Source organism: Streptomyces sp. NPDC111628, assembly GCF_055635195.1.
On sequence record NZ_JBVKBZ010000003.1, the window covers coordinates 707594 to 762810 of the forward strand.

Consider the following 55217-nt stretch of genomic DNA (forward strand, 5'->3'; position numbering starts at 1 on the left):
GCCAACCCATCGTTATCCATCTAGTCGGGTATCACTACCGCAACACCCCCCCCCACTACCCCCTCCCACCGGTCGATTGTGGTCCCCTCGCCCCCCCCCGGCCCGGGGCGGGACAACGTGGCGTCAGCCCGTCAGCCCCGAACCGTCCCCACCGCCGACGGCCGCACCGTCACCCGCGTCACCCGCACCGGCACCGGCACCGGCACCGGCACCGGCACCGGCATCACCGTCACCCGCGCCCGCACCGCCGTCGCCCGCATCCTCCGCGCCCGCACCGCCGTCGCCCGCGTCTCCGGCGCCCGCACCGCCGTCCTCGCCTCCGAGGGTCGCGCCGACCGCCTCCAGGGCCGTGGTGACCGGCTGGAAGAAGGTCTCGCCGCCGACCGTGCAGTCACCGCTGCCGCCGGAGGTCAGGCCGATCGCGAGGCCGTCCTGCGTGAAGAGGGAGCCGCCGCTGTCGCCGGGCTCGGCGCAGACGTCGGTCTGTATGAGGCCGGTGACCGTGCCCTCGGGGTAGTTGACGGTGGCGTCCAGGCCGAGCACCTGCCCGTCGGCCAGTCCGGTCGTACTGCCCATGCGGAAGACCTCCTGACCGACCGCCGCCTCGGCGGCCCCGCTGATCGGCAGGGTCTGGTCGCCGAGGTTCACCTCGCTCGGGGCCTGGGTCGCCGGGTCGTCGTACCTGACGAGCGCGAAGTCGCCCTCGCCGGGGAAGACCGCCTGGTCGACGGTGGCGATCGGCTGTCCGCCCTGTGCGTCGGACCACTGGTCGGCCGCGACCCCGCAGTGACCGGCCGTCAGGAAGGCGGGCGAGCCGTCGCCCGCCGTGACGTTGAAGCCGAGGGAGCAGCGCGCGCCGCCGCCGAAGATCGCGTCGCCGCCCGACGCGAAGGTCTTGAAGGTGCCGGCGGACTTCCTGACCGTCGCCATGCCGGAGCCGAGGCCGTCGACGGTGGACTCCAACCGGTCCCACCGGTCGCCGGTGACGGTGCTGTCGGCGGTCACCAGGATCTTGTTGGTGCGCGGGTCGATCGCCCACGAGGTCCCGGGGATGCTCGCCTCGGCCTTCAGGGTCTGCGCGCCGCTCCGCAGCTCGCCCATGCTGTTGTCGACCTCGCGGACCTCCGCGCCCGCCTTCTCGGCCTGCCCGACCACCTGGTTGTTGTCGCCGGGGACGACGTTGACGACGAGTTGCTGCGCGCCGGAGTCGTAGTAGGAGCCGGCGAAGGTGTCGCCGAGCAGGCCGGCGAGCCGTGCGGCGAGATCCGACGCGTCCGCCGCCTTGAGGGTCCTGGGTGCCGCGGCGGCATCGTCCGAGGAGCCGCCGTCCTGCGAGGCGTTGGCGTTCGGCAGCAGGATCGCGGCCGCACCGAGCGCCACCACACCGCCCGCCGCCATCGCGGCCCTGCGCTTCGGGATTCGCTTGTGACTCAACCTACTCGACCTCCTGGGACCGGGGTTGGTACCCGCCGGTCCGGCAGCTGTTGGGGGCGCCTGGATGGCTGTTGGTACGCACGGGCCGGGCGGGGTGTTCAGACGGACCGTCGGCTCGCACCGGACGCACGCCGGTCCGCATCCCGATCCGCATCCCGATCCGGCACCCTCCGCGTTCGTCCGGCGACGCACCGTCGCGATCACGGAGCGGAATGACTGCTTCAGCGAATCTGCACATCGAATGCCCAACCCGGTCACTCCCGTTGGCGCATCTGCACAAGCCCGCGGCGGTCCGTACGCCTTTGGGGCCGGAGTGTCCCAATCGCCTCGGCAAGGGCAAGGGATCGCACGAGCCGATCTCGCGCACCGTGTGAAGAAGTGGCCGCGAAGGCGTGCGCGCCCCTGCACGCTTGGGCGCGCAGGCCTCGCAAGTGTGCTGGTGAGAGGGGTGTTTGATTGGAAGCCCGGACCGGCCGCGTGCTTTGATCCATCGCACCGCGGGGGCCGCGGAGGGCTCCGGAAACGGGCGCCCGGCGCCCGCGGTCGCGGCCGTCATCTGTCCCCAGAGGGGGCCGCTCCCCCCTTGTGAAATAGCTATACGAAGGGAAGTTCCATCATGAACTCCACCCCCCAGGTTGAGACCGTCGAGATCTCCGACGCCGACCTCGACAACGTCTCCGGCGGCCTGAACGTCAACGCCGTCGGCACCGTCACCGGCCTGGTGGACGGCATCGCCCCGGTCTCCGGCCTGCTCGACACGGTCGTCGGCACGGTCGAGGGTGCCACCGGCCTGAACACGGCCCCGGTCCAGGGCCTGGTCGCCGGTCTCTGATCGCGCCCTTGCGTCGCTGAGTCCCGGAGCCGTCCAGGCTCCGGGACTTTTCGGCTGTTCTCCCCCTTCGGCCGTGCTCGTCCTCCGGCCGTTCTCACCGAGCCCTGGATACGTCAGCCGTGCAGTTCCGCCAACAGGCCCTCGCAAAACTCCAGTCACCGGAGGAGCTCGATCTCCCGGTGCGTTTCGCCCGTCCCCAGGGCTGGCTGGTGCTGTCCGTGACGGTGATCGCCATGGCCGCCGCGTCCGTGTGGGCGGTGGGCGGCTCGGTGACCTCCACCGTGTCCGCGCCCGCCATCCTCACCCACGGCCAGGGCAGTTACCTCCTGCAGAGCCCCGTCTCCGGGCAGGTCACCGCGGTCCTCGCCCGTCCGGGTCAGCGGCTGGCCGCCGACGCCCCGGTGCTGAAGGTCCGCACCGCGAAGGGCGAGACGGTGGTCCGCACGGTCGACGCCGGCCGGGTCAGCGCACTCGCGGCCACCGTCGGGCAGATCATCGGTACCGGCGCGAACGTCGCGTCCGTCGAGAAGGTCGCCCACGCCGACGACCCCCTCTACGCCACCGTGTACGTCCCCGCCGAGAAGGCCGCCGCCATCCCCGCGCACGCCTCCGTCGACCTGACCGTCCAGTCGGTGCCGACCCAGCAGTACGGCGTCCTGCACGGGGAGGTGAAGTCCGTGGACCGCTCGGCCCAGTCGGCGCAGACGATCGGCGCGTTCCTCGGGGACAGCGCGCTCGGCGAGCAGTTCACCGAGGACGGCAGGCCGGTCGCCGTGACGGTGCGGCTGGACACCTCCAGGTCCACGAAGAGCGGCTACGAGTGGTCCTCGGCCGACGGACCGCCCTTCGGACTGACCTCCATGACCCTGGCCTCGGGCTCGATCCGGCTGGCCGACCAGCGTCCCGTCGATTGGCTGCTGCCGTGAGCACCGCACAGGAGACCCGGGGCAGACGCCGCGCCGCCCCGCCGAGGCGCAGCGTGCCGAAGAGCCGCGCGAAGACCGTCCGCACGCCCACCGTGCTCCAGATGGAGGCCGTGGAGTGCGGTGCCGCTTCCCTCGCCATGGTGCTGGGGCACTACGGCCGCCATGTCCCGCTGGAGGAGCTGCGGATCGCCTGCGGCGTCTCCCGCGACGGGTCCCGGGCGAGCAATCTGCTGAAGGCGGCGCGCAGTTACGGGTTCACCGCCAAGGGCATGCAGATGGACCTGGCCGCCCTGGCGGAGGTGACGGCACCGGCCATCCTCTTCTGGGAGTTCAACCACTACGTCGTCTACGACGGCATGGGCCGCCGGTTCGGGCGGCGCGGGGTGTTCATCAACGACCCGGGCAAGGGCCGGCGTTTCGTGTCCCTGGAGGACTTCGACGGGTCCTTCACGGGTGTCGTGCTGACCATGGAGCCCGGTGACGGCTTCACCCGCGGCGGCCGCAAGCCCGGTGTGCTCGGCGCGATGCCCGCCCGGCTGCGCGGAACCGCGGGCACGCTGCCCGCCGCCGTGCTGGCCAGCCTGCTCCTGGTGGCGGTCGGCGCGACCGTACCCGCGCTCAGCCGCACCTACATCGACATGTTCCTCATCGGGGGGCAGACCTCGCTGCTCGGCGTGCTGTTCGCGTCGATGGGGGCCTGCGTCCTGCTCACGGTGGTGCTGACCTGGCTCCAGCAGGCCAACCTGCTGCACGGCCGCATCATCTCCTCCACCCTCTCCAGCGCCCGCTTCCTGCGGCACCTGCTGCGGCTGCCGGTGACCTTCTTCTCCCAGCGCAGCCCCGCCGACCTGGTACAGCGCCTCCAGTCCAACGACGCCGTCGCCGAGACGCTGGCCCGCGACCTCGCCGCGGCGGGCGTGGACGCGATCGTGGTCGTCCTGTACGCCGTGCTGCTGTACACGTACGACCCGCAGCTCACCTTCGTCGGCATCGGTGTGGCGCTGCTCAACATCCTCGCGATGCGGGTCGTGATCCGGCTGCGCGCGACCCGTACGGCCAAGCTGCGGGCGGACACGGCGCGGCTGACCAACACCGCGTACACCGGCCTCCAGCTGATCGAGACGATGAAGGCGACCGGCGGCGAGGACGGCTACTTCCGCAAGTGGGCCGGCCAGCACGCCACCACGCTGGAGGAGCAGCAGCGGCTCGGGGTGCCGAGTGCCTGGCTGGGCGTGGTCGCGCCGACGCTGGCGACGCTGAACAGCGGGCTGATCCTGTGGATCGGCGGCATGCGCGCGGTCGAGGGGCACATCTCGGTCGGGCTGCTGGTCGCCTTCCAGGCGCTGGTGGTCCGCTTCACGGCGCCGCTGACCCGGCTGAACGGTGTCGCGGGCCGCATCCAGGACTTCGCGGCCGACGTGGCCCGGCTGAAGGACGTGGAGAACTTCCGGGCGGATCCGCTCTACGACCGCCCCGGTGGTGGCGAGTCCACCCGCCGGCTGCGCGGGCACGTGGAGCTGCAGAACGTCTCCTTCGGCTACAACCCGCTCGACAAGCCGCTGCTGACCGGTTTCGACCTGACCGTGGGGCCGGGGCAGCAGGTGGCCCTGGTCGGCGGTTCGGGCAGCGGCAAGTCGACCGTGTCGCGGCTGATCTCGGGCCTGTACGCGCCCTGGGACGGCGTGATCCGCATCGACGGGCAGCGGCTCGACGACATCCCGCGCGGGGCGCTGGCGTCCTCCGTCTCCTTCGTCGACCAGGACGTGTTCCTGTTCGAGGGCTCGGTGCGCGACAACGTGGCGCTGTGGGACCCGTCGATCCCCGACGACGCCGTGGTGGAGGCGCTGAAGGACGCCGCGCTGTACGACGTGGTGACGCGCAGGCCGGGCGGCCTGCACAGCCCGGTGGAGCAGGACGGCCGCAACTTCTCCGGCGGGCAGCGCCAGCGCCTGGAGATCGCGCGGGCCCTGGTGCGCCGGCCCAGCATCCTCGTGCTGGACGAGGTGACCAGCGCGCTGGACGCGGAGACCGAGCTGGTGGTGATGGACAACCTGCGTCGGCGCGGCTGCGCCTGCGTGGTGATCGCGCACCGGCTCAGCACGGTGCGGGACAGCGACGAGATCGTCGTCCTCGACCACGGCACGGTCGTGGAGCGCGGGCGGCACGAGGAGCTGCTGGCGCGCGGTGGCGCGTACGCGGCGCTGGTCAGGGAGCGGTGAGATGACAACCGTGCACGACGGGCAGGGCGACCTGGTCCTGGGGGCGCTCGGCTCGCTGGGCACGCGCGTCGACTGCGCCGGGTTCAACCGCCTCGACCTGGAAGGGCCGCAGGTGCTGTGGCTCGTGGTGTCCGGCGCGGTGGACCTGTTCGCGGTCGACGCCGGGGAGCAGGGCCACTGGCACCACCTGGGGCGCCTGGAGGCGGGCTCGGTGCTGCTGGGACCGGTCTCCGGGCCGCAGCACACGCTGGTGGCGCGTCCACTGCGGGACTGCGTGGTGCACCGCATCGGACTGCGCGAGCTGTACCAGCCGGCGCAGACGCAGACGTGGTCGTACGACGCGTACGGCAACCCCCAGTACGTGCCGCCGACGACGAGTCCGCTGGAGTACGCCCTCGCCCTCGGTGTCGGCCGCGGCCTGACCGTCCTGTTCCAGGCGCCGATGGCCACGGAGCGGGCCGCCGCACCCACCGACGACGACGTGTTCTGGATGCAGGTCCCGCCGGGCAGCGTCCAGTACGGGGCGGTGTACGGCGAGGAGGCGGCCGCCGACCTGCTGATGGACCCGGCGCTGTGGCAGAGCATGGTCGACCAGCAGTACCGGCTGCTGACCACCCTGGACCGGTGGATCGAGCAGCTGGAGCGCACTCACGAGAGCCGGACGGCGGCCGGTATCAAGGCCGGTGAGGCGGTGCGCGCGCAGGCCGACCGGACGCTGCTGGCCTCCATCGGCAAGCGCTCGGCGCAGCGCACCACGGCCGCCGACGCCGACGCCACGTACGCGGCCTGCCGGCTGGTCGCCCGCGCCGCCGGGATCCCGCTCGCCGAGCCTGCCCCGGGCGGCACCGAGAGCGACCGGCTCGACCCGGTGGAGCGGATCGCACTCGCCTCGCGGGTGCGGACCAGGTCGGTGCGGCTGGAGGACCGCTGGTGGCGGGACGACGTGGGGCCGCTGGTCGGGCACCGCACCCTGTCGGGGGCGCCGGTGGCACTGCTGTGGCGGCGCGGGGGCTATGTCGCCGTGCATCCGGCGACCGGTCGTGAGACGCCGGTGGAGCGGGCGAACGCCGGGGGGTTCGAGCCGCGTGCGGTGATGTTCTACCGGCCGCTGCCGGAGCGGCGGCTCAGTCTGCTGCGCCTGCTGCGGTTCTGTCTGGCGGGGACGCGCCGGGACCTGACCGGGTTGCTGCTCGCCGGTCTGGTGACGGTGGCGCTCGGCGCGCTGGTGCCGATCGCGACGGGCCGGGTGCTCGGCGAGTTCGTGCCGAAGGCGCAGACCGGGCTGATCGTGCAGGTGTGTCTGGCGGTGATGCTGAGCAGCGTCGTCGCGGCGGCCTTCATGCTGCTGCAGAACCTCACCATCCTGCGTCTGGAGGGCCGGATCGAGGCCACGCTCCAGCCCGCCGTGTGGGACCGCCTGCTGCGGCTGCCGACGAAGTTCTTCACCGAGCGTTCCACCGGCGAACTGGCGAGCGCGGCCATGGGCATCAGCGCGATCCGCAGACTGCTCGCGGGCGTCGGTCCGACGGTGGCCCAGTCGGTGACCGTCGGCGCGATGAACCTGGGTCTGCTGCTCTGGTACAGCGTGCCGATGGCGTGCGCGGCGATCGGCATGCTGGTGGTCGTCGCCGGGGTGTTCCTCGGGCTCGGGCTGTGGCAGGTGCGCTGGCAGCGGCGGCTGGTCAAACTCACCAACAAGCTGAACAACCAGGCGTTCCAGACGCTGCGCGGGCTGCCGAAGCTGCGGGTGGCGGCGGCCGAGAACTACGCCTACGCGGCGTGGGCGGAGCGGTTCGCGCACAGCCGGGAGCTCCAGCAGCGGGCGGGCCGGATCAAGAACCTGAACGCGGTGCTCGGCGCGGTGTACCTGCCGCTCTGCACCCTGTTGATGTTCATGCTGCTGGCCGGCCCGGCGCGGGGCTCGATGTCGGCGGCGGAGTTCCTCACCTTCAACGCCTCGGTGACGATGCTGCTGACCTCGGTCACCCAGCTGACCGGCGCGTTCGTGTCGGCAGTGGCGGCGCTGCCGCTGTTCGAGGAGATCCGGCCGGTCCTGGACGCCACGCCCGAGGTACGGACGGCGAGCACCCGGCCGGGCCCGCTGTCGGGCGCGATCGAGGCGCGCCGGCTGTCGTTCCGGTACACCGACGACGGGCCGCTGGTCCTGGACGACGTGTCCTTCGAGGTGCGGCCGGGTGAGTTCGTGGCGGTCGTCGGCCCCAGCGGCTGCGGCAAGTCGACCCTGCTGCGGCTGCTGATCGGCTTCGACCGGCCGCTGTCGGGCAGCGTCCTGTACGACGGCCAGGATCTGGCCGCCCTGGACCAGTCGGCGGTGCGCAGACAGTGCGGGGTGGTGCTCCAGCACGCCCAGCCCTTCACCGGCTCGATCCTGGACGTCATCTGCGGCACCGAGCCGTACACGCCCGAGGAGGCGATGGCGGCGGCCGGGATGGCGGGGCTCGCGGAGGACATCGAACGCATGCCGATGGGGCTGCACACCATCGTGTCGGACGGCGGGGCGGTCTCCGGGGGCCAGCGGCAGCGGCTGATGATCGCGCAGGCGCTGATCCGCCGGCCGCGCATCCTCTTCTTCGACGAGGCCACCAGCGCCCTGGACAACGAGACACAGCGCACCGTGATCGAGTCCACCAAGGCGCTCAACGCCACCCGGATCGTGATCGCGCACCGCCTGTCCACGGTCCTGGACGCCGACCGCGTGATCGTGATGGAGGACGGCAAGGTCGCCCAGCAGGGCCCGCCCGCCCGGCTGCTGGCGGACACCGGCGGCCGGCTGCACGAGCTGGTGCGGCGGCAGCTGGCCTGATCGGCGCTCAAATGGGTACCTGTTGCCCTCATGCGTACGAGCGTGGTGGATGTGGGGTCGAACACGGTCCGGCTCATGGTGGCGGACGCCGAGGGCGGCGTCCCGCTGCCGGTGCACACCGCGAAGTGGCGGCTGCGCCTGTCGGAGCAGGTCAGGCCGGGCGGCCCGGTCCCGGAGGAGGCCGTGGAGCGGCTCGTCGGGGCGGTCGCAGACGCGAGCAGGACCGCGGACCGGTGGGGGGCGTCGGGACCGCTGGCCTTCGCGACCGCGGTGGTGCGCGCCGCGCCGAACCGGCGTGAGGTGCTGCGCACCGTCCACGCCCGCACCGGCGTGCCGCTGTGCACCCTGCCGGGCGAGGTGGAGGCGGAGCTGACGTTCCTCGCGGCCCGGCGCTGGATGGGCTGGCGGTCCGGTCCGCTCGCCCTGCTCGACATAGGCGGCGGCTCGCTGGAGGTGGCGTTCGGGCGTGGCCGGCTGCCCGGCTTCGTGGCCTCGCTGCCGCTGGGGGCCGCCCGGCTGACCCACGAGTTCCTGGCGGGCGGCCGGGACCCGGCCTCGCCGGAGCAGGTCAGGGCGCTGCGGCGCAAGGTCCGCCACCAGCTGCGGGACGCGGCGGCGCGGATCCGCTGGGAGGGGCCGCGGACCGCCGTGGCCACCTCGCGGACCTTCCAGCAGCTGGGGCGGCTGTGCGGCGCCCCGCCGGGCCGGCACGGGCCCTTCACGGAGCGGCGGATGCGTTGCTCGGACCTGGGGGACGCGGTGGGCCGGCTGGCCGCCCTGTCCGCCGCCGAGCGGGCCCGGCTGCCCGGCATCTCGGCGCCGCGCGCGGCCCAGAGCCTGGCGGGCGCCGTCGTCGGTCATACCGCGATGAAGCTGACCGGTCTCGAGTCGGTGGCGCTCTGCCCCTGGGCGATCCGCGAGGGCGTCCTGCTGCGCCACATCGAGGACGGTCCTGCCTGGTGGGCCGAGGTCGTGCGCCGCAGCGACGAGGCCGCTCCCCCGGCGCCGGTGCCCCTGCGCCTGGCGTCCACGTCGAACTGAACGACCGGAAGCAGGAGCGGTACGACGACAAGCGAGAAGGAGGACCCCGTGTCCCAGGACGGCGAGCACGACCACAAGCAGCCCGAGACCGCGGCCGAGGAGGTCCTGCGCGAGATCGAGGAGGCCAGGCCCCGCGAGGCGGAGTCCGACGAGGGCGAGCACCGCGGCGAGGCGGGGGACGCCACCTCCCCGAACACCGGCGCCCAGGAGGACGTCGAGGGCGAGTGAGGCGCCGCTGAGTGCGGCCGGGGGTGCCGGGGCGGTGTCCGGGTACTCGCGGCGCATGGAGTACGACCGCGAAGGACCACAGCCGCCGACGGCCCGGGGACCGGTCTCCGAGGCCGTCGGCGCACATCTGCTCGGCACGGGCCCGCTGCCCTCCCCCGAGGCCGTCGCCGCCGCGCCGGTGTACGGCGACGACCTCCAGCTCGCCCTGTACCAGTGCTACGAGCTGCACTACCGGGGCTTCGCGGGTGTCTCCCCCGACGTGGAGTGGGACCCCGGGCTGCTCGGCGTCCGGGCCGCGCTGGAGCGGCGCTTCGGATCCGCCCTGCGGGCCGACACCCCGGTCCACGACAGCGTCGCGGACGCGGTCGGGGCGCTGCTCGTCGAACCCGTCCACGGCGAGGGGGTCAGCCACTTCCTGCGGGACGAGGGCGAGTTGTGGCAGGTGCGGGAGTACGCGGCCCAGCGCTCGCTGTACCACCTCAAGGAGGCCGATCCGCACGCCTGGGTGCTGCCGCGCCTGTGGGGCCGTTCGAAGGCGGCGATGGCCGCGGTGGAGTTCGACGAGTACGGCGGCGGCCGCGCCGACCGGGTGCACGCCCGCCTGTTCGCCGACCTGATGACGGATCTGGACCTGGACACCACGTACGGGGCCCATCTGGACGCGGCCTCGGCCGAGTGCCTGGCCACGGTGAACATGATGTCCCTGTTCGGCCTGCACCGGTCGCTGCGCGGGGCGCTGGTGGGGCACTTCGCGGCGGTGGAGATCACCTCGTCACCCGGTTCCCGGCGGCTCGCCGAGGCGATGCGCCGCACGGGCGCCGGTCCGGCGGCCGAGCACTTCTACGACGAGCACGTCGAGGCCGACGCGGTGCACGAGCAGATCGTGCGGCACGAGGTGATCGACGGCCTGCTGGAGCAGGAGCCGCACCTCGCGGCGGACGTCGCCTTCGGCCTCGACGCCACCGGGTACCTCGAAGAGCGCCTCGGCGCCCGGCTGCTCGCCGACTGGCGCGCGGGGCGGTCGTCCCTGCGTACGCCGCTGCCCGCCCCTCGCCGCGTTCACCGGGAAATTTCTCATATTTCGTGACGTCCGGGGTACGTGGGATCCGTGAATTTCATGGTGCTACCGGGCGTCTACGCCCCTCAGGAGGACACCGCGCTGCTGGCCGGGGCGCTGTCCGACGAGTCGCTCCCGCCGGGCGCGGCCGTGCTGGACGTGGGGACCGGCACGGGTGCCCTCGCCCTGGCGGCGGCGCTGCGGGGCGGCCGGGTGACCGCGGTGGACGTGTCGTGGCGCGCGGTGTGCGCCGCGCGGCTCAACGCGGCCCGGGCCGGGCTGCGGATCCGCGTCCGGCACGGCAACCTCTTCACACCCGTGCGCGGTGAGTCGTTCGACCTGGTGCTGGCCAATCCGCCGTATGTGCCGGCGCCCGCCTCCGGCCGCCGGCCGCGTGGTGCCGCGCGGGCCTGGGACGCGGGTCACGACGGTCGCACCGTCCTGGACCGGATCTGCCGGGAGGTGCCCGGGCTGCTGCGTCCCGGCGGGGTGCTGCTGCTCGTGCAGTCGGCGCTCAGTGATCCGGGGCGGACCGTCGGGCTGCTGCGCGAGGCGGGCCTGAAGGCGGCGGTGATCCGGCGGCGGCGGATCGCGTTCGGCCCCGTGGTGCGCGGCCGGGAGCGCTGGCTGCGGCAGCGCGGGCTGCTGTCCCTGGCGGACTACGAGGAGGAGTTGGTGGTCGTCCGTGCCGAACTCCCCGTCTGACCCCCCGCGCCCGCCGGACGCCCCGCGCCGGATCAAGGTCCAGCGCCGGGGGCCGCTGCTGGTGGAAGGGCCGGTGGAGGTGGAGCTGGAGGACGGGACGACGGTGTCCTCCGACCGCTTCCGGGTGGCGCTGTGCACGTGCCGGCGCAGTCGGCGCTATCCGTGGTGCGACACCAGCCACCGCGCCCGGTCCTCCAGGGCCGCGGACGGCCCGGCCGCGAACGAGTGACGGCGCCCGTGAACCGGGAGAACGGCGGACGGCCCCACTCCGTCCGCCGTCCCCGGTGCGGGCCCGCGGGACCCGTACGGCGGCGCTCGCACTCCCCAGTAGCGAGCAGCCGATCACGCCGCACGGTCCCGGCGGTCCCGGTCCCTCAGAACGTGAAGACGCTCGCGCTGCCCGCGTTCTTCACGCACTCGTTGGCGAAGGTGCGTTCGTAGGAGAGGCGCCGGCCCTGCCAGACGCCGTCGACGGTGACGACCACGGGGGCGTACTCCCGGGTGCACAGCACCGAGTCCTCGGCGGCCAGGGCGCCCGGGTCGCCGTGCGCGGCGCGCAGTTCGGCGCAGGCCGCGCCGGCCGCCGGGTGGGTGCCGGAGGCGGTCGGGGCGCAGGTCAGGGTGACCGCGCGCAGAGGTGCGGCGGTGGCAGCGCTCTCTCCGTGCCCCACGGTCAGCACCAGGGCCGAGGGGGCGTAGAGCGACGCGGGGGCGGTGGCCGGGGAGGCGAGGGAGGCCCCGGCGAGGGGCCCGCAGACGGCGGTGGCCGTCAGGCCCAGAGTCGCTGCCCAGCGCGCGGTGTTCCGCATTGTGTGCATCCTTCCGCTCGTTTCGAGGGTGGTGCCGGCCCGGCCCGGTCGGTGCCGGAGCGGCGAGCGCGAGTCTGCCGAGTCCGGCACCGAAACTCATCTCGACCCCATGGGTTTCGGTAACCTTGCGTATTGAATCAGTGGCGTGAAGTCACAGAATTAGAACGTTCCAAGTCCGCAACTGGGCGTTTCTTGATCGATTATTGAGAACAGAACTGGCCGAATGGCGTGATCCGCACCTTCGCCAATAGGCCTGAAACACCCCCGGAACAGGGCCCGTCGACCCTGACCGCCACCCCCGGCATACCCGCGGGTATGGTGCCGGCAGCGCGAGCTCGACGACGAGAGGCGGACCTGGGATGCCGAAGCACTGGGCGGATTTCCAGTACGAGATCTATCTGAACGGCATGACGGGCGCGGTCCCGCGGCTGCCCACCGACCTGACCCGGCTCGAGGAGCTCACCGAGCGGCGGCTCGGGCCCGGCCCCTTCGGATACGTCGCGGGCAGCGCGGGCGACGGCAGCACCGCCCGCGCCAACCGGGCGGCGCTGGCGAGGCGCCGGATCGTTCCGCGCATGCTGCGGGACGTGCACGAACGCGACCTGCGTGTCGAGGTGCTGGGCCGTGCCCTGCCCGCCCCGCTGGCGCTCGCGCCGGTCGGCGTCCTGTCGATCATGCATCCGGACGCGGAGCCGGCCGCCGCCCGGGCCGCCGCCGCCCAGGGCGTGCCGTACATCCTCTCCTCCGCCTCCAGCACGCCCATGGAGGAGGTCGCCGAGGCGATGGGCGACGCCGAGCGCTGGTTCCAGCTGTACTGGCCGCGGGACCGCGAGGTGGCGCGCAGCTTCCTGGACCGGGCCCGGGCGGCCGGGTACACGGCGCTGTTCGTCACGCTCGACACGCCGCTGCTGTCCTGGCGCCCGCGCGACCTCGACCAGGCGTACCTGCCGTTCCTGCACGGAGTCGGCACCGCCAACTACTTCTCGGACCCGGCCTTCCGGGCCGGGCTGGCCAAGCCGGTGCACGAGGACCCGAACGCGGCGGTGATGCATTTCGTCGGCATGTTCTCCGACCCCGCCAAGTCCTGGCCCGACCTGGCGTTCCTGCGGGAGAACTGGGACGGTCCGATCGTCCTCAAGGGCATCCTGCACCCGGACGACGCCCGGCTCGCCGCCGACGCCGGGATGGACGGCGTGGTCGTCTCCAACCACGGGGGCCGTCAGGTGGCCGGTTCGGTCGCGGCGGCCGACGCCCTGCCGCGCGTGGTGGAGGCGGCCGGCGACCGGCTGACCGTGCTCTTCGACAGCGGTGTCCGCACCGGCGACGACGTCTTCAAGGCGCTCGCGCTCGGGGCCCGTGCGGTGCTCCTGGGCCGTCCCTACGTCTACGGTCTCGGCCTGGACGGCCAGGCCGGCGTCGAGCACGTGATCCGCTGCCTGCTCGCCGAACTGGACCTCACCCTGGCCCTGTCCGGGCACGCCTCACCGGCCACCCCGGGGCCCGCGGATCTGGTGGAGGACCCGGTGTGAGGGACGGTGACACCGCCCCTCCGCACCGCTGACGATGCCATCGAGGCACACCGGGGCGCACCGTCCTCCTCAGCCGCCGGACAGGTCCACGGCCCGCGCCCCAGGGGCGTCGGTACGGGCGATCGACAGGGAGCCCTCCGCCGTCGGCACCGGGTCGGTGCGCCAGCGCTGGTCGTCGGAGCCGTCGTGGACCTTGACGACGACGTCGGCGTCCGGGGCGCGGGTGGTGGTGGCGAGCGCGAGCAGTTTCTGCCCGCGCGGCACCAGTTCGCCCGCGCCGGTCAGCTCGTAGCGCACGTCCTCGCCCCGCTCGGTTCCCTCGTCGGCGCAGGTACCGAGAATGACGACTCCGGCGTCCGCCCGCGAGTCCAGACACAGCCCCGGGTCGGCGACGCTGCGCAGCAGTCCGTCGTCCTCGTAGGTCCACTGCTGGGTCCCGGCCTCGGAGCACTCGGCCAGCCGGGCGCCCGCCCCGGCCTTCGGCTCGCCCCGGACGTCGAGACACAGGTTCGCGGCGACGTTGCGCAGCCGCGTGCGCTCCGCCGACGTGGGCATCCCGGCCTCGTCGGGCGGTTTCGGACGGCTCGTCGCGGACGTCTCGCCGTCCCCGTCGACCGCGCTGGTGGAGGCGGCCGGATCGGCACCACCACCGTCGTAGGACCACACGCTCACCACGAGCACGATGGCCAGCACCCCGGCGGAGGCGGCGCCGAACTGCCGGAGCACCGACCGGCCGGAGCGCGGGCGGCCCGGCAACCGGCGCACGGGCACGGGGATCCGGGCCAGCAGCCCGGTGCGTGAGCCGCGATGCCGGGCGGCGCCCTTGGCCAGCACGCCCAGCGTTGCGCGCGCCGGACGGGAGTCGAGATAGCGCCGGGCGCCCCAGCCGAGCACGGCCTCGGCGATCAGCGTGCCCAACTCCCGCTCGAAGTGGCCGAGTTGGTCGGCCGCGTGCCGACAGTGACGGCAGTCGGCCAGATGCTTGCGGACATCCGGCAGCAGGGCGCCGCCCCGGCGAATCGGGACGTCGAGCAGTCGGCTGTGGAAGCGGCACTCCTGGCTCGGCGCGAGCTGCCGGTGGGCATGCAGACATCCCTCGCGGAATTTCTCACGCGCCTGTTCGAGAGTGGCCGACGCGGTGTCGGTGTCCATGCCCAGCAGACCCGCAGGGACGCTTATGGACTCTCCTTCGACCTCCGTGTGCCACAGCAAACAACGGGCCGGTCCGGGAAGAGAAGCGAATGCCCGGGCCGCCAACGTGCGGTTTTCCGGAGTCAGGGACTTCGCCGCCCGCATACCCCGTCCCCCGGCGGGTTTGAGCAAGTGCGGCAGCGTGCCGGTTATCGCGTCGTCGCCGGACCACTGGCGGACCGTGTCGCGCACGGCCACCAGCAGCCGGGGGCGCAGCGCGGTGGCCGGCTCGCCCTCGGCGAGACGGGCCAGCACCCGGTGCCAGGCCGCGGCGGTGACCATGCCGGTGACCTGGGCCGAAGTGGCCAGGCAGATGGTCGCGTAGTCGTGTGCCGGCTGCCAGTGGCGGGCCATCAGCAGCGCGGCGATCCGGGCGGCCTCGCTCTCCGGGCCGTCCCGGAGCCGTGCGGCCAGCAACTCGTCGGACTCCCCGGGATCCCCGCCGGAGGGCGGGTAGGCGGGCCGAGGGGGGTGGGGGGTGGGCACTGAGATGTTTCCTTCCCACGCGCAGGTGACTCAGAAGTTCCGATCGCCGAAAAGGACCCACGGATTGGTGTGTACCTCTTGGGCGGAGCGCGGGAAGCGTGAATTCGCCATGGCGAAATCGGACCCGGCCCGTCAAAGCGCGTGCGAGACCCGGCCTTTACCCCCCGCACGGGTGCTTCACTCTCGCACAAACCACTCATGGTCAACAAGGCGACCGGGCAACATCGGCCGCCTTTGAAAGAAAGTCAGAATCCCGGGCATGCCATGATCCCCGACATGCCGAGAGGGCCGCACCGGCTTTCCGCATTCTCCCGCGGAAGCGGCGCGGCCCTCGGGCGCGGTGCGCAGGGGTCAGCCGGTCATCCCTGGTCCGCCACGAAGGAGGCCATCCGGGCCAGCGCGGCGTTCCAGTTGATCGTGTGCTCGTTGGTCGACCAGGACTGGATGTCGTCGATGAAGCAGAACTGGCCGACGCAGCCCTGGAGTTTGCTCTGCGCGTAGGGGTCCTGGATGCTCGAGTTCGGACCGCCGGACAGGGTGCCGTCGGGCGGCGCGGGCAGGGCGGGGTCGAGCTGGTGGGCGTACCAGCGGCTGTGCTGGTTGTGCGCGTTGACCTCGCCGTATCCGGTGACGTACGACATGTTCAGGGCGTTGCGGCCCAGGATGTAGTCCATGCTCTGGACGGCGCCGTCACGGTACTCGGAGCCGCCGGTGATGTCGTAGGCGGTGGCGATGACGACCGCGTTGTTCAGGATCTGGTGGCTGGAGCCCCAGTCGTAGACGTTGCCGTCGGGGGCGTAGGGCATGCCGTACGGATGGGCCTTCAGCGTGGCCAGGTAGCCGTCGGCGCCCCGGACGACGGAGCGGCGGACGTGGTCGCGGCCGGGGAGCCGGCTGGGGACGGTCGCCAGGTCGAGGCGGGCGGCCGCCGCGGTGCTCGCCCAGTCGAAGCTGATCGGCCCGAAGATGTCGGCGGTGTGCACCGGAGACGTCAGCACGTAGTCCCTGAAGTCCCGCTCCCCCGTCGTCAGGTACAGCTCGGCGGCGGCCCAGTAGAAGTCGTCGGCGACCTTGGCGTCGGGGTAGGCGCCGCCGCCGATGCCGTCGTTCTCGTCGGCGAGCAGGTCCGGGTGGGCGAGCGCCGCGGTCCAGGCGGTGCGGGCCGCGTCGAGCGCCTTCGCGGCGAACTCCCGGTCGTAGGGGCGGTACAGGCGGGCGGCCTGCGCGGCCGTCGCCGCCAGGTTGAGGGTCGCCGCGGTGGTCGGCGGGTGCAGTTCGCGCTTCTGCGGGTCGTCACTGGGCAGCAGCGGCAGCCCGGTCCACTGCTCGTCGTGGATCTTGTGATGGGCCATCCCGGCCAGCGGCTGCCCGTCCGGCACCTGCATCTTCAGCAGGAAGTCCAGCTCCCAGCGGGCCTCGTCGAGGATGTCCGGCACCCTGTTGCCGCTCTCGGGGATGTCGAGCGAACCGTCGCCCAGCTTGCGGGGTTCCCCCGTGCGGGCGTGCAGCGAGCGCTCGTAGGTGCTGAGCAGCTCCCAGGTGGAGATGCCGCCGTTGACGACGTACTTGCCGTGGTCGCCGGCGTCGTACCAGCCGCCGGAGACGTCCAGGGTGTAGTCGCACACACCGGGTTGGCAGGGCACCTCGGTGTCGCCCTGATTGGGTGCCGTACCCACGTGTCCGGCGGGGCGTCCGTAGCCGGGGCGGAGTTCGTCGCTGATCGCGGTGCCGCTGCGCTGCGTGTAGTAGTACTTCGCGGAGTCCAGGCGCAGCCGCTCGTACGCGGCCGTGCCGATGTCGAAGGGGCGACTGGTCTCGCCGTCGGCGACCAGGGTGTAGCCCTCGCCGCGCTTCTTGTAGCGGCCGAAGTCGATCGAGTGGACGTTCTGCCCGGAGGAGGCGTCGACGCCGCGCGGCTTGCTCCAGCCGTGGGAGACGACCCGCCCGGCGTCGTTCTTCAGCTGCCAGGGCAGGCGCGAGGTCGCGTCGGTGACGAGGGTGGCGTTCTTCGGTCCCGAGGGCAGGTAGGCGACCTGGTTCACCCGCACCCGCGGCCCGGTGTCCGGCACGTACGGCTCGGGCGCCACGCCGCCCAGCAGGGACACGTCGTCCACGCAGAACCGCCAGGCGTCGGGCGTGCCGCCGAGCTGGAAGCCGACCTGGCCCTGAGCGGTGTCGACGGGCGAGGTGAAGGTGTACGAGTAGGTGTTGCCCGAGACGCTCAACTGCGGGCTGACCTCGAAGTAGGTGTCGTACGGGGACACCGAAAGACCGACGATCGCCCGGACCACGTGGTCGGCGGGCGTACCGGTGGCGGTGAAGGAGAACTTGTACGACTCCCCCGCGACCAGGGTGACGTCGTTCTGGCCGACGGCGGCGTCCCAGCGGTTGGTGGTGCCGCCGGGGGCGTCGGCGCACAGCCGGCCGTCGGTCACGGCGGCGGTGACGTTGCTGCTCGCCCACCAGGCGTCCGTGCCGTTGTCGAAGGTGCCGTTCCTGACCTGCTCGGTCTCCTCGGCGCCGGCCGGGGCGGCGGGCAGCGCGATGACGGCCGTCGCCAGCAGGGCCGTCAGGGAGACGAGCGCGGTTCTGCGTCTTTTCACGTCCGGGCTCCTCGGGGGAGGTGGCGCCCACCATGGAATGGGAGCGCTCCCAAATGCGGTCGCAGGACATGCTTGTGGCAGACATGACACGCCGTCAACGGTCCGGACGGGACCGGTTTTCCGACCGGTTCCCGCCCGGACCGTGGTACGGCGGCTCAGGCGGCGGGTGCCTCCAGGCGGCTGACGCGGACCGCTCCCCGCGCCTCGCCGGGGTGACGGCTGGTCAGCGTGAGACGGATCCGGGACCCGCGCAGCGGACGGAAGCCGATGACCGTGGGCGCGTCGGAGGCGGTGGCCCAGTCGGTCCGCACCTCCTTGGCCGCACGCCAGGCGCGGCCGTCCCAGACGTCCACCCCGACGGTCGCGGGCAGGCTGTGCCCGTCGTCCACGGTGAAGGAGACCTCGACGCGGTCGTAGGTGCGTGTACGCCCGTGGTCGACCGAGATCCAGTCCTCGGCGCGGGCCCCGTCGAAGGCGGGCAGCAGGGCGGTGGCCGCCTTGTGGAAGCCGTTGGACCAGCCGGTGGCCGGGTCGCCGTCGAGCACGGCGGCGGGGAGGGTGTCGGTCCGGCCGGAGTAGCTCGCGTCCGCGTGCGGGTGCTCCACGGGCGCCGGATGCCCGGGGCGGAACTCCGCGGCCGGTGTGGTCGACCGGTCCCGGGCCCGCCGGGCGCGCACCGTCGCCGTGTCGGTGCGCAGCCCGTCCGCGCGAGCCGTCACTCGTACCGTGCCCGGCCGGGTGCCGGACCGGACGATCGCCAGTGCCTTGCCGTGGAAGGCGGTGCGGGTGCTCGCCTGGTAGCGCTCCGCGCTCTCCTGGCGGCCGTTGTCCAGTCCGGCGAGCGAGCCGCCCGCGACGTCGAAGGAGATCAGGTGCTCGGCGCCCGGCACCACCACGCCGTGCCGGTCGACCACCTCGGCGGTCACGAAGACCAGGGAGCGGCCGTCCGCGTCGACGGCCTCGCGGTCCGGGGTGAGGCGCAGGGCGTGCGGCGCCCGGGCGGTGCGCAGGACGTCGGTGGCCACCGTCCTGCCGCCGCGCCGGGCGACGGCCTTCAGCTCGCCCGCCTCGAAGGGCACCTTCCAGGTCAGGTGGAGCTTGCCGGCGCTGCCGTTCGGGCTGGTGTAGCTGCCGGGGTAGGGCCCGTCGGTGAAGGTCTTGTCGTCGCCGGTGGCCTCGGTGGTCTCCAGGTAGGTCCGGCCGTCGACGGTCTTCTTGGCGTCGAAGCGGCGGGTGCCGAGGGACTTGCCGTTCAGGTACAGCTCGACGGTGTCGACGTTGGTGTAGGCCCAGACCTCGACGGTGTCGCCCTCGCGGTGGTTCCACGTCGTCGGCAGCAGGTGGACCATCGGCTCGTCCGTCCACTGGCTGCGGAACAGGTGGTACATGTCCTTCGGGAATCCGGCCGTGTCGACCGCGCCGAAGAAGGACGCCTTCACCGGGAAGACGTCGTAGGGCGTGGGCTCCCCGATGTAGTCGATGCCGGACCACAGGAACTGCCCGGCGAACCACTTGCGGTCCCGGTCCTTCTTGTGGCCGTACTCGCCGCTCATCGTCCAGGAGGCGAGGTTGTTGTCGTAGGACGAGGTGGCCCGCCCGCCCGGCGTGTGGTTCTCGCCGGTGTTCAGGTGCTCGGGTTCCTGGTAGGTGCCGCGGGTGGAGGTCTCGGAGGACGACTCGGACTCGAAGAGGAACAGGTGCGGATAGGCCGCGTGCAGGTCGTCCACCGACTTGGCGGTGTTGTAGTTGAGGCCGAGCCCGTCGAGCTTGGCGAGCATCAGGTCGGCGGCGGAGCCCTTGGCGGGCATCCGGCGGTACTTGTCCGAGCCGATGATCAGCGGGCGGGTGTCGTCGGCGGCGCGGATCGCCTCGATGACCCGGTCGGCCATGGCGAGTCCGGCGGTGGCGGTGGAGTCGGGGACCTCGTTGCCGATGGACCACATGACGACGGCGGGCGAGTTGCGGGCCGCGAGCACCATCTCGGTGGCGTCCCGCTCGCACCACTCGTCGAAGAACCGTCCGTAGTCGTAGCGGTTCTTGCCGGTGCGCCAGCAGTCGAAGGCCTCCACCAGCATGATGATGCCCATCTCCTCGCAGACCTCGATCATCTCGGGCGAGGGCGGGTTGTGGGAGGTGCGGAAGGCGTTGACGCCCATCGACTTCATGAGGGTCATCTGGCGGCGGATCGCGTCGATGCTGACGGCGGCGCCGAGCGCGCCGAGGTCGTGGTGCAGGTCGACGCCCTTGATCTTGGCGTGCCTGCCGTTGAGGTGGAAGCCCTCCTCCGGATCGACGTGGAAGGTGCGGATGCCGAACGGGGTGCGGTACGTGTCGACGGTCCGGCCGCCCACGCGCAGTTCGGTGTGCAGGGTGTAGCGGTGCGGGTTCGCGAAGTCCCACAGCCGCGGGCGTGCGACGGTGAGTTCGTGGGTCTCGGACGCCGTGTCGGTGACCTCCGCCGTGGAGGCGGTGCGGGCCACGGTGCGGCCGTCCGCGTCCTTCACCGCCGACCGGATCTCGACCTCGCGCGCGGTGCCCCCGGCGTTCACCAGCGACGTCCGGACCCGGACGACGGCGCTGTCCTCGCCCACCCGCGGCGTGGTGACGTACGTGCCCCAGCGCCGTACGTGCACCGGCTCGGTGACGACCAGGCGGGCCTCGCGGTAGATGCCGCTGCCGGAGTACCAGCGGCTGCTCGGCAGTTGGTTGCGCACCCGCACCGCGAGGACGTTCTCGGTGCGGCCGTCGGTGTGCAGCAGGTCGGTCAGGTCGAGGGCGAAGCCGGTGTAGCCGTAGGGGTGGTGGCCGACCTCCCGGCCGTTGCAGTGGACGCGGGAGTCCATGTACACGCCGTCGAACTCGACCGAGATCCGCTTCCCGGCGAGGGCGGGCGGCAGCGTGAAGGCGAGGCGGTACCAGCCGAGACCGCCCGGCAGGAAGCCGGTGCCGCTGGTGGTGCCGTGCTCGGTGGTGGGCGCCTGCTCGATGCTCCAGTCGTGCGGGACGGCGACCTCGCGCCACGCCGAGTCGTCGTGGGCCGGATCGGCGGCGTCCGTGACGTCCTCGGCCGCGCCGTCGGGGTCGATCAGCCAGAAGCGCCAGCCGTCCCGCAGGGCGACGGTGCTGCGGCCCGCCGAGCCGCCGGTCGCGTCCGCGGCCCACGCCGACGGGGCGGCGAGCGCCATCCCGGCCGCGGGCGTGGCGGCGGAGGCGATCAGAACCGATCTGCGCGTGACCGTCATGGCGGATCTCCCTCATCAGAACTCATCGAGGCTCATCAGAACTCAGAAGTACTCACAAGCGATCGCGAACAAACAGATTCTGACGTCGAGCCATACGCGCCCGTCAAGGCTGCGGAAAGCACTTTCTGCCCTGCGCCGCCCGACCGGGCCGGTGACACACGGGGCGGTCGGGCACCGTGCGCCCGGTGAGTACGGGTCCGTACGGGGCCCGAACCCACTAGGCTGGAAACAAGGTGACGCGCTGATCACCGTGAGTGTGCGCAATGGAGTGGCGACGATGAGTCCGGTCAACCCGTTCGACGATGCCGCCACGGCCCGCGCCGTCGTCGACGGCTCCGGCACCTTGCGCGAGTGGAACGAGGGCGCCCGCCTCCTGCTCGGCCACCCGGCAGCCGAGGTGGTGGGGCGCCCCGCCGCCGACCTGCTCGCGCACGACCACGACGGCACACCGCCGGGACACGACGACGACCGGTGGAGCGGCACCCTGGCCCTGCGGCACCGCGACGGACACACCGTGTCGGTGTGGGTGCTCGCGCACCGCAGACCGGCGGCGGACGGCGCCCCGGTCACGTGGCTCGCGGCCACCCCACTGCGATCCGGTCCGGAACCGGAGGACGACCCGCTGGTCAGGGCGGCCCTCACCCAGTCCCCCTGCGCCATGATGATCTTCGACGAGCAGCTCCTGCTGCGTGGGGTCAACGACGCCATGGCGCGGCTGCTGGGGCTCCCGCCCGACCGCGTGCGCGGGCTGCGGGCCACCGACTTCAGCGGCCGGCCGCAGAACGCGGAGCTGGAACGCCAGATGCGGCGCGTGCTGGCCACCGGCCGCCGGCACGACATGCAGATCCGCCTCAGGGCCGTCGGCGAGAGCCGCGCCCACGCGTGGAACGCCCGTGTCGCGCCCCTCACCGACGCCGACGGTCAGGTGCTCGGCGTGTGCGTCAGCGCCCACGACTTCACGGAGCAGCACCGCGCCCGGGAGCGGCTCCAACTGGTCAACGAGGCCAGCGTGCGCATCGGCACCACCCTCGACGTCACCCGTACGGCGCAGGAGCTGGCGGACGTGTGCGTCCCCCCGCTGGCCGACTTCGTCAGCGTCGACCTGCTGGACCCGCACGAGCACGGCGGTGAGCCCGCCACCCTGGTCGAACCGCCGGTCGCTCTGCGCCGCACCGCGCACCGGTCGATCACCGAGGACGGCCCGCAGGCGGTGGCCGAGACCGGACAGCTGGACGTCTATCCGGCCGGCTCCCCCCAGGCCGAATGCCTGCTCTCGGGACAGGCGATCGTGGCCTCGCAGGCCTACGGCGACCTGGAGCGCTGGCTCCAGTGGGACCCCGCCCGCCTGCGGCGGGTGAAGGAGTACGGCGTCCACTCGACGATGTCGGTGCCGCTCCAGGCCCGCGGCACCACCCTCGGCGTCGCGGTCTTCACCCGGTTCCGGCGTCCCGACCCGTTCACGCACGACGACGTACTGCTGGCCGAGGAGGTCAGCGCCCGCGCCGCCGTCTGCATCGACAACGCCCGCCGCTACTCCCGCGAGCGCGAGGCCACGCTGACCCTGCAGCGCAGTCTGCTGCCCCGGTGGCTGCCGCCCACCGCCGCGGTGCAGGCGGCCTCCCGCTATCTTCCGGCGGCCCGCTCGGGCGTCGGCGGCGACTGGTTCGACGTCATCCCCCTGTCCGGGATGCGGGTCGCCATGGTCGTCGGGGACGTCGTCGGCCACGGCATCCCGGCCTCGGCCACGATGGGCCGGCTGCGCACCGCCGTTCGCACCCTCGCCGACATCGACCTGACGCCCGAGGAGTTGCTCACCCACCTGGACGACCTGGTCGTCCGGCTGTCCGAGGAGTCCGGCGACGACCGGGCGGGCGAGGTCGGCGCGACGTGTCTGTACGTGGTGTACGACCCGGTGTCGCGGCACTGCTCCATGGCGCGGGCCGGGCATCCGGCGCCCGTCCTGGTCCCGCCGGACGGTCCGCCGGAGCAGGTCGAACTGCCCTCCGGGCCACCGCTGGGCGTGGGCGGACTGCCCTTCGAGTCGGCCGAGCTGGAGCTGCGCGAGGGCAGCGTGCTGGCGCTGTACACCGACGGACTGGTCGAGAGCCGGGACCGGGACACCGACACCGGCCAGGCGCTGCTGCGCGAGGCGCTGGCCGCCCCCGCCGACTCCCTGGACACCGTCTGCGACCGGGTGCTGCACCGACTCCTCCCGTCGGGCAGCGCCGCCGACGACGTGGCGCTGCTGCTGGCCCGGACCCGGGGGCTGCCGGCCGGACAGGTCGCCACCTGGGACATCCCCGCCGACCCCGCGCTGGTCGCCCCGGTACGCAAGCAGGTCCTGGACCAGCTTTCCGACTGGGACCTGCTGGAGGCGACCTTCACCGCCGAGCTGGTCGTGAGCGAGCTGGTCACCAACGCGATCCGGTACGGCTCACCACCGATCCGGCTCCGGCTGATCCACGACACGGCCACCCTGATCTGCGAGGTCTCCGACACCAGCCACACCGCGCCGCATCTGCGCCGGGCCAGGACCTGGGACGAGGGCGGGCGCGGTCTGCTCCTGGTGGCTCAGCTCACCCAGCGCTGGGGCAGCCGGCACACGGCCGAGGGGAAGACGATCTGGGCGGAGCTGGGGCTGCTCGACGACGAGGCGTGAGCGCCTCGCCCCGATGCGGAGTGTGCCCCCTCGTTTCCCGGGCCGTACCGCGGGACACTCGCAGTACGGGGGCGTGCGGTGCCGGTCGCGCCGAGGCCGCACGCGAGTCCGACGGGAGTGTGGAGGAGCGATGGCGAACACGTCCCAGCCGCTGCGCCGGACGGCCCTGCTCGCGAGCGGGGTCTCGCTGCTCGGCCTGTTGACCGCATGCGGCACCGAGAGCGCCACGTCGAGCGGCACCCCGCGGCCCAGCGAGGCCGCCCGCACGGCCGGCGCGGACCCGGGCAGTGGCACCCCGACGTCCGGCGACACCGCCTCGGCGGTCGGCGCCGCACCCACCGACACCGCGGGCTCGGCCTCCGCATCGGCCCGCACCGACGGCCGCTGCCACACCGCCGAACTGCGGGCCACCGTCGGCCGCGTGGACCCGGGGGCGGGCCAGCGCAACTTCCCCGTCGTGCTGACCAACACCTCCGACCGCACCTGCACAGTGTACGGCTATCCGGGCGCCGCCTTCGTGGACGCGTCCGGCAGGCAGCTGGGCCCGGACCCCGAGCGCGCGCCCGGCTCCCCCGAGACGCTCACACTGACGCCGGGCAAGAGCGCGTGGGCCGGGCTGTCATTCTCCAGTCCGCAGATCAGCGGCGCCCGCACGGCCACCCCGGCGGCGCTGCTCGTCACCCCGCCGGACGAGCGGGAGCCTCTCAAGGTGAAGTGGACGGCAGGCGAGGTCCCGGTCGGCGGCAACGCGTCGTCGGTGTCCGTCACCGCCCTGGACGCGGGCACCGGCCCCTGAGCCACCGGTGCCCGACCGCCGCTCCCCTGCTCAGTGACCGGCGATCGGGTGCGGCGCGTAGGGCCGCTCCAGCTCCTCGATCTCCTTCTCGCTCAGCGTGAGTTCGACCGCGGCCACGGCGTCCTCCAGGTGGCCGGGCCTGGCGGCGCCGACGATCGGTGCGGTCACCGTGTCCTGGTGCAGCAGCCAGGCCAGGGCCACCCGGGCGCGCGGGACGCCGCGCTCACCGGCGATGCGGGTGACGGCCTCCACCACGGCGCGGTCGCCCTCCTGGTACAGGGTGCTGCCGAAGCCGTCGGTGGTGCTGCGCCCGGTGGTGGTGTCCCAGTCGCGGGTGAGGCGGCCGCGGGCCAGCGGACTCCAGGGCAGCACGCCGACGCCCTGGTCCGCGCAGAGCGGCAGCATCTCGCGCTCCTCCTCGCGGTAGACCAGGTTGTAGTGGTTCTGCATGGACACGAACGGGGTCCAGCCGTGCCGCTCGGCGGTGTACTGCATCTTGGAGAACTGCCAGGCGTACATCGAACTGGCCCCGATGTAGCGGACCTTGCCCGCCTTCACCAGGTCGTGCAGCGCCTCCATCGTCTCCTCGACGGGGGTGTGCGGGTCGAAGCGGTGGATCTGGTAGAGGTCGACGTAGTCGGTGCCCAGGCGCCGCAGGCTGTGGTCGATCTCGGTCATGACCGCCTTTCGGGAGAGTCCGGCGCCGTTCGGCCCGGGGCGCATCCGGCCGTTCACCTTGGTCGCGAGCACGATGTCGTCGCGGCGCGCGAAGTCGGCCAGCGCCTTGCCGACGATCTCCTCGCTGGTGCCGTCGGAGTAGACGTTGGCGGTGTCGAAGAAGGTGACGCCGGCCTCCAGCGCCTGCCGGATCAGCGGACGCGAGGCCGCCTCGTCGAGGGTCCACTCGTGCGTGCCGCGGTCGGGTACGCCGTAGGTCATGCAGCCCAGGCAGATCCGCGACACGTCCAGACCCGTCGAACCGAGCTTCACGTACTGCATGGTTGCTGCTCCTGTCCTCGCCGATCATCGCTACCAGGGCGAGCGTACGTCTTCGAGCGGCTCGGACCCCGCGCGGGTCAGCGCCGTTGGACCAGGTCGAGGGCCCGTTCCCAGCCGAACTCCGGGCGGCCGCCCTCCTCCTCCGCGTCCCCGGCGTAGGGGTCGCCGAAGCGCACGCCCATCGCGCGCAGCCGGGCCAGGCTCTCCCGGTAGGCGGGGTGGGAGGCCAGCGCCTCGCCCACGCACGGCAGGACGGCGACGGGGACCCCGAGGCCGCTCGCCTCGCACAGGGTGGCCACGGCGAGGGTGTCGGCCAGGCCCGCGGCCCACTTGTTGATCGTGTTGAAGGTGGCGGGAGCGACCACGACGGCGTCGGGCGCCGGGAAGGGCCGCGGATCGCCGGGCGTGCGCCAGGCCGAGCGGATCGGGCGGCCGGTCCGCGCCTCGACGGCGTCCGTGTCGAAGAAGCCGCCCATGGCGACCGGTGTCGCGATGACCCCGACCTCCCAGCCGCGTCCCCGCGCCGCGTCGATCAGCCCGCCCACGCCTTCGGCCACGCCCGCGGCGCAGACGACGACGTAGAGGAAGGGTCGTGTGTCCTTGCCGCTTCCGGCCCGGTCGCTCATCCCAAAACCCTACTGGGCGGGCCTCGGGCCGAGGATGCGCCGGTCCCCCTCCTCGATGGGCACGTCGTTGATGCTCGCCTCGCGCCGGGTCATCAGCCCGTGCTCGTCGAACTCCCACAACTCGTTGCCGTAGGAGCGCCACCACTGGCCGTCCGCGTCCTGGGACTCGTACTGGAAGCGGACGGCGATGCGGTTGCCGTCGAAGGCCCACAGGTCCTTGCGCAGCGCGTACCGCCGCTCGCGCTCCCACTTGGCGGTCAGGAACTCGACGATGGCGGCGCGGCCGGTGAGGAAGGCGTCCCGGTTGCGCCAGACCGAGTCCTCGGAGTAGGCGAGGGCGACCTTGTGCGGGTCGCGGGTGTTCCAGGCGTCCTCGGCGGCCCGCACCTTGCGTTCGGCGGTCTCCCGGGTGAACGGCGGCAGGGGCGGCCGGTCGGTCGTCGTCATGGCTGAACCTCCAGGGGCAGCAGTGGAGAACGAGCGTTCTCCACCGGACTGCTACCGTAGGAGAACGCACGTTCTCCGGTCAAGGAAGAGGTCCCCATGGACAGCGAGGTCGCCCGGGAGCGGGCGCTGGACGCGGCGGAGGGGCTCTTCTACGCGCGGGGCGTGCGGGCGGTGGGCATGGACGAGGTCCGCGGTGCCTCCGGCGTCTCGCTCAAACGCCTCTACCAGCTCTTCCCGGCCAAGGAACAGCTCGTCGTGGCCTGTCTGGACCGGCGCGACGTGCGCTGGCGGGGGCGGCTGGCCGAGTACGTCGGCCGGCACGAGGAGCCCGGCGCGCGCGTCCTGGCCGTGTTCGACTGGCTCGGCGTGTGGTTCGCGGAGCCCGGTTTCCGCGGCTGCGCCTGGATCAACGCCTACGGCGAACTCGGCCCCGCCTCACCCGCCGTGGCGGAGCGGGTGCGGGCGCACAAGGCGGCGTTCCGCGCGTTCCTCGACGCTCTGGCGGCCGGCGCGGGGCTGCCCGCCGCGCTGGGCGGGCAGCTCTTCCTGCTGGCCGAGGGCGCCATGGTGACGGCGGGCGTGGCGGGCGGTACCGAGCCCGCGCGTCAGGCACGGGAGGCGGCACGGGTGCTGCTGGGCGCGGCCGGGGTCAGCCGACCCGCTCCGAGACGGTGATCGCGCCGACTGGGCAGGCGCGGGCCGCCTCCCGGACCAGCGCGCTGCCGCCGCCGTCCTCCCGGCCGGGCCTGAGCGTGCTGTAGCCGTCGTCGTCCTGGGTGAAGACGCCGGGGGCGGTCAGGGCGCACTGGCCGGCGCCGATGCAGGTGTCCTTGTCGATGCCGATACGCATGCCGGGAGCCTCCTACCAGGCCACGGGGAGTTCCAGCATCCCCTGGATCGTGTCGCCGGGTTTGAAGGGGATCTCGTCCGCCGGGGCGGCCAGGCGCAGCGTGGGCAGCCGGTCGAAGAGGGTGTGCAGGGCGATCTCCAGTTCGGCGCGGGCCAGGTTCTGACCGAGGCACTGGTGGATGCCGAAACCGAAGGCGACGTGGTGGCGGGCCGGGCGGTGCCAGTCGAGGGCGTCCGGTTCGGGGTAGACACTCGCGTCGCGGTTGATGACGGAGGTGGCGAAGACGACCCCGTCGCCGGCCCGGATGGTCTGCCCGTCCACGTCGATGTCCTCGGTGGCCATCCGCAGCAGCCCGTCGGCGATCGACAGGACGCGCATCAGCTCCTCCACGGCACCGGGCAGCAGCGCGGGATCCGCACGCAGTTCGGCCAGCCGCCCCGGGTTGGTCAGGAGGGTGTAGGTGCCCAGCGAGATCATGTTGGCGGTGGTCTCGTGACCCGCGACCAGCAGGATCACCGCGAAGGCGACGAGCTGTTCGCGGTCGGGCGCACCCTCCGACTGCTGCTGCCGGACCAGGTCGTCCAGCAGGCCCTCGCCGGGCGCCCGCCGCTTGCGGTCGACCAACTCCCCCAGGTACGTCTCCAGTCGGTCGCGGGCGTCCAGGGTGTCGGCGGGCAGGGGGCCGCGCAGCAGCCGGCGGGACTGTTCCTCGAAGAACTCGTGGTCGGCGTAGGGGACTCCGAGCAGCGCGCAGATCACCATCGAGGGGATGGGCAGCGCGAAGGCCGTCACCAGATCGGCGGGCGGGCCCTGCGCGATCATCGCGTCGAGCCGTTCGCCGACGATCCGCCGGATGCCCGGACGCAGTGCGGCGGCGCGTTTGAGGGTGAACTCCGGGAGCACCATCCTGCGCTGGGCGCGGTGCTCCGGGTCGTCCACGCCGAGCAGGGCGGTCCTGCGCCCGCGTACGGCGGCCAGGCGCGCCGAGGTGGCGGGGAAGCCGTCGCGGGTCCGGTCGGTCGACAGGCGCTGGTCGGCCAGCAGCCGGCGCGCGGCGGCGTGCCCGGTCACCAGCCAGGCCGGGCGGCCGTCGAAGAGCGTGATCCGGGCCAGCGGGCAGGCGGCGCGCAGCGGGTCGTAGGCGGCGGGCGGGTGGTAGGGACAGGTCCGGTCCTGCGGGAAGGCGACGGGGGGCACCGGGTGGGTGTCCGTCGCCGGGTGGGGGTCCGTCGTCGTGTCGGTGTTCGTCGTCGTGTCGGTGTCCGTCATGGAAGACCTCGCAGACGAGGAGTGCGTCGGATCGATCTTCATTAGATGCCCGGGGCACCTATGGGGCGACGGCAAGTTCGGCCAGATCGGTGGCGGAGGCAGACTGGCCGGGGAACACCGCTCCAGGGGTGGTAGGACCCTCCAGGACCCTCCCGTGCCGGTCTCCGCCGCGACGCGCGTGGCGTGATCGCGGCCTCCCGCGGCCCCGATCGCGCCGCGTGACTGGCCGAGCGGCGGGGGGTTCGGGGGGCGGGATGCGGTAAAGGTGGGAACGCGCCGGTCCGCCGGCCCCACGTCACGACGACGAACACGAACGGATGCACATGCCTCTTGACGGCGAGTACGAACCCAGCCCGACGCAGTGGGTGCGCGAACAGGTCGAGCTGTACGAGAGCTCGGGCGGCACCGAGGGCACGACCCTGATGGACACCGGTCTGCCCGTGATCGTGCTGACCACCCGGGGTGCGCGCAGCGGCAAGCTGCGCAAGACGCCGCTGATGCGCGTCGAGCACGAGGGCCGCTATGCCGTGGTCGCCTCCCTGGGCGGGGCACCCAAGCACCCGGTGTGGTACTTCAACGTGCAGGCCGACCCCCGGGTGGAGCTCCAGGACGGTCCGGTGAAGCAGGACATGACGGCGCGTGAGATCACCGGCGCGGAGAAGGCCCAGTGGTGGGAGCGCGCGGTCGCGGCGTATCCGTCGTACGCCGACTACCAGAAGAAGACGGAACGGGAGATCCCCGTCTTCGTCCTGGAGCCGTCCCACGCGGGCTGAACCGGGCGCGCGGGAGTTTCCCGGACCGGCGTGCATGGGCCGGCGGGTTCTGGGAACACGCCGTTCAGGCCCCGCCGCGTTCCCCCGTCGCGGCGGGGCTTTGCGCCGCCTCCCGCGCGGGCCGGTCCGTGACGTCGAGGAAGACCTGGTCCGCCTCGGGGACGGTGCGCGCGATCGACCTCTTGATGCGCACGGCGACCTCCTCCACCCGTTCGCTGTCCAGGCCCGGCACGAGATCGACGCGGGCCGCCACCAGGGTCGAGTCCAGACCGGTCTTCATGGTGAACAGCCCCTCGACACTGTCGATCTCCGGCTGGGCGCGCAGCAGTGCCCGGATCCGGCCGCTGGCCTCCGGGTCGGCGGCCTCGCCGATCAGCTGGTCGCGGGCCTCGCGGCCCAGCCGGTAGGCCACGTAGACGAGCAGTGCGCCGATGGCGAGCGAGGCGCAGGCCTCCCACACCACCTGCCCGGTGACCATGTGCAGTGCCATGCCGGTCATGGCGAGGCAGACACCGAGCACCGCGGTGCCGTCCTCGGCGACGACCGTGCGCAGCGCCGGGTCCCGCATCCCGTCGGCGAGCCCGCCCTGGCCCCGCACCTGGTGCAGGGCCCGCAGCAGGGAGCCGCCCTCCGCGAGCAGGGCGAGGCCCAGCACGATCAGTCCGGCCACGTAGCCGCCGAGTTTCTCGTCGGCGCCGGTGCGCAGGGCCTCTGCGCCCTGGAAGAAGGAGAAGCAGCCGCCCATGACGAAGATGCCGACGGCCGCGAGCAGCGACCAGAAGAACCGTTCCTTGCCGTAGCCGAAGGGGTGCCTGCGGTCGGCGGGGCGGCGGCTGCGGCGCAGTGCGGCGAGGAGGAAGATCTCGTTCATGCTGTCCGCGACGGAGTGCGCCGCCTCCGACAGCAGCGCGGGCGATCCCGCGACGAACCCGCCGACCGCCTTGGCGGCGGCGATCACCAGGTTGGCCGCCAGGGCCACGAGTACGGTGACGCGTGTCCTGCGGTCGGCCTTCCGGCCCGGCTTCTCTTCCCCGGCTGTCCCACTCACGAAGCCCCGACTGCCCCGGCCGGCGCGGCTCACACCCCGCCTTGCGGGTGGCCGCCAGTGCCGACCGGCGAAAACGGGGAACGCCTTACAAGGGACCGGTGCGAGGGCGCACGGCCGGTCCAGGACACGGACGCACGGAACCACCGACGCACGGACTCGGACGGCGGGAAGGAAGGCAGGGGCATGAGCGGTGACGACGGGACGCCCGGGAACAGCGGCTACGGGAAGAAGGCGTTCAAACGGTCCCGGAGCCACTTCGCGGACCGGATCACGGCGGACGGCCGGGACGGCTGGCCCGTGGAGGCCGGCCGCTACCGGCTGGTGGTGAGCCGCGCCTGTCCGTGGGCGAGCCGGGCCCTGGTCTCCCGGCGGCTGCTGGGTCTGGAGGACGCCCTGTCCCTGGCGGTCACCGACCCGATCCAGGACGACCGCAGCTGGCGGTTCACGCTGGCCCCGGACGGCCGCGACCCGGTCCTCGGCATCCGCTACCTCAGCGAGGCCTACGACCGGCGGGAGACCGGCTACCCGGGCGGGGTGAGCGTGCCCGCGGTCGTGGACGTGCCCAGCGGGGCGCTCGTCACCAACGACTACCAGCAGATCACCCTCGACCTCGCGACCGAGTGGACCGCGCTGCACCGGCCGGGTGCGCCCGACCTGTACCCGCGGGCCCTGCGCGACGAGATCGACGAGGTGATGGCGGGCGTCTACGAGGACGTCAACAACGGGGTGTACCGGGCGGGCTTCGCCACCGGCCAGGAGGAGTACGAGGCCGCGTGCGCGGGTGTGTTCCGGCGGCTGGAGCAGTTGACGCCCCGGCTGGAGCGGCAGCGCTACCTGGTCGGGGACACGATCACGGAGGCGGACATCCGGCTGTTCACCACGCTGGTCCGCTTCGACGCCGTCTACCACGGCCACTTCAAGTGCAACCGCTGGAAGCTGACGGAGAACCCGGTGCTGTGGGCGTACGTCCGGGATCTGTTCCAGACGCCCGGATTCGGGGACACCGTCGACTTCGACCACATCAAGCGCCACTACCACCAGGTGCACACCGGCATCAACCCGACCGGCATCGTGCCCCTGGGCCCGGACCTGGCCGGCTGGCTCACGCCCCACCACCGGCAGGAGCTGGGCGGGCGGCCGTTCGGCGAGGGCACCCCGCCGGGGCCTGCCCGGGCCGAGGAGGAGGTGCCGGCGCGGGGCAGGCCCTGATCCGGGATCCGTACGACCATTCAGCGCACACCAGGCAAGGAGATTCCCATGGCGAAGACGGCGAAGAAAAAGAAGAAGAAGCTCCCCCTCGCCTACAAGCCCGTCGGGTTCGCGCTCGGCTGGCTGGGCGGCACGCTGGCCGGAATGACGTTCCAGAAGACCTGGAAGGTGATCCGGCACGAGGACGACGCGCCCGACGCCCTCGACCCGGACCGCGGCTGGGGCGAGATCCTGCTGGCGGCCGCGATCCAGGGCGCCATCTTCGCCGCGGTGCGCAGCGCCGTGGACCGCACGGGCGCCAAGGCCATCGAACGCTCGACCGGCTCCTGGCCGGTCCCCGCGAAGGGCCGGGACTGACCCGCGCCGCCCGGCAGCCCCTAGCCCTGCTTGGGTGCCGTCGGGGCGAGGGTGCGGCGGAGGGTGAAGGAGTGGCCGGCCGGGTCGGAGAAGCCTCGCTCCTCGTGCGGGCCGGCCGGGTCCTTCGCCTCCACCGGACGTCCGCCCAGCCCCACGATCGCGCGCTCCGCCTCGTCCAGGTCCGCCACCACGAAGTCCAGGTGGACCTGGAGGGAGTTCTCCGGGCGCGGCCAGCTCGGCGGGGTGGCGTTCACGTCCCGCCGGAAGGCCATGCGGAAGCCGCGGGGGCCCTCGATCTCGATCCGGTTGGCGCTCACGTCGCTCTCCTCGGCGCCCAGCAGCCCCTTGTAGAACTCGGCGAGCCGCTCGGGTTCGGCGCAGTCGAGCACCACGACGCCCGCGTTGACCAGTGCCATGTCTCCTCCGAAGGATTCCGGGCGCGGGACGCCGTGCCCCTGCCCTGTACCTTGCGGATATCCCGGCCCGGCGGAAACAGTCGGCGGGCAGCCGCCGGCCGGCCCGGTTGCGAACCGTGCCGCCCGTTCCCCTCCCCCTCACCCCTCTCCTCCCCCTCCCCCCTCCCGAGTTGCGAGGTCTCGATGAACACCATGCGCGCCATCGGCCAGGATGTCCTCGGCGGTCCCGAGGTCCTGAAGGAGGTACGGCCCGAGCGCCCCGAGCCGCGCCCGAACGAGGTGCTGGTACGGGTGCGTGCCGCCGGGGTGAACCCGACCGACTGGAAGCACCGGGCGACCGGCGGCTTCCTCGGCGAGCCGCCCTTCGTACTGGGCTGGGACGTGTCGGGCGTGGTGGAGTCGGTGGGGATCGGCGTCGCCGCGTTCCGTCCCGGTGACGAGGTCTTCGGCATGCTGTCCTACCCCTTCGGCCACGGTTCGCACGCCGAGTACGTCACCGCCCCGGCACGCACCTTCACGCCCAAGCCGTCCGGGATCGGCCACGTCCAGGCGGGCGCCCTGCCCCTGGTCTCGCTGACGGCGTGGCAGGCCCTGGTGGAGCGCGCGGAGGTGCGGCCGGGGCAGCGGGTGCTCGTCCACGCGGCGGCCGGCGGTGTGGGCCATGTGGCGGTGCAGATCGCCAAGGCCCGGGGTGCCCAGGTGATCGGCACGGCGAGCGCCGGCAAGCACGAGTTCCTGCGCTCCCTCGGGGCGGACGAGACCGTGGACTACCGGGAGACGGATTTCGTCGAGGCCGTGAAGGACGTCGACGTCGTCCTGGACACGATCGGCGGCGACACGTCACTGCGGTCCCTCAGGGTGCTGCGGCCGGGCGGGGTGGTGGTCTCGATCCTGCCGGTCGGGTCGGACGACTTCTACGAGGAGGCCGACCGGCTGGGTGTGCGGGCGGTTCGGATGCTGGTGGACGCCGACCGGGCCGGTATGGAGGAGATCGCCCGCCTGGTCGAGTCGGGACGCTTGCGCGCCACGATCGCACAGACGTTCCCGCTGACCGAGGCGGCGCGGGCGCACGCGCTGGGCGAGACCGGCCGCACCACGGGCAAGCTCGTCCTCGAGATCGACTGAGCGGTCGTCCGGGGGCGGGCGCCCGCTGATCGGCGGACGGTCGGGCACGGCACTGAGATTTCGATGACATATGTCAATCGAACATGCTCAAATTCGCTCGATCGGGGTAACTTTCCGAGCGGACTGGGTAGTTGAGCCCCCGGAAGCAGGCCGGAGCGGCCGCGACAGGCTGGAGGCAAGGTTCGTGCGGCAGGAATCCGCGTCGCCCACCCGGCACCTACGGGTGCGCCACCACCGGGGACACACGGTGCTGGAGTTCCGGGGCGAGATCGACATCGCATCGGCGGCGGAGATCGCCCCGTACCTGGACCGGGAGACGGGCCGTCCCGGCGCCCGGGTCGTGCTGGACCTGGGCGGCATCGAGTTCTTCGACTGCTCCGGGCTGCGCCTGCTGTACCGGGCCCGGAGCCAGGTGCTCGACGGGGGCGGGCAGGTGCATCTGGTGTGCACCCACGCGCTGACCCTGCGCATGCTGCGGATCACCGGCCTGGCGCGGCTGCTGCCGCCGTGGCCGACCCTGGACGAGGCCCTCGGCGTCAGCCGGCCGGCCGGGCGTCGAACAGGGCACTGACCGACTCGCCGTTGTGGATGCGGCGCACCGCCTCGGCGAGCGCCGGGGCGATGGACAGGATCCGCAGCTTGTCCGTGTGGTCGTCCACCGGCACCGGAACGGTGTTGGTGCACACGATCTCCAGCACGTCCGGCTGTTCGCTGAGGCGCCCGAGCGCACCGGCCGCGAACAGCCCGTGCGTGCAGGCGAGGCGGATGGTGCGCGGGCCCGACTCCCGGAGCCGGTCGAGGAGTTCCAGCACCGTGCTGCCCTTGGCGATCTCGTCGTCGAGCACGATGACGTCCCGTCCCGCGACGTCCCCGATCACCGAGCTGATGCTGACCCGGTCGTCGGCGTACCGCTGCTTCGCCCCGGCCGCCACCTGGGCGCCGAGCATCCGGGCGAACGCCGCGGCCTCCTTGGCGTTGCCCAGGTCCGGCGAGACGACGGTCGCGCGGGAGAGGTCGTACTGCCGGAAGTGCGCGGCCAGTTCCCGCAGCGCGTGCAGGTGGTCGACCGGGACGGAGAAGAAGCCGTGCACCTGGGGCGAGTGCAGGGTCATGGCGAGGACCCGGCTCGCCCCCGCGGCCACCAGCAGGTCGGCCACCAGGCGCCCGCCCAGCGAGATGCGCGGGGCGTCCTTCTTGTCGGAGCGGGCGTAGGAGTAGTGCGGCATGACCACGGTGATGCGGCCCGCCGACGCGCCGCGCGCCGCGTCGCACATCATCAGCAGCTCGACGAGGTGTTCCTGGACCGGTGTGACCAGCGGCTGGACGAGGAACACGTCCCGCTCGCGACAGTTGGCCATCAGCTGCACCTCGAGGCAGTCGTTGGCGAACCGGCTGACCCGGGTGGGGCTGAGCGGCACGCCCAGCTGCGCGCAGACCTCCTCGGCCAGGTCGGGGTGGGCACTACCGCTGAACACGGCGATGTCTCGCACGGACCGCTCCTCGCGTGATCCTGTCCGGCCGGGATCCCCAGCTTACGGAAATCCTGTTGCGCCGCGCCCGGGGCCCCGCGCCATGATGGCGCCGTCCGTCCGCACACGGGCCCGTCAAGCCTCCTCACGTCAGGATCCCTCGCATGCGCCGACTCCTCGGATTCCCCCAGCGCCCCTTCCGGCTCACGGCTCCCGAGGACTCCTCCACGCATGCGCACCCTGAACATCGGCATCCTGGCCCACGTCGACGCAGGTAAGACCAGCCTCACCGAACGGCTCCTGTTCGACCACGGCGCCGTCGACCGGCTCGGCAGCGTCGACACCGGCGACACCGTCACCGACGACGGCGGCATCGAGCGCCGCCGCGGCATCACCATCCGCTCGGCCGTCGCCGCCTTCACCGTCGGCGACACCCGCGTCAACCTGATCGACACCCCGGGACACTCCGACTTCGTCGCGGAGGTCGAGCGGGCCCTGGAGGTGCTCGACGGGGCGGTGCTGCTGCTGTCCGCCGTCGAGGGCGTCCAGGCGCGGACCCGCGTCCTGATGCGCACCCTGCGGCGGCTGCGGCTGCCCACGCTCGTGTTCGTCAACAAGATCGACCGGGCCGGCGCGCGCACCGACGGCCTGCTCGGCGACGTCCGGCGCCTGCTGACGCCGCACGTCGCGCCGTTGACCGCGGTGACGGACGCCGGTACCCCACGCGCCCGGGTCACCCGCCGCCCGCCCGACGGGCGGACCGCGGAGGCGCTGGCCGAGGTCGACCCGGAAATCCTGGCCGCGCTGGTCGACGGCCCCGAGCCGACGGAGGCGGGCCTCGCCGCCGCCCTCGCCGCCCGTACCGCCGACGGCTCGTTCCACCCGCTGTACCACGGCTCCGCGCTCGGCGGCCAGGGCGTCGCGGAGCTGGTCGAGGGACTGGTCGGCCTGGTCCCGGCCGCCGTGCCCGGCGGCACGGAACCGCGCGGCACGGTCTTCGCCGTGCGCCCCGGACCCGCCGGCGAGCGCACCGCGTACCTCAGGCTGTACGACGGCGAGGTGCACCCGCGCCGGCGGCTCACCTTCCTGCGGCGCGAGTCCGACGGGCGGACCACCGAGGTCTCCGGCCGGGTGACCCGCCTCGACGTCGTCGGCGGCGACGCCACGCTCACCGCCGGGAACATCGCCGCGCTCACCGTCCCCGGGGGCCTGCGCGTCGGCGACCGGCTCGGCGGACTGACCGACCGCGCACCGCAGTTCGCGCCACCGACCCTGCAGACGCTGGTCCGGGCCCGGCACCCGGAGCAGGCGGCGGCGCTGCGCTCCGCCCTGCTGGCGCTGGCCGACCAGGACCCGCTGCTGCACGCCCGCCCGGCCGCGTCCGGCGCCACCACCCTGCTCCTGTACGGCGAGGTCCAGATGGAGGTGCTCGCGGCGACCCTGGCCGAGGACTTCGGCATCGAGGCGGAGTTCACGCCGGGCCGCGTCCGGTTCCTGGAGCGTCCGGCGGGCACCGGTGAGGCCGCGGAGGAGATGCCGTGGCTCGATCGCACCCGGTACTTCGCGACGATCGGGCTGCGCGTCGAACCGGGTCCGCGCGGCTCCGGCGGGGTCTTCGGGTACGAGACGGAACTCGGCGCGCTCCCCCGGGCCTTCCACCAGGCCGTCGAGGAGACCGTCCACGCCACGCTGCGGACCGGGCTGACCGGTGCCGCGGTCACCGACTACCGGGTCACGCTGGTCCGCTCCGGCTTCAACTCGGTGTTCAGCACGGCCGCCGACTTCCGCGGGCTGACACCGCTCGTGCTGCGCCGTGCCCTCGCCCGGGCGGGAACCGTGCTCCACGAGCCGTACCAGGCCTTCGAGGCGGAGGTCCCGGCGGACACGCTGGCCGCCGTGACGGCCCTGCTGGCCTCGCTGGGCGCGGACTTCACCCAAACGACGGGGGGCGACCCGGCCTGGATCGTCACCGGCGAGCTGCCGTCCCGGCGGGTGCGGGAGGCCGAGCTGCGGCTGCCGGGACTGACGCGCGGGGAGGCCGTCTGGTCCTCGCGCCCCTGCGCGGACCGCCCGCTGAATCCCGGAAACTCCGGGCCTGGCAGGGGAGTTGGGGGGCATCCGGGTGAGTAGGAAGGAGGGCCGTCGCCATGACGACTCCCGTCAGGAAGCCCACGAGCCCCGCCGAGACGCCCGCGCGGCGCATACCCGGCTGGGCGAAGGCGCTGACCGCGCTGGTGCTGGTGCTCGTCGTGCTGTTCGCGGGGCTGCGCCTGAGTGTCGTACCGGGGCTGAAGGACCTGTTCGGCTCCGAGACCCAGGACCGTTCGGGTCCCGCGCTGCTGAAGTCGGTCCAGGACGTCAGCCGTTACGACGCCGCATCCGGCAACTTCCAGGTCGTCGTGGACCTGGAGAAGGACGCCAAGTTCCTGCCCGACGCGATCCGCGGCACCCGCACCCTGTACGTCGGGGCCGGCACCGTCGACGCCTTCGTCGACCTCGGGAAGGTGGACGAGGAGGACGTGAGGGTCGACGACGCGCGGACCTCGGCCACGCTCCGGCTGCCGCACGCCGCGCTGGGCGAACCGGCACTCGACCCCGACCGTTCCTACGCGGTCTCCAAGCAGCGGGGGCTGCTCGACCGGCTCGGCGACCTGTTCTCGGACAACCCGAACGGCGAGCAGGCCGTCCAGAAGCTCGCCGCCCGGCACATCGGCGACGCGGCGAAGGACAGCGAGCTGAAGGCGCGGGCCGAGAGCAACACCACCGCCATGCTCCGGGGGCTGCTGACCTCCCTCGGCTTCGAGGAGGTACGGGTGACGTACGGGGCCTAGGCAGAGTCGGCCGTGGGTGCCGCTTCGCTCACCCGGACAGCACGCCGGGGAGGGCCAGCGCCCCCAGCAGGGCGGTGCCGACCAGCAGCCAGGCCACGTAGTCGCCGACGTGCCCGGACTGAAGCCGCCGCAGGGGCAGCGCCCAGTCGGGGGCGGCGAGCAGCCCGGGCCGGCCGACGGCGACGGCGGCCAGCGCCACGGCCAGGACGGTCGACAGGAGTCCCAGGCCGACGCCCAGGGGCGTCCAGTGCACGGAGGTGTGGACCAGACCGGCCGAGGTGGCCTCGCCCATGGCGTGGGCCACCGCGTCGCCGAAGCCCGGCACCGCACCGGCCGCGAGGGCCCCGGCGAGCAGGAGGGCGGGAACGGCCGTCATGGTGTCGGGCACCCGGCCGAGCTGCTGCCGGGTCTCCGGCTCCTCCCCCGCACCGGTCGTCTCGTACGCGTCGGCACCGCCCCCTCCGTCGGCGTCCTCGGGGGCGCGGCCCAGGCCCCAGAACACCCGGGCCGCGACCCGCAGTACGGCGGCCGCGGTGACCGCGCTCGCCAGGACGTAGAGCACGGTGAGCGGGCCGCCCACCGCCTCCTCGGTGACGGACTTGCCGAGCGCCGTGCCGAACGGCGGCAGTCCGGCGAGGCCCAGCGCGCCGACGACGACCATCGCGCCGACGCCGCGCAGCGGACGGGCGCGGCCGTGCAGGACGTGTTCGTCGACGCTGCCGTACCGGTCGAGGAGGATCCCCGCGCAGGCGAACAGCGCGGCCTTCACCCCGGCGTGCCCGACGACGTACAGCGCGACCCCGTCGTCGCCCTCGGGCGTGAGGGTGCCGACCCCCAGCAGGAACAGGCCGGTGTGCGCGATCGTCGAGTACGCGAGGAGCCGTTTGATGTGGCGCTGGTGCCAGCACATCACCGCACCGAGCGCCGCCGTCAGCGCGCCCAGCACCGTCAGCACCCGCTCCGCATCGGCGGCGGGCAGTCCGCCGGGGCCCGAGAACACGGTGTCGTAGACCCGCCAGACGCCGAAGACGCCCAGCTCGACCATGACGCCGGACAGCAGCATGCACACCGGGGTGGGCGCGACCGCGTGCGCGTCCGGCAGCCAGAAGTGGAAGGGGACGGCCGCCGCCTTGACCAGCAGGCCGGTCAGGACGAGGACGAAGCCGGTCAGCACCAGTGCGTCGGGCGGGCCGTGGGCGTCCAGCGCGTCGCCGATCCGGGCCAGGGCGAGTTCGCCGGTCCGGGCGTAGAGCAGCGCGATGCCCATGAGCAGGGCGTAGGCGCCCAGGGAGTTGACCACGGCGAAGGTCAGCGCGCCCTGCACGGCCCTGGCCTCCTCGACCCGGTGGCCGGTCAGGGCGTAGGCGACGACACTCATCAGCTCGAACCAGACGAACGCGTTGAACAGGTCGCCCGCGATCACGAAGCCGCACATGCCGGCCTGGAAGACCAGCACGAGGGCCGGAAACGCCCCGGCGTGGCCGTGCGGCGGCTCGTCGAAGGAGCGCCAGGAGTAGGCGAGGGCGGCGAGGGTCAGCACGGACACCAGCGCCGCCGTGCCGAGTCCGGGGCCGTCACCCGTCAAGACGATGCCGACGCTGTGGCCCGCCACGGGTTCCCAGCCGCCCACCCACTCGGTCAGCGGCGGCGAGGACTGCGTCAGCAGGAGGACCGCGAGCGCCGCGGTACCGGCCGCGACGGCGCAGGCCACGCCTTCCGCGACGGGGCGGGGTACCAGCCGGCCGCAGGCGGCGAGCAGGGCGGCGCCGAGCAGCGGGAGGGCGACGAGGAGGGGCAGCAGGTGGTGCATCAGCCGCGCAGCTCGCTCAGTTCGTCGGGGTCGACCGTGCCGTGCCGCTTGGCGACCTGGACGACCAGGGCCAGCAGGAGGGCGGTGACGGTGGCGCCGACGACGACGTCGGTGAGGGCGAGGGCCTGGACCACGGGGTCGACCACCGGCCGGGAGCCGGGCGCGAGGTCGGAGAAGACCGGTGCGGTGGCGCCGTCGCGGTAGCCGACGGCCAGCAGCAGGACGTAGGTGGCGGCCTGGCAGACGGACAGGCAGCCCACGGCGTGGACCAGGTCGCGGCTGGTGGCCAGGCCGTAGCAGCCGGCCAGGAAGACCCAGGCGGCCACTAGGTAGGGAAGCACGTGCGCCGGCTCGGACATGGGGCTCTCACTTCCCGCGCCGGTCGGCGTCGTCGTGTCCCTGGGCGTTCTCGCCCTCGTCCGCGATCTCCACGGCCTGGTCCAGGAACCCGGCGAGCAGGACGACGACCGCGCAGGCGACCTCCATGCCGATCGCGGCGTTCAGCAGCGGGACGGTGCCGGCGGAGGCGAGCGTGTTGAACGTGCCGTACGGGAGCAGCGTGTTGGCGAGGTAGGAGGAGCCGCCGAGCAGGGCGGCCAGGCCGGTGACGAGGTAGGCGGAGGCGGCGAGCGCGTCCCCCGTCTCGTACGGGACGAGGGGCCGTACGCGTTCGAGGGCGCGGTAGTCGGCGCCCAGGTAGAGCAGGTGCAGGGCGGTGGCGGCGACGACGCCGCCCTGGAAGCCGCCCCCGGGGCTGACCTGACCGTGGGCGACGACGTAGAGGCCGGTCAGCAGGGCTACCGGCAGCACGAGCAGGGCGTAGCGGCGCACGGGCCGGGAGACGGCGGCCGGTTCGGGGCGGGCCCGGTGCTCGTCGCGGGTCTGGCGCAGCAGGACCACGCAGCCGAGGACCGCCGCGAACAGGATGCTCATCTCGCCGAGCGTGTCGAAGGCCCGCTGGTCGAAGGTGACGGAGGAGACGGTGTTGGCGGTGTGCCGGCTCAGGGACGCCTCGACGGCCCGGTCGCCGTAGGGGTGCCGGCCGCCGCCGAAGCGGGGCAGGTCCAGGCAGGCGGCCACGAGGAGCGCGGCGAGACCGGCGCCACCCACGGCCACCAGCCACAGCCGGGTCCGGGGGCTCACCGGCCGCTCTCCCTTCCGCGCCGCTCGGCGCTCCCGGCGTGGCCGCCGTGGCCGCCGTGGCCGCCGGGCGCGCCGTCGCCGCGCTGCCCGCGCCGGCGCACCTTGCGGACCGTCAGCATCAGCAGGAGGGGAGTGAGGGCGGAGCCGACCGCCAGCTGCGACAGGGCGACGTCGGGTGCCTGGAGCACGGTGAACAGCACGGCGAGGACGACGCCGAGGACGGCCAGGACCAGCGACTGGCGCACCGGGTCGCGGACCGCCACCGCCGCCGTGGCGGACACGGCGACCAGCAGCAGCGCGATCACGATCACGGCCTCAGTCACGGCGGCCCTCCTGCATCCCGCCCGCGAGCGCCCGGGAGGCGACCAGATTGCCGCCGACCAGCAGCGCCCCGACGACCAGCAGCTTGACCAGGGTCCGGCCCGGGCCGGTGGCCACGCCCACCGCCACCACGACCGCGGCGCCGAGGGCCGCCGCCGTGAGGGTCGGTCCCCGGGCGTGCGGCGGGTCGTCGGCCAGTTCGTCGGCGAGCAGCCGGGCGAAGACCAGCGTGCCCACCGGCCCGAGGACGGCGAGCACGAGGGCGAGGTCGACGTAGGCGGGCCGTCCGTAGCCCTGGGCCAGCAGCAGGAAGGCGGGGCAGGCCAGCGCGGTGGACAGGTTCTGAGCGGCGGCTCGGCGGCGCAGGGGGCCGGTCACCACGCCCCACAGGGTGGCTCCGACACCCGCGGCGAGCACCACGGCCGCGGCGAGGATCCAGCCGTTCACGGGCCGGTCACCGCCCGCCGCGCGGCCCGTGCGACGAGCGCCGTCACGGCCGAGGCACCGGCCCCCACGGCCAGTTCCAGGGGGTCGACGGTGCTGACGAGGACCAGCCAGAGCGCGGCGAGCGGGGCCCACCAGGCGGCCACCTCGGCCGCGGCGAGGAGTGTCCTACGGCTCTTCACACGCCACCCTTTTGTCGCTGTTGTTCCGGCTTCGCCGTCATCCAAGCACCGTGCGAGGGGCGGCCGACGGCGGCGCGCGGCGGCTCCCCCGGCCGGAGTGCCCCGTCCCGGGGAGGGAAAACCGGACAGCTGTGCGCGGGGGCGCGCGGTTCGCCGGGCATCCTCGGCGGTTCGGCGGGTAACCGCGCTACCACGCGGGGAAGTTGACGACTGGAGGACCGACATGGCTCGTGCCGTCTCACGACCACGTTCGCGGCCGCACCCCCGCGCCGGCAAGCCGCGCGGCGGCGACCGTCCCGAACGGCACACGCTCGCCCTGCCGTTGCGGCTGCTGGCGACGGCGTGCGCGTTCGTCTTCATGGTGGCGTTCGCGGTGGTGCTGGCGCGGCTGACCCTGCACCCTTCCCCCGCGTCGGAGGCCCTGACGCACACCAACCTGCACCCCGGACGGTCGCTGAAGGCCTATCTGGACCAGCCCGCCCTGCGCGACGCGGTCAAACAGATCGGCGGGAACATCCTGCTCGGCGTGCCGTTCGGCGTCCTGGTCCCGGTCGTCGCCCCGCGTACGCGCGGGGTGCTGCGGGTGCTGCTGCTGACGGCCGTCGTGATGCTGCTGGTGGAGTCCGCGCAGGGCGTCCTGGTCACCGGGCGGGCCTTCGATGTCGACGACGTCATCCTCAACACCACTGGGGCGCTGATCGGTTACCTGGTCCTCGGTCGGCGCATGAGCCGCACGGTGCACGCGCGCGGGGGATGCACCTGAGACCGGACCATCTGGTCCGTACCAAGGTATTGACCGACCCTTATCTCACTACTTGAATAAAGAGGCGTCATCCCCAACCCCCCACATCGGTCGGCGCCTTCGCGCGAGGCGCCGTACGGAAGGGAGAGCCGTGGCCCGCCCACGCCTGCTCCGCAGATGCCTCCTCGCCGCCGCCCTGTCCGCCGGGCTGGCCGCGTCCCTCGTGACCGGCCCCGCCCAGGCGGACCCGGAAAACTCCCGGGCCTCCCGGGCCGGCGGGTCCGCCGGATCCGTCGGCGCCTCGTCCTCCGCGGCCGCCGCCGTGGTCTTCTCCGACACCTTCGACGGCCCGGCCGGCGCGGCCGTCGACTCCTCGAAGTGGCAGATCGAGACCGGCGACAACGTCAACAACCACGAGCGCCAGTACTACACCTCCGGCACCCGGAACGCGGCCCTGGACGGCCAGGGCCACCTGGTCGTCACCGCCCGCAAGGAGAACCCGGCCAACTACCAGTGCTGGTACGGCACCTGCCAGTACACCTCCGCCCGGCTCAACACCTCGGGGAAGTTCACGGCGCAGTACGGCCACGTCGAAGCACGGATGAAGGTGCCGCGCGGCCAGGGCATGTGGCCCGCGTTCTGGATGCTGGGCACCCCGGTGAACTGGCCGGACTCCGGCGAGATCGACATCATGGAGAACGTCGGCTTCGAGCCCTCCACCGTGCACGGCACGATCCACGGCCCCGGCTACTCCGGCTCGGGCGGCATCGGCGCCGGATACACCCTGCCGGGCGGCCAGGCCTTCGCGGACGCCTTCCACACCTTCGCCGTCGACTGGGCGCCCGACTCCATCACCTGGTCGGTGGACGGCACCGTCTACCAGCGGCGCACCCCGGCCGACCTGGGCGGGAAGCAGTGGGTGTTCAACAGGCCGTACTTCCTGATCCTCAACCTGGCGGTCGGCGGCTACTGGCCCGGCGACCCGGACGGCTCCACGGTCTTCCCGCAGACCCTCGTCGTCGACCACGTGTCGGTGACGACGGGCGACTCCCCCGCCGGCGGCGCGATCCGGGGCCTGGCCGGCAAGTGCGTGGACGTCGCCGCCGCGAACACCGCCAACGGCACGCCCGTACAGCTCTACGACTGCAACGGCACGGCGGCGCAGCAGTGGTCGGTGGGCTCCGACGGCACGGTCCGGGCGCTGGGCAAGTGCCTGGACGTCAACGCGGGCGGCACGGCGGACGGCACGGTCGTCCAGCTGTGGGACTGCAACGGCAGCGCCGCCCAGCGATGGGTCGTCACGGCCGCGCGCGACATCGTCAATCCGCAGGCCGACAAGTGCCTCGACGTCACCGGCAACAACTCGGCCAACGGCACCCGGCTGCAGATCTGGACCTGCACGGGCGGCGCCAACCAGAAGTGGACGGTCGGCTGAGGCACGGGACGGGGGCGGGGCGGGGCTCCGCCTAGCGCGGCGTCCAGGTGAACTTGTCCCCGCCCACCCAGCGGACCACGTCCGGGTCGTCCAGGTCGTGGACCGTGATGCCGAACGCGGCGGCGGCCTCCAGGACGTCGGTGACGGCCTTGGCCTCACCGACCACCTGGCCGTCGATCTCCACGATCCGGAACGGGGGCGGGCCCGCGTGCACCCCGAACACGAGGATCCGCGGACTGCCGATGTGCGGGCTGTCGATCTCGGTCATGCCTAGAGGGTAGGCCGCAACCCGCGCGAGCGAGGACCCGGCCGGGTCTTCGCTGCGCACGGAGCCGCCCCGCTCGTGGTGCGGGCCCAGGCGCTCTGGGGAACCCTGGACGTGCGGGCACGGGCGCACGAGGAGGTGGCCATGGACCCCGTCGAGGCACTGGAGCGGATCGCGTTCCTCCTGGAGCGGGCCCAGGCCCCCACATACCGTGTCCGGGCCTTCCGTACCGCCGCGGGAGTGCTCGGTGGGCTGCCGTCCGCCGAGCTGCGCGAGCGGGCGGGTTCACTGGAGTCCCTGAAGGGGGTCGGGCCCAAGACGGCGCAGGTGGCGCGCGAGGCGCTGGACGGCCGGGTGCCCGGCTATCTCGCGAAGCTGGAGGACGAGGCGGACTCCCCGCTCACCCGGGGCGGTGAACGGCTGCGGGAGCGGCTGCGCGGCGACTGCCATCTGCACTCTGACTGGTCGGACGGCGGCAGCCCGATCGAGGAGATGGGCCGGACCGCGGCGGCGCTCGGGCACGAGTGGGCGGCCCTGACCGACCACTCGCCGCGGCTGACGGTGGCCCGCGGGCTCTCCCCCGCGCGGCTGCGCGAGCAACTGGACGTGGTGGCGGAGCTGAACGCCACCTGGGCGCCGTTCCGGCTGCTGACCGGCATCGAGTGCGACATCCTCGACGACGGCTCGCTCGACCAGGAGCCGGAGCTGCTGGAGCGGCTCGACGTGGTCGTCGTCTCCGTGCACTCCAAGCTGCGGATGGACGCCCGCTCGATGACCCGTCGGATGGTGGCCGCCGTCCGAGATCCGCACGCGGACGTGCTCGGTCACTGCACCGGGCGGCTGCTGACCGGGCGGGGGCGGCCGGAGTCGGATTTCGACGCGGACGAGGTCTTCGCCGCCTGCGCCGAGTCCGGCACGGCCGTGGAGATCAACAGCCGCCCGGAGCGGCTCGACCCGCCGCGCCGGCTGCTGCGCCGTGCGGTGGCGGCCGGCGTGCTGTTCTCGATCGACACGGACGCGCACGCGCCCGGTCAGCTGGACTGGCAGATCCACGGGTGCGCCCGGGCCGAGGAGTGCGGGGTGCCCCCGGAGCGCGTGGTCACGACCTGGTCCCTGGACGAGCTGCTGGCCTGGACCCGTGAGGGCCGTACGCCGGCCGGAGTGGCGAGCCGCTGACGTGGTACTCGCCCGCCGATCAACGGGCCGGGAAGGGACCAGGAAGGATCAGCGCATGGAACGGGCGGCCGTGTTCGACGTCGACGGGACCCTCGTCGACACCAATCACCTGCACGTGACCACCTGGTGGGAGGCGTTCCGGCAGGCGGGACACCGGGTGCCGATGCACGCCGTCCACCGGGCCGTGGGCCTGGCCTCGGGCGACCTCGTCGCACAGTTGCTCGGCGAGGACCGGGACAAGGAGCAGGACGCGGAGCTGAGCGCCGCGCACAAGGCGCTGTACGGGCAGTACTTCGACCGGCTGCCCGCGCTGCCGGGCGCCGGGGACCTGCTGCGCCGCCTGGCCTCCGACGGCTGGAAGGTGGTGCTCGCCACCTCTGCGGGCGGGCCGGAGCTGGGCGCCCTGCGCCGGGCGATCGACGCGGACGACGCGATCGACGCCACCGCGAGCGCCGACGACGTGGACGCGGGCAAGCCCGCCCCGGAGCCGGTCGAGCACGCCCTGGAGCTGGCCGGGGTACCGGCCGAGCGGGCCGTCTTCGTCGGCGACACCGTCTGGGACATGCGTGCGGGCAGCCGCGCCCGGGTGCGGTGCGTGGGCGTGCTCTGCGGCGGTCTCCCCCGCGCCGACCTGGAGGAGGCGGGAGCGGAGGCGGTCTACGCCGACCCGGCCGACCTGCTGGCCTCGCTGCGCGGGAGCCCGCTGGCATGAGGCGCCGGTCCCTGCCCCGCACGCCCCGGTCGCCTCGCCCGTCCCAGCTGCCCCGCCCGCCGCGCATCGGGACGGGCCCGCCGGCCACGCGGACGCCCGGCACCGCATGAGCGCTGTGACGCACACCCTCCGGGAGGCACTCCGGGGGCGGCGGCCCGCGGCCGCGGTGTGGTGGGAGGCGTGTGCCGTCGGACGGGCCGTCCGCGCCGCCTGGCGCGGGCCGGGGCGGGAACGCGACCTGGTCGTGCAGTCGCTGAAGGCCGCGGGCGCGGCGCTGATCGCCTGGACCGTGGCGGGCGTGTGGCTGGGCGATCCGATGGCGTTGATGGCGCCCTGGGTGGCGCTGGTCCTGGTGCAGGCCACCGTCTACAGCTCGGTACGGCAGGCCGGGCAGCAGTTCGCGGCGATCTGCGCCGGCGCGCTGCTGGCGTCGGCGGCGCAGGCGATCACGGACGACAACACGGGGGCGCTGGTGCTGTCGCTGCCGGTGCTGATGCTGGTGGCGAACTGGTCGCGGTTCGGCGGGCAGGGCATCTACGCGGCCACCACGGCGGTGTTCGTCCTGGCCTCCGGCACCACCGTCTCGGCCGCCGCGGTCGGTCACCGGGTGGGGCAGGCGGCACTCGGGGCGGTCATCGGCGTGGCGGTCAACGCCCTGGTGCTGCCGCCGATCCACCTGCGGGACGTGCGGGAGAACCTCGCGGCGCTGGCCCGGGAGGCGGGCGACCTCCTGCACTCCGTCGCCGCCGACCTGCGGGAGACCCAGTGGGACGCGCAGAGCGCGGCCGGCTGGACCAGTGACGCGGCTCGGCTCGAGCGGCGGCTGGAGGCGCTGGACTCCGCCCGGTCGTGGAGCCGGGAGAGCCTGCGGCTGACCTCGGGGCCACTGCGGCGGCTGCACCGCGGGCCCACCGTCGTGCCGCCGGAGGACGAGGACCGGCGGTGGAGCCGGGTCACCGGGAACCTCGGCGCGCTGACCCGGACCCTGGCGGTGGCAGCCGACGAGCAGCGGACGCCGGCACCGCCCGAGGGTCCGGTCCTCGACCTGTACGCGCGCCTGCTGCGGCTGATCGGCGACGCCTGTCACGCCGAGGCGGGCCGGTGGGTGGGCGAGCGGCCCGAGGCCGATCCGGCGGCGGCCACCGAGGAGACGATGGAGGAGCTGCACCTGCGGCTGCAGGAGGGGCTGCGGGAGCAGGCCGGGCAGGGCGCGGCCCGGACCGCGGTGCTCGGCACGCTGCTGCTGCAGGCGGAGAACCTGTGGGCCGAGATCGTGCCCGAGCCCCGCGAGTCCACCGAGCAGTGACGCACATCACCCCAAACCACGACAGACGGTGGAACACCGGCCGGTCGTTCTCCGTTGAACAGACCGTGGGTACGGACGGAACAGTGTCCCCGGGCCTCACCTATTGCCCACAGGGAAGATCGTTCGGCTGAAGCCCTGTGGAGCCCTCCGCCGAGAGGCGACCGCCGTCCGTATCCACCTCGTACCGCCCCGATCGTGATTCCCCCGTCGCGGTCGGGGCTTCTCCTTGCGTGCCCTTCCCGGACGGCGGGTACCCGGTGCTCTCCGCACGGGCGAGCGGCCGAGAGGAGCACAGGGTGAGCAGCGCAACGGGCAGCAGGATCGTGGTCACGGGTGCCACGGGCAACGTGGGCACCAGCGTGGTGCGGCTTCTCTCCGAGGATCCGGAGGTGGGGTCCGTGCTGGGGCTGGCCCGGCGGATCCCCGACTGGTCGCCGGCGAAGACGGAGTGGGCCGCGGTCGACCTGGCCTCGGAGCAGAGCGACCTGACGGGCCACTTCGCGGGCGCCGACGCCGTGGTCCATCTGGCCTGGGCGTTCCAGCCGACGCACGACCCGGCGACGACCTGGCGCACGAACGTGCTCGGTTCCATCCGGGTGTTCGAGGCGGTGGCCGCGGCCGGGGTGCCGGCGCTGGTGCACGCCTCGTCGGTCGGCGCGTACTCGCCGGGGCCGAAGAACCACGCGGTGGACGAGTCCTGGCCGACGCACGGCTGGCCGGACGCCGCGTACTGCCGGGAGAAGGCCTATCTGGAACGGGCCCTGGACACCTTCGAACGCGATCACCCGGGGATCCGGGTGGTGCGGATGCGGCCGGCCTTCCTCTTCAAGCGGGAGTCGGCCAGCGAGCAGCGCCGGATCTTCGGCGGCCGGTTCCTGCCGGGTCCGGCGGCGCGTCCGGAACTGCTCCCGTTCCTGCCGGACGTCCCCGGTCTGCGGGTGCAGGCCCTGCACACGGACGACGCGGCCCGGGCCTACCGGCTGGCGGTGCGGTCCGCCAACGCCCGGGGCGCGTTCAACCTCGCGGCCGAGCCGCCGGTGGACGCCGAGTTGCTGGGCGAGCTGCTCGGGGTGCGCCCGGTGCGTCTGCCGCGCACCGCGGCCCGCTCGGCGATCGCGGCCGCCTGGGGGATGCGGCTGCTGCCCGCCTCACCGCACCTGTTCGACGCGGTGCTGCGGCTGCCGGTCATGGACTGCACACGGGCGCGGGTGGAGCTGGGCTGGCGCGCGACGCGCACCGCCACGGAGGTGCTGGAGGAGTTCCTGCGGGGGCTGCGACAGGGCGCGGGGGCGGACACGGAGCCGATGCGCGGACGCAAGGTGGGCTGAGCCGCGCGGGCGGGGCCTCAACCGGAGGACTCGTCGGGCACCGGGTGCTCGGGGTGTACGGCAGCCGAGTGCGGTGCACCCTGCCGGCCCGTGCCCGCCTCGTCGGTGTCGGGTACGTCGGGCACCGGCCCCGTCTCCGCGTCCCCGGCGCTCTCCGCGTCGTCCTCGGGCCGTTCGCCGTCCGGGCCCTGCCGGTGCTCGCTCTGCTCGCGGGTGGGCGAGGCGGCCTCCCACGGGTCGTCGTGGTCGCCGGCCTGCTGGTCGGGCATGTCGCGCGGGACGGGGGCACCGTTCTCACCCGGTCCTTCGTGGCGGTGGTCGGACACGGCGCGCTCCTTCCCGTGGGTCTTGGAGCGACGTCGGGTACCTCCTCGGCGACCGGCGAAACCTCAGTGCGGTGCCCGCTCCTCGAGCGCCGTGCGCCAGGCCGGGACCGGATACTCGGGGGCCGGTTCGGGGCGCCTGCCGCCCCGCGCGAAGAAGTCGGCCAGGGGCAGGATCGCGGCGCCGACGGTGACGGCGTCCGGGCCGAGCCGCCCCAGGTCGACCGTCACCTTCCGGGCGGGGTGGCGCAGCGCGTACGACACGGCGTGGCGCCGTACGGCGGGCAGGAAACGGGCGCCGAGCTGGAGGCCGGCCCAGCCGCCGATCAGGATGCGCTCCGGCTGGAAGAGGTTGATCAGGTCGGACAGGCCCGCGCCCAGGTACTCGGCGGTCTCCTCCAGGACGGCGAGCGCGACCGGGTCGGCCGCCGCGCCGTCGGCCGGGTAGGCGGCGGCGAGCATCGCGGTGAGGGCGGTCTCCTCGTCGGTGCCCTCGGGCACCCGGCCGCCCTCCTCCCGCCAGCGGGCCAGCAGCGACTCCGCACCGGCGTACGCCTCCAGGCAGCCGAGGGCTCCGCAGCGGCAGCGGCGGCCCCTGACCCGGACCGTCAGGTGGCCCCACTCGACCGCCCGGCCCTGCTCGGCCTCGGGGGTGACGAGGCTGGCGCCGACACCGGAGCCGAAGAGGACCACGACCGCGTTGCGGGCACCGCGCCCCGCGCCGAACCACATCTCGGCCTGGCCGAGGGTCTTGGCGCCGTTGTCGATGAGGCAGGGGACGGTGTCGGGCAGGGGTGAGCCGGCGCGGAGCAGGGCCTCCAGCGGGACCGCGTCCCAGCCGATGGTCTGGCCGTGCACCACGGCACCGCGGTCGGCGGTGTGCTCGACGATGCCGGGGACGCCGATCCCGGCGCCGAGCAGCCGCTCGGGCGGGAGTCCGGCCCTGGCCAGCACCTCGGCGATGCCGTCGCGGACGTGTCCGACGATGACGTCGACGTCGTGCCGCTGCGGGGCCAGCGGGCGTTCGGCGCGGGCGAGTTCGGTGAGCGTGAGGTCGAACAGTTCGACCCGCACCCGGGTCTCGCCGACGTCCACGCCGATCATGTGCCCGCTGGCGGGGGCCACACGCAGCAGGGTGCGGGGCCTGCCGCCGTCGGAGTCGACGCTGCCGGCCTCCTCCACCAGTCCGTCGGCGACCAGGTCGGCGACCACGTTGCTGACGGAACCCGAACTGAGGCCGGTCGCCGGACCGAGCTCGAAGCGGCTGAGCGGTCCGTCGAAGTAGAGCCGTTGCAGCACGGCCGTACGGTTGGCCCTCCTGAGGTCGCGCACCGTGCGCCCGTTCCGCCCCGCCATGTGGCTCCTCCCGTACCGTGCCCGGTCTGCAAGATACCTCCGTCGGAGGGCCGCACGCGACTTCCCTTTGTGCTTAATTCATGCTATGAACTCGCCTTCCCGAAATCCGGTGGCGACTCCGCTCGTAGGCTATCTACGCTAGGCGGAAACCTAGAGATCCTAGGTTCCTATGACCAAGGGGAGGCTCCCATGAGAGCACTCGACGAGCAGGACGTCCGCACCTCCTTCATCAACTGCTCGAAGGGCGAGGCCAAGCGCCTGGCCGTCCCCCGCGACCTGGACGAGCGCCCCTGGGACGATCTCGACTTCCTCGGCTGGCGGGACCCCGGGGCGCCCGACCGCAGCTACCTGGTCGCCGACCTCGACGGGCGCCCCACCGGTGTGGCGCTGCGCTTCCAGCCGGCCCGGAGCGGCTACTTCCAGCGCAGCATGTGCGCGCTGTGCCTGACCACCCACCCCCGGGGCGGCGTGGCCCTGATGACGGCGCGCAAGGCCGGAGCGGCCGGCCGTGAGGGCAACTCGGTCGGCCTGTACATGTGCACCGATCTCGCCTGTTCCCTGTATCTGCGGGGCAAGAAGGTGTCGCAGAGCGGCGCCCGCTTCGAGGAGAGCCTCACCCTGGAGGAACAGGTCGCCCGGACGCTGGGCAATCTGTCCGCGTTCGTCGCCAAGGTGACCGGCTGACCCGTCCGGCGGCGCCCGGCGCGTGAGAGGGGCCCGGCCGCCCGCGTCCGGCTACCGTCCTGATCGGACACGTTCGAGGCGCCTGCGGAAGGGAACAGCCCGAGGATGCGGGATGTGCTTGAGGCCGCGAGGACGGCTCTGCGGCGGGTGAAGTGGCTGCGGGACCCCATGGTCGTGCAGGCCCTGCGCTCCGCCGCCGCGGCTTCGATCGCCTATGTCATCGCGGTGCGGCTGAGCCCCGACAAGTCGGCGGCGCCGCTCACCGCGCCCCTGACCGCGCTGCTGGTCGTCCAGGTCACCCTGTACGCCACGCTGAAGATGAGCTTCCGCCGGGTGAACGCCGTGGTCGCGGGTGTCCTGGTCGCCATCGCCTTCAGTCAGCTGGTCGGGCTCAGCTGGTGGAGCCTGGCCCTGATCATCGTGGCGGCGCTGGGTGTCGGGCACCTGGTGCGCGCCGAGGAGTTCACCGCCGAGGTGGCGATCAGCGCGATGCTGGTGCTCGGCGTGACCTCGCACGGGAGCCTGGCCTGGGCCCGGGTGGTGGAGACGCTGATCGGGGCGATCGTCGGCCTCGTCTTCAATTTGATCCTCGCGCCCCCGGTGTGGGTGGAGCAGGCCGGCGAGTCCGTCGTGGGGCTGGCCCGGCAGGTGCGGCAACTGCTGCTGCGCATGGGCGAGGAGGCCGCCGGCAGCACGCCGTTCCACGAGGCGGCGGCCCGGCTGCACGAGGCGCGCCGGCTCGACCACGACATCGGCGAGGTGGACGAGGACCTGCGCCAGGCCGAGGACAGTCTGCGGTTCAACCCCCGGGTGCGCGAGGGGCTGCTGCACCGGGTCGTGCTGCGCACCGGCCTGGACACCCTGGAGATCTGCACGGTGGTCATGCGGGTCCTCGCGCGCAGCTTCACCGACCTGGCCAAGGAGCGGGAGCCGGAGCCCCTGTTCGCGCCGGAGACGGGAGTCGCCATCCAGCAGCTGCTGTCCGAGATCGCCGACGCAGTGGTGAGCTTCTCGGTGCTGGTCACCAGCAACGCCAGTGAGAACGCCGAGTCCGCGGAGGAGCGTCTGACCGCCGAGCTGCGGCAGGCCGCGGCCACCCGGGACAGGCTGGCCGACCTGCTGCTGGAGGAGGTCCGGCGCGACGCGACTCAGTGGCAGCTGCGGGGCGCGGTGCTGGCCGAGGTGAACCGGATCATCGACGAGATGGACACCGAGCACCGCTCCCGCCGGCTCCTGGAGGAGCTGGACCGCCACACGCGCGAGCAGCGTGAGCGGATGCCGCGGCTGACCCGGCTGCGGGACCGGGTCCGGGCAGCGCTGCGCAGGCGGAACCGCGGCACCGCCGCCCGGCGTTCCCCTTGAGGAACGACGAACAACGCGCGGCCGACGACGACGCGTGAACGGCGAAACGAGGGGGCGTTCGGATGACCGACACCAGTGTGCGGATCGACGGCAACCGGCTGACACTGCCCGGTGGCGCGACGGTCCGCTTCATACGCACCCTGCGGCTGCCCGAGACGGGCACGCACCCGCTGCCGCCCGGGCTCGGCGAGTTCCCGGTCCGCCGGGTCGCCGACTACGCCGACACCGTGCCCGAGGCGTGGCGGGCGCGGGGCGGCGTGATGCTGCCGGTGTACCTGCGGGAGGCCATGTGGCTGAGTTTCGCGGGCACGCGGGAGCCCGCCGCGCTCCAGGTGGGGGTGGGCAAGGTGTGCGCGGTCTCGGGCAGGCCCTGGAGCGACCGGCTGTCCCGGGATCCGCAGAACTACGTGGTCCTTCCCCGCCAGCCCTGGCTGGACGGCATCAACTCCGGGACCGGCACGGTCCGTCAGTTCGTGGCGGTGCCGCTCGGCATGGGGGCGACCGTCGAGGGCCAGGTCACCGGTGAGGAGGTCTGGGGCGGCGTCCAGTTGCAGGCGTTCACCCTGGGCGACGAGGAGCTGGCGCGCTGGCGCGAGGAGGAGCGGCGCCGTACGGAGACGGCCCGCAGAGCGGCCCGTTCGGGCGGGGCCCTCGGCGCTCCGGCACCGATGTCGGCACCGGCCGCCCCGGGCGCGGCCCCGGGCTACGGCGCTGCGCCCCGGGCCCGGTCGGCGCCCGCCATGGGACTCGGCGTCGGCGGCTCCATGCGCCAGGAGGTGTACCGCGACGGGCGGCCACTGGCGGACTGGGCCGAGCGTCCGGCGGGCCGGGTCTTCGTGCACCTGGTGACGCCGCCCGAGTGGCACCGCATCACGGGCGAGGCCCCGCCGCCGTCCCCCGTGGACCGGGCCGCCTACACCCGGGCCGGCCTGCCCTGGTACGACTACTACGACCAGGACGCCCACGACCTCGCACCCACCGAGCCGCTCCAGGACGTGCAGCCGGTCGGGGACTGGATCGGCGACGACCACGAGCCGTGGCAGCCGCCCGCGCCCCACCAGGTCCACCCGCTGGGGGACGCGCCGGGCAAGCCGGTGCAGGACGGGGACTGGTAGGACGCGAGGAACCGAACGCAACGGCACGGGTACGGGAGGGCGGCATGGACGGCTGCGGCTGGAGCAGGCGGCGCTTCGTCCGGCTCCTGGCCCGGACCGCCACCGCGGCGGCGGCACTGCCCGCGGCGGCGTGCGGCGGCCCGGCTCGGACGCGGACGCCGACCGCGACGCCCACCGCACCCCGCGCGAGCGAGGGTGCGTCCGGCAGGGAGCGGGGGGCCTCGGGCCCGCGCCCGCTGCTCCTGGGGACCTACACCTCCGCCGAGGGCGGCGGCAAGGGCATCGGGCTCGCCGCCTACGAACCCGGCACCGGCCGGATCACCGGCCACGGCCTTCTCGCCGAGGTCGACGACCCCTCGTACCTGGCGGTGCATCCCGACGGCCGGACCCTGTACGCGGTCGGCGAGCGCGAGGAGGGGGCGGTGACCGCCGTCCGGCTCTCGGACCACCGGGTGCTGGGCAGCCGGAGCACCGGCGGCGCGGCGCCCTGCCACCTGTCGGTGCACCCCGGCGGGCGCTGGCTGTTCAGCGCCAACTACGGCTCGGGAAGCGTCGCCGTGCACCCGATCGACGCCTCGGGCGCGCTGGGCGAGCGCACCCACCTGGTCACGCACTCCACTCCCCCGCCGGGCCCGGGACAGCAAGGCCCGCACGCCCACCAGGTCGTCACCGCCCCGGACGGGGGCCACGTCCTCGCCGTCGACCTCGGCACGGACACCGTGTACACCTACCGTCTGGACGAGGGCGCGGGGACCCTCACCGAGGTCGCGCGGGCACGGACCCGGCCGGGCGCCGGGCCCCGGCACCTCACCTTCCACCCCGGCGGACGCCACGCCTATCTCGCCAACGAGCTCGACGACACGGTCGCGGTCTGCGCGTACGACCCGGGGACGGGGCGCCTGACCGTCGGCGAGGCACAGTCCACCGGGGCGGGACCGGGCACCAACCACCCGGCACAGCTCCTGGTCACGGCCGACGGCGCGTACGCCTTCCTCGCCAACCGGGGGCACGACAGTCTCGCCCGGTACGCGGTGGAGGCGGAGGGCGCCCGCCTCCGGCTGCTCGGGACGGTGCCGGTGGGCGGCGCCTTTCCCCGGCACCTGGCCTTCTCCCCGGACGGCGGACTGCTGTTCGCGGCCAACCAGCGGTCAGGCACCGTCGCCGTGTTCCGCGTCGGCGCGGACGACGGCGGACTGCGCCCCGCGGGCGAGCCGTTCGCCTCACCCGTCGCCGTCTGTGCGCTGCCGCTGTAGGGCCCGCGGGCAGGAGGCCGCGCTCGCCTGGGCGAGCAGCACGTGCACCCGCTCCGTGAGCTGTGCGATCTCGTCGGCGGGCGCGTGGAACGGCAGGCGTACGTCGCCGTGGTCACGGACGCGTTCGACGCGCAGGGTCAGTCCGTGCCGGTCGACGGCGAGCGGCCGCACCCGGACCGCTCCGTGCAGGCTGTCCGGGTCGACGAGCCGGGTCAGCCGCTGCACGGCGTCGTCGTGGCAGTCGGCGAGATGGGTCAGCA

53 protein-coding genes (1 of these 53 cut by a window edge) are annotated in these 55217 nt (G+C 73.5%); 30 read left to right on the forward strand and 23 right to left on the reverse strand.

Annotated elements, in window-relative coordinates; translation table 11 throughout:
- Positions 1-123: 123 nt before the first annotated feature.
- The gene (locus ACZ7MF_RS18170) at positions 124-1434 is read right to left on the reverse strand and encodes a S1 family peptidase (protein WP_471477791.1); all 1311 of its coding nucleotides are present in this window, start codon (positions 1432-1434) and stop codon (positions 124-126) included.
- Between the two features lie 616 nt (positions 1435-2050).
- Between ACZ7MF_RS18170 and ACZ7MF_RS18175 the strand changes: the two genes are divergently transcribed.
- The 9 genes from ACZ7MF_RS18175 (at position 2051) to ACZ7MF_RS18215 (ending at position 11495) form a co-directional block, all read left to right on the forward strand.
- Positions 2051-2266: a type A2 lantipeptide gene (locus ACZ7MF_RS18175; protein ID WP_356856127.1), complete on the forward strand. Its 216-nt coding sequence runs from the start codon at positions 2051-2053 to the stop codon at positions 2264-2266.
- A 119-nt stretch (positions 2267-2385) separates the two neighbouring features.
- On the forward strand, positions 2386-3192 hold the full coding sequence (locus ACZ7MF_RS18180; protein WP_471477792.1) for a biotin/lipoyl-containing protein: 807 nt from the start codon (positions 2386-2388) through the stop codon (positions 3190-3192).
- Positions 3189-5411, forward strand: a complete 2223-nt coding sequence (locus ACZ7MF_RS18185; protein ID WP_471477793.1) for an NHLP family bacteriocin export ABC transporter peptidase/permease/ATPase subunit — start codon at positions 3189-3191, stop codon at positions 5409-5411. Before ACZ7MF_RS18180 ends, ACZ7MF_RS18185 begins: the two co-directional genes overlap by 4 nt.
- A gap of 1 nt (position 5412) precedes the next feature.
- Positions 5413-8235, forward strand: a complete 2823-nt coding sequence (locus tag ACZ7MF_RS18190) for an NHLP bacteriocin export ABC transporter permease/ATPase subunit (RefSeq protein WP_471477794.1) — start codon at positions 5413-5415, stop codon at positions 8233-8235.
- A 30-nt stretch (positions 8236-8265) separates the two neighbouring features.
- Positions 8266-9276 carry a Ppx/GppA family phosphatase gene (locus tag ACZ7MF_RS18195; RefSeq protein WP_471477795.1) on the forward strand — a complete coding sequence of 337 codons (1011 nt, stop codon included), beginning with the start codon at positions 8266-8268 and terminating at the stop codon, positions 9274-9276.
- Between the two features lie 48 nt (positions 9277-9324).
- Positions 9325-9504 carry a hypothetical protein gene (locus ACZ7MF_RS18200; protein WP_471477796.1) on the forward strand — a complete coding sequence of 60 codons (180 nt, stop codon included), beginning with the start codon at positions 9325-9327 and terminating at the stop codon, positions 9502-9504.
- Positions 9505-9559: 55 nt separating this feature from the next.
- Positions 9560-10591 carry an iron-containing redox enzyme family protein gene (locus ACZ7MF_RS18205; RefSeq protein ID WP_471478871.1) on the forward strand — a complete coding sequence of 344 codons (1032 nt, stop codon included), beginning with the start codon at positions 9560-9562 and terminating at the stop codon, positions 10589-10591.
- A gap of 30 nt (positions 10592-10621) precedes the next feature.
- Positions 10622-11266 (forward strand): HemK2/MTQ2 family protein methyltransferase, encoded by a 645-nt coding sequence (locus ACZ7MF_RS18210; protein ID WP_388515221.1) that lies wholly within the window; start codon positions 10622-10624, stop codon positions 11264-11266.
- The gene (locus ACZ7MF_RS18215; protein ID WP_356856143.1) at positions 11247-11495 is read left to right on the forward strand and encodes a CDGSH iron-sulfur domain-containing protein; all 249 of its coding nucleotides are present in this window, start codon (positions 11247-11249) and stop codon (positions 11493-11495) included. The genes ACZ7MF_RS18210 and ACZ7MF_RS18215 overlap by 20 nt, the downstream gene beginning before the upstream one ends.
- A gap of 145 nt (positions 11496-11640) precedes the next feature.
- Here the strand turns inward: ACZ7MF_RS18215 and ACZ7MF_RS18220 are convergent, their stop codons facing one another.
- Positions 11641-12075, reverse strand: a complete 435-nt coding sequence (locus ACZ7MF_RS18220; RefSeq protein WP_356856145.1) for a protease inhibitor — start codon at positions 12073-12075, stop codon at positions 11641-11643.
- 359 nt (positions 12076-12434) lie between these two features.
- Here ACZ7MF_RS18220 and ACZ7MF_RS18225 point away from each other — a divergent pair, with 359 nt between their 5' ends.
- Positions 12435-13604, forward strand: coding sequence for a lactate 2-monooxygenase (locus ACZ7MF_RS18225; RefSeq protein WP_471477797.1), 1170 nt, complete (start codon positions 12435-12437; stop codon positions 13602-13604).
- A gap of 69 nt (positions 13605-13673) precedes the next feature.
- Here ACZ7MF_RS18225 and ACZ7MF_RS18230 read toward each other — a convergent pair whose 3' ends face one another.
- The 3 genes from ACZ7MF_RS18230 to ACZ7MF_RS18240 form a co-directional block, all read right to left on the reverse strand.
- On the reverse strand, positions 13674-15281 hold the full coding sequence (locus ACZ7MF_RS18230) for an RICIN domain-containing protein (RefSeq protein WP_471477798.1): 1608 nt from the start codon (positions 15279-15281) through the stop codon (positions 13674-13676).
- 359 nt (positions 15282-15640) lie between these two features.
- Positions 15641-17884: a cellulase gene (locus ACZ7MF_RS18235; RefSeq protein ID WP_471477799.1), complete on the reverse strand. Its 2244-nt coding sequence runs from the start codon at positions 17882-17884 to the stop codon at positions 15641-15643.
- A 155-nt stretch (positions 17885-18039) separates the two neighbouring features.
- Complete coding sequence (locus ACZ7MF_RS18240; protein ID WP_471477800.1) at positions 18040-21126, reverse strand: glycoside hydrolase family 2 TIM barrel-domain containing protein; 3087 nt, start codon at positions 21124-21126, stop codon at positions 18040-18042.
- Positions 21127-21403: 277 nt separating this feature from the next.
- Here ACZ7MF_RS18240 and ACZ7MF_RS18245 point away from each other — a divergent pair, with 277 nt between their 5' ends.
- Positions 21404-23785 carry a SpoIIE family protein phosphatase gene (locus ACZ7MF_RS18245; RefSeq protein ID WP_471477801.1) on the forward strand — a complete coding sequence of 794 codons (2382 nt, stop codon included), beginning with the start codon at positions 21404-21406 and terminating at the stop codon, positions 23783-23785.
- A gap of 130 nt (positions 23786-23915) precedes the next feature.
- Positions 23916-24581 carry a DUF4232 domain-containing protein gene (locus ACZ7MF_RS18250; RefSeq protein ID WP_471477802.1) on the forward strand — a complete coding sequence of 222 codons (666 nt, stop codon included), beginning with the start codon at positions 23916-23918 and terminating at the stop codon, positions 24579-24581.
- Positions 24582-24611: 30 nt separating this feature from the next.
- Here the strand turns inward: ACZ7MF_RS18250 and ACZ7MF_RS18255 are convergent, their stop codons facing one another.
- The 3 genes from ACZ7MF_RS18255 to ACZ7MF_RS18265 all read right to left on the reverse strand — a co-directional run bounded on the left by ACZ7MF_RS18255 (position 24612) and on the right by ACZ7MF_RS18265 (position 26653).
- On the reverse strand, positions 24612-25580 hold the full coding sequence (locus tag ACZ7MF_RS18255) for an aldo/keto reductase (protein ID WP_356856159.1): 969 nt from the start codon (positions 25578-25580) through the stop codon (positions 24612-24614).
- Positions 25581-25657: 77 nt separating this feature from the next.
- On the reverse strand, positions 25658-26206 hold the full coding sequence (locus ACZ7MF_RS18260) for a flavoprotein (RefSeq protein WP_471477803.1): 549 nt from the start codon (positions 26204-26206) through the stop codon (positions 25658-25660).
- A 9-nt stretch (positions 26207-26215) separates the two neighbouring features.
- Positions 26216-26653: a nuclear transport factor 2 family protein gene (locus ACZ7MF_RS18265; protein ID WP_471477804.1), complete on the reverse strand. Its 438-nt coding sequence runs from the start codon at positions 26651-26653 to the stop codon at positions 26216-26218.
- A 96-nt stretch (positions 26654-26749) separates the two neighbouring features.
- On the opposite strand from ACZ7MF_RS18265, the gene ACZ7MF_RS18270 reads away from it, so the two are divergent.
- On the forward strand, positions 26750-27328 hold the full coding sequence (locus ACZ7MF_RS18270) for a TetR/AcrR family transcriptional regulator (RefSeq protein WP_471477805.1): 579 nt from the start codon (positions 26750-26752) through the stop codon (positions 27326-27328).
- Here ACZ7MF_RS18270 and ACZ7MF_RS18275 read toward each other — a convergent pair.
- On the reverse strand, positions 27303-27503 hold the full coding sequence (locus ACZ7MF_RS18275; protein WP_115740476.1) for a ferredoxin: 201 nt from the start codon (positions 27501-27503) through the stop codon (positions 27303-27305). The two genes, ACZ7MF_RS18270 and ACZ7MF_RS18275, sit on opposite strands and share 26 nt — an antisense overlap.
- Before the next feature lie 12 nt (positions 27504-27515).
- Positions 27516-28772: a cytochrome P450 gene (locus tag ACZ7MF_RS18280; protein ID WP_471477806.1), complete on the reverse strand. Its 1257-nt coding sequence runs from the start codon at positions 28770-28772 to the stop codon at positions 27516-27518.
- A 323-nt stretch (positions 28773-29095) separates the two neighbouring features.
- Here ACZ7MF_RS18280 and ACZ7MF_RS18285 point away from each other — a divergent pair, with 323 nt between their 5' ends.
- Complete coding sequence (locus ACZ7MF_RS18285) at positions 29096-29545, forward strand: nitroreductase family deazaflavin-dependent oxidoreductase (protein WP_471478873.1); 450 nt, start codon at positions 29096-29098, stop codon at positions 29543-29545.
- Positions 29546-29609: 64 nt separating this feature from the next.
- Here the strand turns inward: ACZ7MF_RS18285 and ACZ7MF_RS18290 are convergent, their stop codons facing one another.
- Positions 29610-30626, reverse strand: coding sequence for a cation diffusion facilitator family transporter (locus tag ACZ7MF_RS18290; RefSeq protein WP_471477807.1), 1017 nt, complete (start codon positions 30624-30626; stop codon positions 29610-29612).
- Positions 30627-30776: 150 nt separating this feature from the next.
- On the opposite strand from ACZ7MF_RS18290, the gene ACZ7MF_RS18295 reads away from it, so the two are divergent.
- Both ACZ7MF_RS18295 and ACZ7MF_RS18300 read left to right on the forward strand, forming a co-directional pair.
- Complete coding sequence (locus ACZ7MF_RS18295; RefSeq protein WP_471477808.1) at positions 30777-31802, forward strand: glutathione S-transferase family protein; 1026 nt, start codon at positions 30777-30779, stop codon at positions 31800-31802.
- Positions 31803-31850: 48 nt separating this feature from the next.
- Positions 31851-32159, forward strand: a complete 309-nt coding sequence (locus ACZ7MF_RS18300; RefSeq protein ID WP_003978083.1) for a DUF4235 domain-containing protein — start codon at positions 31851-31853, stop codon at positions 32157-32159.
- 20 nt (positions 32160-32179) lie between these two features.
- Here the strand turns inward: ACZ7MF_RS18300 and ACZ7MF_RS18305 are convergent, their stop codons facing one another.
- Complete coding sequence (locus ACZ7MF_RS18305; RefSeq protein ID WP_003978082.1) at positions 32180-32575, reverse strand: VOC family protein; 396 nt, start codon at positions 32573-32575, stop codon at positions 32180-32182.
- 183 nt (positions 32576-32758) lie between these two features.
- Between ACZ7MF_RS18305 and ACZ7MF_RS18310 the strand changes: the two genes are divergently transcribed.
- Together ACZ7MF_RS18310 and ACZ7MF_RS18315 are read left to right on the forward strand one after the other, a co-directional pair.
- Complete coding sequence (locus ACZ7MF_RS18310) at positions 32759-33700, forward strand: NADP-dependent oxidoreductase (RefSeq protein ID WP_471477809.1); 942 nt, start codon at positions 32759-32761, stop codon at positions 33698-33700.
- Between the two features lie 184 nt (positions 33701-33884).
- Entirely contained in the window at positions 33885-34271 is a 387-nt protein-coding gene (locus ACZ7MF_RS18315; RefSeq protein WP_388515188.1) for an anti-sigma factor antagonist, read from the forward strand.
- Here ACZ7MF_RS18315 and ACZ7MF_RS18320 read toward each other — a convergent pair.
- The gene (locus ACZ7MF_RS18320; protein ID WP_356856179.1) at positions 34237-35190 is read right to left on the reverse strand and encodes a ribose-phosphate diphosphokinase; all 954 of its coding nucleotides are present in this window, start codon (positions 35188-35190) and stop codon (positions 34237-34239) included. The genes ACZ7MF_RS18315 and ACZ7MF_RS18320 overlap by 35 nt on opposite strands.
- 210 nt (positions 35191-35400) lie before the next feature.
- Between ACZ7MF_RS18320 and otr(A) the strand changes: the two genes are divergently transcribed.
- Both otr(A) and ACZ7MF_RS18330 read left to right on the forward strand, forming a co-directional pair.
- Complete coding sequence (gene otr(A) / locus ACZ7MF_RS18325; RefSeq protein WP_471477810.1) at positions 35401-37299, forward strand: tetracycline resistance ribosomal protection protein Otr(A); 1899 nt, start codon at positions 35401-35403, stop codon at positions 37297-37299.
- Between the two features lie 17 nt (positions 37300-37316).
- Positions 37317-38000, forward strand: a complete 684-nt coding sequence (locus tag ACZ7MF_RS18330; protein WP_471477811.1) for a DUF4230 domain-containing protein — start codon at positions 37317-37319, stop codon at positions 37998-38000.
- Positions 38001-38028: 28 nt separating this feature from the next.
- Here ACZ7MF_RS18330 and ACZ7MF_RS18335 read toward each other — a convergent pair whose 3' ends face one another.
- The 6 genes from ACZ7MF_RS18335 to ACZ7MF_RS18360 are packed head-to-tail and all read right to left on the reverse strand — an operon-like array spanning position 38029 to position 41900.
- On the reverse strand, positions 38029-39810 hold the full coding sequence (locus tag ACZ7MF_RS18335; protein ID WP_471477812.1) for a complex I subunit 5 family protein: 1782 nt from the start codon (positions 39808-39810) through the stop codon (positions 38029-38031).
- Entirely contained in the window at positions 39810-40169 is a 360-nt protein-coding gene (locus ACZ7MF_RS18340; protein ID WP_471477813.1) for a sodium:proton antiporter, read from the reverse strand. The genes ACZ7MF_RS18335 and ACZ7MF_RS18340 overlap by 1 nt, the downstream gene beginning before the upstream one ends.
- Before the next feature lie 7 nt (positions 40170-40176).
- Positions 40177-40953: an MnhB domain-containing protein gene (locus ACZ7MF_RS18345; protein WP_471477814.1), complete on the reverse strand. Its 777-nt coding sequence runs from the start codon at positions 40951-40953 to the stop codon at positions 40177-40179.
- Positions 40950-41276, reverse strand: a complete 327-nt coding sequence (locus ACZ7MF_RS18350) for a Na(+)/H(+) antiporter subunit B (RefSeq protein WP_471477815.1) — start codon at positions 41274-41276, stop codon at positions 40950-40952. Before ACZ7MF_RS18350 ends, ACZ7MF_RS18345 begins: the two co-directional genes overlap by 4 nt.
- A complete protein-coding gene (locus ACZ7MF_RS18355) occupies positions 41269-41721 on the reverse strand; it encodes an MrpF/PhaF family protein (RefSeq protein ID WP_471477816.1) in 453 nt (150 codons plus the stop codon). The genes ACZ7MF_RS18350 and ACZ7MF_RS18355 overlap by 8 nt, the downstream gene beginning before the upstream one ends.
- Entirely contained in the window at positions 41718-41900 is a 183-nt protein-coding gene (locus ACZ7MF_RS18360; RefSeq protein WP_471477817.1) for a hypothetical protein, read from the reverse strand. Before ACZ7MF_RS18360 ends, ACZ7MF_RS18355 begins: the two co-directional genes overlap by 4 nt.
- A 223-nt stretch (positions 41901-42123) precedes the next feature.
- Here ACZ7MF_RS18360 and ACZ7MF_RS18365 point away from each other — a divergent pair, with 223 nt between their 5' ends.
- Together ACZ7MF_RS18365 and ACZ7MF_RS18370 are read left to right on the forward strand one after the other, a co-directional pair.
- Positions 42124-42663, forward strand: coding sequence for a VanZ family protein (locus ACZ7MF_RS18365; RefSeq protein ID WP_471477818.1), 540 nt, complete (start codon positions 42124-42126; stop codon positions 42661-42663).
- A 130-nt stretch (positions 42664-42793) separates the two neighbouring features.
- Positions 42794-44077 carry a ricin-type beta-trefoil lectin domain protein gene (locus ACZ7MF_RS18370; protein ID WP_471477819.1) on the forward strand — a complete coding sequence of 428 codons (1284 nt, stop codon included), beginning with the start codon at positions 42794-42796 and terminating at the stop codon, positions 44075-44077.
- A 31-nt stretch (positions 44078-44108) separates the two neighbouring features.
- Here ACZ7MF_RS18370 and ACZ7MF_RS18375 read toward each other — a convergent pair whose 3' ends face one another.
- Entirely contained in the window at positions 44109-44345 is a 237-nt protein-coding gene (locus ACZ7MF_RS18375; RefSeq protein WP_356856187.1) for a hypothetical protein, read from the reverse strand.
- Positions 44346-44486: 141 nt separating this feature from the next.
- Between ACZ7MF_RS18375 and ACZ7MF_RS18380 the strand changes: the two genes are divergently transcribed.
- The 4 genes from ACZ7MF_RS18380 (at position 44487) to ACZ7MF_RS18395 (ending at position 48864) form a co-directional block, all read left to right on the forward strand.
- Positions 44487-45518: a PHP domain-containing protein gene (locus ACZ7MF_RS18380; protein WP_471478876.1), complete on the forward strand. Its 1032-nt coding sequence runs from the start codon at positions 44487-44489 to the stop codon at positions 45516-45518.
- A gap of 55 nt (positions 45519-45573) precedes the next feature.
- The gene (locus tag ACZ7MF_RS18385) at positions 45574-46230 is read left to right on the forward strand and encodes an HAD family hydrolase (protein WP_471477820.1); all 657 of its coding nucleotides are present in this window, start codon (positions 45574-45576) and stop codon (positions 46228-46230) included.
- A gap of 106 nt (positions 46231-46336) precedes the next feature.
- The gene (locus ACZ7MF_RS18390; protein WP_471477821.1) at positions 46337-47536 is read left to right on the forward strand and encodes an FUSC family protein; all 1200 of its coding nucleotides are present in this window, start codon (positions 46337-46339) and stop codon (positions 47534-47536) included.
- Positions 47537-47832: 296 nt separating this feature from the next.
- Positions 47833-48864 (forward strand): SDR family oxidoreductase, encoded by a 1032-nt coding sequence (locus tag ACZ7MF_RS18395; RefSeq protein WP_471477822.1) that lies wholly within the window; start codon positions 47833-47835, stop codon positions 48862-48864.
- A 17-nt stretch (positions 48865-48881) separates the two neighbouring features.
- Here ACZ7MF_RS18395 and ACZ7MF_RS18400 read toward each other — a convergent pair whose 3' ends face one another.
- Together ACZ7MF_RS18400 and ACZ7MF_RS18405 are read right to left on the reverse strand one after the other, a co-directional pair.
- The gene (locus ACZ7MF_RS18400) at positions 48882-49190 is read right to left on the reverse strand and encodes a hypothetical protein (protein ID WP_003978067.1); all 309 of its coding nucleotides are present in this window, start codon (positions 49188-49190) and stop codon (positions 48882-48884) included.
- 63 nt (positions 49191-49253) lie between these two features.
- Entirely contained in the window at positions 49254-50543 is a 1290-nt protein-coding gene (locus ACZ7MF_RS18405) for an ROK family transcriptional regulator (RefSeq protein ID WP_471477823.1), read from the reverse strand.
- A 189-nt stretch (positions 50544-50732) separates the two neighbouring features.
- Here ACZ7MF_RS18405 and ACZ7MF_RS18410 point away from each other — a divergent pair, with 189 nt between their 5' ends.
- The 4 genes from ACZ7MF_RS18410 (at position 50733) to ACZ7MF_RS18425 (ending at position 54957) form a co-directional block, all read left to right on the forward strand.
- Complete coding sequence (locus ACZ7MF_RS18410; protein ID WP_356856196.1) at positions 50733-51227, forward strand: FBP domain-containing protein; 495 nt, start codon at positions 50733-50735, stop codon at positions 51225-51227.
- A 105-nt stretch (positions 51228-51332) separates the two neighbouring features.
- Positions 51333-52589, forward strand: coding sequence for an FUSC family protein (locus ACZ7MF_RS18415; RefSeq protein ID WP_471477824.1), 1257 nt, complete (start codon positions 51333-51335; stop codon positions 52587-52589).
- Positions 52590-52651: 62 nt separating this feature from the next.
- Positions 52652-53704, forward strand: a complete 1053-nt coding sequence (locus tag ACZ7MF_RS18420) for a hypothetical protein (RefSeq protein ID WP_471477825.1) — start codon at positions 52652-52654, stop codon at positions 53702-53704.
- Positions 53705-53748: 44 nt separating this feature from the next.
- On the forward strand, positions 53749-54957 hold the full coding sequence (locus ACZ7MF_RS18425) for a lactonase family protein (protein WP_471477826.1): 1209 nt from the start codon (positions 53749-53751) through the stop codon (positions 54955-54957).
- Here ACZ7MF_RS18425 and ACZ7MF_RS18430 read toward each other — a convergent pair.
- Positions 54925-55217 carry the final stretch of a DUF2470 domain-containing protein gene (locus ACZ7MF_RS18430; protein WP_471477827.1) on the reverse strand. The gene runs 433 nt beyond the window's last position, so the window shows 293 of its 726 coding nt (coding positions 434-726); the start codon falls outside the window, past its right edge; the stop codon is at positions 54925-54927. The two genes, ACZ7MF_RS18425 and ACZ7MF_RS18430, sit on opposite strands and share 33 nt — an antisense overlap.

What these genes read in the sequence shown, in the direction of transcription:
- ACZ7MF_RS18175 (WP_356856127.1), top strand. Translation starts at nt 2,051, where the DNA reads ATGAACTCCACCCCCCAGGTTGAGACCGTCGAGATCTCCGACGCCGAC.
- ACZ7MF_RS18190 (WP_471477794.1), top strand. Translation starts at nt 5,413, where the DNA reads ATGACAACCGTGCACGACGGGCAGGGCGACCTGGTCCTGGGGGCGCTC.
- ACZ7MF_RS18195 (WP_471477795.1), top strand. Translation starts at nt 8,266, where the DNA reads ATGCGTACGAGCGTGGTGGATGTGGGGTCGAACACGGTCCGGCTCATG.
- ACZ7MF_RS18205 (WP_471478871.1), top strand. Translation starts at nt 9,560, where the DNA reads ATGGAGTACGACCGCGAAGGACCACAGCCGCCGACGGCCCGGGGACCG.
- ACZ7MF_RS18210 (WP_388515221.1), top strand. Translation starts at nt 10,622, where the DNA reads ATGGTGCTACCGGGCGTCTACGCCCCTCAGGAGGACACCGCGCTGCTG.
- ACZ7MF_RS18220 (WP_356856145.1), bottom strand. Translation starts at nt 12,075, where the DNA reads ATGCGGAACACCGCGCGCTGGGCAGCGACTCTGGGCCTGACGGCCACC.
- ACZ7MF_RS18225 (WP_471477797.1), top strand. Translation starts at nt 12,435, where the DNA reads ATGCCGAAGCACTGGGCGGATTTCCAGTACGAGATCTATCTGAACGGC.
- ACZ7MF_RS18240 (WP_471477800.1), bottom strand. Translation starts at nt 21,126, where the DNA reads ATGACGGTCACGCGCAGATCGGTTCTGATCGCCTCCGCCGCCACGCCC.
- ACZ7MF_RS18245 (WP_471477801.1), top strand. Translation starts at nt 21,404, where the DNA reads ATGAGTCCGGTCAACCCGTTCGACGATGCCGCCACGGCCCGCGCCGTC.
- ACZ7MF_RS18250 (WP_471477802.1), top strand. Translation starts at nt 23,916, where the DNA reads ATGGCGAACACGTCCCAGCCGCTGCGCCGGACGGCCCTGCTCGCGAGC.
- ACZ7MF_RS18255 (WP_356856159.1), bottom strand. Translation starts at nt 25,580, where the DNA reads ATGCAGTACGTGAAGCTCGGTTCGACGGGTCTGGACGTGTCGCGGATC.
- ACZ7MF_RS18260 (WP_471477803.1), bottom strand. Translation starts at nt 26,206, where the DNA reads ATGAGCGACCGGGCCGGAAGCGGCAAGGACACACGACCCTTCCTCTAC.
- ACZ7MF_RS18265 (WP_471477804.1), bottom strand. Translation starts at nt 26,653, where the DNA reads ATGACGACGACCGACCGGCCGCCCCTGCCGCCGTTCACCCGGGAGACC.
- ACZ7MF_RS18270 (WP_471477805.1), top strand. Translation starts at nt 26,750, where the DNA reads ATGGACAGCGAGGTCGCCCGGGAGCGGGCGCTGGACGCGGCGGAGGGG.
- ACZ7MF_RS18275 (WP_115740476.1), bottom strand. Translation starts at nt 27,503, where the DNA reads ATGCGTATCGGCATCGACAAGGACACCTGCATCGGCGCCGGCCAGTGC.
- ACZ7MF_RS18280 (WP_471477806.1), bottom strand. Translation starts at nt 28,772, where the DNA reads ATGACGGACACCGACACGACGACGAACACCGACACGACGACGGACCCC.
- ACZ7MF_RS18285 (WP_471478873.1), top strand. Translation starts at nt 29,096, where the DNA reads ATGCCTCTTGACGGCGAGTACGAACCCAGCCCGACGCAGTGGGTGCGC.
- ACZ7MF_RS18295 (WP_471477808.1), top strand. Translation starts at nt 30,777, where the DNA reads ATGAGCGGTGACGACGGGACGCCCGGGAACAGCGGCTACGGGAAGAAG.
- ACZ7MF_RS18300 (WP_003978083.1), top strand. Translation starts at nt 31,851, where the DNA reads ATGGCGAAGACGGCGAAGAAAAAGAAGAAGAAGCTCCCCCTCGCCTAC.
- ACZ7MF_RS18305 (WP_003978082.1), bottom strand. Translation starts at nt 32,575, where the DNA reads ATGGCACTGGTCAACGCGGGCGTCGTGGTGCTCGACTGCGCCGAACCC.
- ACZ7MF_RS18310 (WP_471477809.1), top strand. Translation starts at nt 32,759, where the DNA reads ATGAACACCATGCGCGCCATCGGCCAGGATGTCCTCGGCGGTCCCGAG.
- ACZ7MF_RS18330 (WP_471477811.1), top strand. Translation starts at nt 37,317, where the DNA reads ATGACGACTCCCGTCAGGAAGCCCACGAGCCCCGCCGAGACGCCCGCG.
- ACZ7MF_RS18335 (WP_471477812.1), bottom strand. Translation starts at nt 39,810, where the DNA reads ATGCACCACCTGCTGCCCCTCCTCGTCGCCCTCCCGCTGCTCGGCGCC.
- ACZ7MF_RS18340 (WP_471477813.1), bottom strand. Translation starts at nt 40,169, where the DNA reads ATGTCCGAGCCGGCGCACGTGCTTCCCTACCTAGTGGCCGCCTGGGTC.
- ACZ7MF_RS18365 (WP_471477818.1), top strand. Translation starts at nt 42,124, where the DNA reads ATGGCTCGTGCCGTCTCACGACCACGTTCGCGGCCGCACCCCCGCGCC.
- ACZ7MF_RS18375 (WP_356856187.1), bottom strand. Translation starts at nt 44,345, where the DNA reads ATGACCGAGATCGACAGCCCGCACATCGGCAGTCCGCGGATCCTCGTG.
- ACZ7MF_RS18380 (WP_471478876.1), top strand. Translation starts at nt 44,487, where the DNA reads ATGGACCCCGTCGAGGCACTGGAGCGGATCGCGTTCCTCCTGGAGCGG.
- ACZ7MF_RS18385 (WP_471477820.1), top strand. Translation starts at nt 45,574, where the DNA reads ATGGAACGGGCGGCCGTGTTCGACGTCGACGGGACCCTCGTCGACACC.
- ACZ7MF_RS18390 (WP_471477821.1), top strand. Translation starts at nt 46,337, where the DNA reads ATGAGCGCTGTGACGCACACCCTCCGGGAGGCACTCCGGGGGCGGCGG.
- ACZ7MF_RS18405 (WP_471477823.1), bottom strand. Translation starts at nt 50,543, where the DNA reads ATGGCGGGGCGGAACGGGCGCACGGTGCGCGACCTCAGGAGGGCCAAC.
- ACZ7MF_RS18410 (WP_356856196.1), top strand. Translation starts at nt 50,733, where the DNA reads ATGAGAGCACTCGACGAGCAGGACGTCCGCACCTCCTTCATCAACTGC.
- ACZ7MF_RS18415 (WP_471477824.1), top strand. Translation starts at nt 51,333, where the DNA reads ATGCGGGATGTGCTTGAGGCCGCGAGGACGGCTCTGCGGCGGGTGAAG.
- ACZ7MF_RS18420 (WP_471477825.1), top strand. Translation starts at nt 52,652, where the DNA reads ATGACCGACACCAGTGTGCGGATCGACGGCAACCGGCTGACACTGCCC.
- ACZ7MF_RS18425 (WP_471477826.1), top strand. Translation starts at nt 53,749, where the DNA reads ATGGACGGCTGCGGCTGGAGCAGGCGGCGCTTCGTCCGGCTCCTGGCC.